The sequence below is a fragment of the Helicobacter salomonis genome (assembly GCF_900197775.1).
Classification (GTDB): Bacteria; Campylobacterota; Campylobacteria; order Campylobacterales; family Helicobacteraceae; genus Helicobacter; species Helicobacter salomonis.
Window position 1 is genome coordinate 1 of the sequence record NZ_FZMA01000016.1, and the last position, 57,671, is coordinate 57,671.

Annotated in this window: 58 protein-coding genes, 1 tRNA gene and 1 pseudogene (1 of these 60 running past the window's edge); 22 read left to right on the forward strand and 38 right to left on the reverse strand. The window is 46.2% G+C overall.

All coding sequences use genetic code 11. The features are described 5' to 3' along the window. The first annotated feature begins 323 nt into the window (after positions 1-323). The 3 genes from C6H04_RS03195 to crcB are packed head-to-tail and all read left to right on the forward strand — an operon-like array spanning position 324 to position 1,731. The gene (locus C6H04_RS03195) at positions 324-644 is read left to right on the forward strand and encodes a rhodanese-like domain-containing protein (protein ID WP_233710485.1); all 321 of its coding nucleotides are present in this window, start codon (positions 324-326) and stop codon (positions 642-644) included. Then, complete coding sequence (locus C6H04_RS03200; RefSeq protein WP_104732314.1) at positions 644-1,336, forward strand: uroporphyrinogen-III synthase; 693 nt, start codon at positions 644-646, stop codon at positions 1,334-1,336. Before C6H04_RS03195 ends, C6H04_RS03200 begins: the two co-directional genes overlap by 1 nt. Positions 1,337-1,347: 11 nt before the next feature. After that, on the forward strand, positions 1,348-1,731 hold the full coding sequence (crcB, locus tag C6H04_RS03205) for a fluoride efflux transporter CrcB (RefSeq protein WP_104732315.1): 384 nt from the start codon (positions 1,348-1,350) through the stop codon (positions 1,729-1,731). On the opposite strand, the gene C6H04_RS03210 is transcribed toward crcB, so the two are convergent. Continuing rightward, complete coding sequence (locus tag C6H04_RS03210; RefSeq protein ID WP_104732316.1) at positions 1,720-2,448, reverse strand: EI24 domain-containing protein; 729 nt, start codon at positions 2,446-2,448, stop codon at positions 1,720-1,722. The two genes, crcB and C6H04_RS03210, sit on opposite strands and share 12 nt — an antisense overlap. 103 nt (positions 2,449-2,551) lie before the next feature. On the opposite strand from C6H04_RS03210, the gene C6H04_RS03215 reads away from it, so the two are divergent. From C6H04_RS03215 to efp, 3 genes are read left to right on the forward strand one after another with little or no spacing between them, the layout of a single operon-like run. Then, positions 2,552-3,442 carry a peptidylprolyl isomerase gene (locus tag C6H04_RS03215; RefSeq protein WP_104695827.1) on the forward strand — a complete coding sequence of 297 codons (891 nt, stop codon included), beginning with the start codon at positions 2,552-2,554 and terminating at the stop codon, positions 3,440-3,442. Between the two features lie 28 nt (positions 3,443-3,470). Next, positions 3,471-4,394, forward strand: coding sequence for a class II fructose-bisphosphate aldolase (locus C6H04_RS03220; RefSeq protein WP_104695828.1), 924 nt, complete (start codon positions 3,471-3,473; stop codon positions 4,392-4,394). Between the two features lie 9 nt (positions 4,395-4,403). After that, complete coding sequence (gene efp, locus C6H04_RS03225; protein ID WP_104695829.1) at positions 4,404-4,970, forward strand: elongation factor P; 567 nt, start codon at positions 4,404-4,406, stop codon at positions 4,968-4,970. A gap of 85 nt (positions 4,971-5,055) precedes the next feature. Here the strand turns inward: efp and rplT are convergent, their stop codons facing one another. From rplT to C6H04_RS03290, 13 genes and pseudogenes are all read right to left on the reverse strand, one after another. Next, positions 5,056-5,406, reverse strand: a complete 351-nt coding sequence (gene rplT / locus C6H04_RS03230; RefSeq protein ID WP_104695830.1) for a 50S ribosomal protein L20 — start codon at positions 5,404-5,406, stop codon at positions 5,056-5,058. A 75-nt stretch (positions 5,407-5,481) separates the two neighbouring features. After that, positions 5,482-5,676: a 50S ribosomal protein L35 gene (gene rpmI / locus C6H04_RS03235; RefSeq protein ID WP_104695831.1), complete on the reverse strand. Its 195-nt coding sequence runs from the start codon at positions 5,674-5,676 to the stop codon at positions 5,482-5,484. Positions 5,677-5,700: 24 nt separating this feature from the next. Next, a pseudogene (infC, locus tag C6H04_RS03240) lies at positions 5,701-6,195 on the reverse strand (translation initiation factor IF-3); the annotation flags it as partial. 11 nt (positions 6,196-6,206) lie between these two features. Further along, positions 6,207-8,042, reverse strand: coding sequence for a threonine--tRNA ligase (gene thrS / locus C6H04_RS03245; protein ID WP_438940241.1), 1,836 nt, complete (start codon positions 8,040-8,042; stop codon positions 6,207-6,209). Between the two features lie 262 nt (positions 8,043-8,304). Continuing rightward, positions 8,305-8,898, reverse strand: a complete 594-nt coding sequence (locus tag C6H04_RS03250; protein WP_233711836.1) for a LysE family transporter — start codon at positions 8,896-8,898, stop codon at positions 8,305-8,307. Positions 8,899-8,997: 99 nt separating this feature from the next. Further along, a complete protein-coding gene (mrdA, locus tag C6H04_RS03255; protein WP_104695834.1) occupies positions 8,998-10,776 on the reverse strand; it encodes a penicillin-binding protein 2 in 1,779 nt (592 codons plus the stop codon). Beyond that, positions 10,763-11,221 carry a hypothetical protein gene (locus C6H04_RS03260; protein ID WP_233711837.1) on the reverse strand — a complete coding sequence of 153 codons (459 nt, stop codon included), beginning with the start codon at positions 11,219-11,221 and terminating at the stop codon, positions 10,763-10,765. The genes mrdA and C6H04_RS03260 overlap by 14 nt, the downstream gene beginning before the upstream one ends. Further along, on the reverse strand, positions 11,202-11,828 hold the full coding sequence (yihA, locus tag C6H04_RS03265; protein WP_199766189.1) for a ribosome biogenesis GTP-binding protein YihA/YsxC: 627 nt from the start codon (positions 11,826-11,828) through the stop codon (positions 11,202-11,204). The genes C6H04_RS03260 and yihA overlap by 20 nt, the downstream gene beginning before the upstream one ends. Beyond that, the gene (gene lptA / locus C6H04_RS03270; RefSeq protein ID WP_233709669.1) at positions 11,815-12,354 is read right to left on the reverse strand and encodes a lipopolysaccharide transport periplasmic protein LptA; all 540 of its coding nucleotides are present in this window, start codon (positions 12,352-12,354) and stop codon (positions 11,815-11,817) included. The genes yihA and lptA overlap by 14 nt, the downstream gene beginning before the upstream one ends. Next, a complete protein-coding gene (locus tag C6H04_RS03275; protein ID WP_233709668.1) occupies positions 12,351-12,899 on the reverse strand; it encodes a hypothetical protein in 549 nt (182 codons plus the stop codon). The genes lptA and C6H04_RS03275 overlap by 4 nt, the downstream gene beginning before the upstream one ends. Positions 12,900-12,929: 30 nt before the next feature. Then, positions 12,930-13,934 carry a septal ring lytic transglycosylase RlpA family protein gene (locus C6H04_RS03280; RefSeq protein WP_104732348.1) on the reverse strand — a complete coding sequence of 335 codons (1,005 nt, stop codon included), beginning with the start codon at positions 13,932-13,934 and terminating at the stop codon, positions 12,930-12,932. After that, the gene (locus C6H04_RS03285; RefSeq protein WP_104695838.1) at positions 13,921-15,021 is read right to left on the reverse strand and encodes a lytic transglycosylase domain-containing protein; all 1,101 of its coding nucleotides are present in this window, start codon (positions 15,019-15,021) and stop codon (positions 13,921-13,923) included. The genes C6H04_RS03280 and C6H04_RS03285 overlap by 14 nt, the downstream gene beginning before the upstream one ends. Next, positions 15,021-15,803, reverse strand: coding sequence for a TatD family hydrolase (locus tag C6H04_RS03290; RefSeq protein WP_104732319.1), 783 nt, complete (start codon positions 15,801-15,803; stop codon positions 15,021-15,023). The genes C6H04_RS03285 and C6H04_RS03290 overlap by 1 nt, the downstream gene beginning before the upstream one ends. A gap of 79 nt (positions 15,804-15,882) precedes the next feature. On the opposite strand from C6H04_RS03290, the gene ribE reads away from it, so the two are divergent. The 11 genes from ribE (at position 15,883) to pepE (ending at position 27,312) form a co-directional block, all read left to right on the forward strand. After that, on the forward strand, positions 15,883-16,503 hold the full coding sequence (ribE, locus tag C6H04_RS03295) for a riboflavin synthase (protein ID WP_104695840.1): 621 nt from the start codon (positions 15,883-15,885) through the stop codon (positions 16,501-16,503). Then, positions 16,503-16,772, forward strand: coding sequence for an EscU/YscU/HrcU family type III secretion system export apparatus switch protein (locus C6H04_RS03300; RefSeq protein ID WP_104695841.1), 270 nt, complete (start codon positions 16,503-16,505; stop codon positions 16,770-16,772). The genes ribE and C6H04_RS03300 overlap by 1 nt, the downstream gene beginning before the upstream one ends. Before the next feature lie 96 nt (positions 16,773-16,868). After that, the gene (locus tag C6H04_RS03305) at positions 16,869-17,210 is read left to right on the forward strand and encodes a 4Fe-4S binding protein (protein WP_104695842.1); all 342 of its coding nucleotides are present in this window, start codon (positions 16,869-16,871) and stop codon (positions 17,208-17,210) included. Next, complete coding sequence (locus C6H04_RS03310) at positions 17,207-18,337, forward strand: 2-oxoglutarate synthase subunit alpha (RefSeq protein WP_104732320.1); 1,131 nt, start codon at positions 17,207-17,209, stop codon at positions 18,335-18,337. Before C6H04_RS03305 ends, C6H04_RS03310 begins: the two co-directional genes overlap by 4 nt. Further along, the gene (locus tag C6H04_RS03315) at positions 18,337-19,164 is read left to right on the forward strand and encodes a 2-oxoglutarate ferredoxin oxidoreductase subunit beta (RefSeq protein WP_104695844.1); all 828 of its coding nucleotides are present in this window, start codon (positions 18,337-18,339) and stop codon (positions 19,162-19,164) included. The genes C6H04_RS03310 and C6H04_RS03315 overlap by 1 nt, the downstream gene beginning before the upstream one ends. 2 nt (positions 19,165-19,166) lie before the next feature. Beyond that, positions 19,167-19,733 (forward strand): 2-oxoacid:acceptor oxidoreductase family protein, encoded by a 567-nt coding sequence (locus C6H04_RS03320; RefSeq protein ID WP_104695845.1) that lies wholly within the window; start codon positions 19,167-19,169, stop codon positions 19,731-19,733. Continuing rightward, complete coding sequence (gene lysA, locus C6H04_RS03325; RefSeq protein ID WP_104732321.1) at positions 19,730-21,652, forward strand: diaminopimelate decarboxylase; 1,923 nt, start codon at positions 19,730-19,732, stop codon at positions 21,650-21,652. Before C6H04_RS03320 ends, lysA begins: the two co-directional genes overlap by 4 nt. Then, positions 21,642-22,517, forward strand: a complete 876-nt coding sequence (locus tag C6H04_RS03330) for a DUF2156 domain-containing protein (RefSeq protein WP_104732322.1) — start codon at positions 21,642-21,644, stop codon at positions 22,515-22,517. Before lysA ends, C6H04_RS03330 begins: the two co-directional genes overlap by 11 nt. Position 22,518: 1 nt before the next feature. Then, the gene (locus C6H04_RS03335) at positions 22,519-24,177 is read left to right on the forward strand and encodes a bifunctional chorismate-binding protein/class IV aminotransferase (RefSeq protein WP_104732323.1); all 1,659 of its coding nucleotides are present in this window, start codon (positions 22,519-22,521) and stop codon (positions 24,175-24,177) included. 28 nt (positions 24,178-24,205) lie between these two features. Beyond that, on the forward strand, positions 24,206-26,617 hold the full coding sequence (gene ppsA, locus C6H04_RS03340) for a pyruvate, water dikinase (protein WP_104732324.1): 2,412 nt from the start codon (positions 24,206-24,208) through the stop codon (positions 26,615-26,617). Continuing rightward, on the forward strand, positions 26,614-27,312 hold the full coding sequence (gene pepE, locus C6H04_RS03345; protein ID WP_104732325.1) for a dipeptidase PepE: 699 nt from the start codon (positions 26,614-26,616) through the stop codon (positions 27,310-27,312). Before ppsA ends, pepE begins: the two co-directional genes overlap by 4 nt. 82 nt (positions 27,313-27,394) lie before the next feature. Here pepE and C6H04_RS03350 read toward each other — a convergent pair whose 3' ends face one another. From C6H04_RS03350 to C6H04_RS03405, 10 genes are all read right to left on the reverse strand, one after another. Further along, positions 27,395-27,988, reverse strand: a complete 594-nt coding sequence (locus C6H04_RS03350; RefSeq protein ID WP_104695851.1) for a hypothetical protein — start codon at positions 27,986-27,988, stop codon at positions 27,395-27,397. A 1,054-nt stretch (positions 27,989-29,042) separates the two neighbouring features. Beyond that, the gene (locus C6H04_RS03365; protein ID WP_104732328.1) at positions 29,043-30,044 is read right to left on the reverse strand and encodes an alginate lyase family protein; all 1,002 of its coding nucleotides are present in this window, start codon (positions 30,042-30,044) and stop codon (positions 29,043-29,045) included. A gap of 20 nt (positions 30,045-30,064) precedes the next feature. Then, entirely contained in the window at positions 30,065-31,474 is a 1,410-nt protein-coding gene (locus C6H04_RS03370) for an L-serine ammonia-lyase (protein ID WP_104732329.1), read from the reverse strand. A gap of 2 nt (positions 31,475-31,476) precedes the next feature. Then, complete coding sequence (locus C6H04_RS03375) at positions 31,477-32,721, reverse strand: aromatic amino acid transport family protein (protein ID WP_104732330.1); 1,245 nt, start codon at positions 32,719-32,721, stop codon at positions 31,477-31,479. Between the two features lie 95 nt (positions 32,722-32,816). Further along, entirely contained in the window at positions 32,817-33,968 is a 1,152-nt protein-coding gene (gene folP, locus C6H04_RS03380) for a dihydropteroate synthase (RefSeq protein WP_104732349.1), read from the reverse strand. After that, positions 33,968-34,591: a DNA polymerase III subunit delta' gene (locus C6H04_RS03385; protein ID WP_104732331.1), complete on the reverse strand. Its 624-nt coding sequence runs from the start codon at positions 34,589-34,591 to the stop codon at positions 33,968-33,970. The genes folP and C6H04_RS03385 overlap by 1 nt, the downstream gene beginning before the upstream one ends. Beyond that, entirely contained in the window at positions 34,588-35,091 is a 504-nt protein-coding gene (locus C6H04_RS03390) for a HobA family DNA replication regulator (protein ID WP_233711269.1), read from the reverse strand. Before C6H04_RS03390 ends, C6H04_RS03385 begins: the two co-directional genes overlap by 4 nt. 8 nt (positions 35,092-35,099) lie before the next feature. Next, positions 35,100-36,302: an aspartate kinase gene (locus C6H04_RS03395; RefSeq protein ID WP_104732332.1), complete on the reverse strand. Its 1,203-nt coding sequence runs from the start codon at positions 36,300-36,302 to the stop codon at positions 35,100-35,102. Then, positions 36,303-36,773, reverse strand: coding sequence for an RNA pyrophosphohydrolase (locus tag C6H04_RS03400; protein ID WP_104695859.1), 471 nt, complete (start codon positions 36,771-36,773; stop codon positions 36,303-36,305). A gap of 95 nt (positions 36,774-36,868) precedes the next feature. Further along, positions 36,869-37,171 (reverse strand): c-type cytochrome, encoded by a 303-nt coding sequence (locus C6H04_RS03405; protein ID WP_104695860.1) that lies wholly within the window; start codon positions 37,169-37,171, stop codon positions 36,869-36,871. Positions 37,172-37,225: 54 nt separating this feature from the next. Here C6H04_RS03405 and hemW point away from each other — a divergent pair, with 54 nt between their 5' ends. Continuing rightward, the gene (gene hemW / locus C6H04_RS03410) at positions 37,226-38,287 is read left to right on the forward strand and encodes a radical SAM family heme chaperone HemW (RefSeq protein WP_104732333.1); all 1,062 of its coding nucleotides are present in this window, start codon (positions 37,226-37,228) and stop codon (positions 38,285-38,287) included. A gap of 10 nt (positions 38,288-38,297) precedes the next feature. On the opposite strand, the gene C6H04_RS03415 is transcribed toward hemW, so the two are convergent. The 6 genes from C6H04_RS03415 to rpsU all read right to left on the reverse strand — a co-directional run bounded on the left by C6H04_RS03415 (position 38,298) and on the right by rpsU (position 43,559). Beyond that, a complete protein-coding gene (locus C6H04_RS03415) occupies positions 38,298-39,839 on the reverse strand; it encodes a flagellin A (RefSeq protein WP_104695862.1) in 1,542 nt (513 codons plus the stop codon). Between the two features lie 94 nt (positions 39,840-39,933). Next, complete coding sequence (accA, locus tag C6H04_RS03420; protein ID WP_104695863.1) at positions 39,934-40,857, reverse strand: acetyl-CoA carboxylase carboxyl transferase subunit alpha; 924 nt, start codon at positions 40,855-40,857, stop codon at positions 39,934-39,936. Between the two features lie 8 nt (positions 40,858-40,865). After that, positions 40,866-42,110: a beta-ketoacyl-ACP synthase II gene (locus tag C6H04_RS03425; RefSeq protein ID WP_104732334.1), complete on the reverse strand. Its 1,245-nt coding sequence runs from the start codon at positions 42,108-42,110 to the stop codon at positions 40,866-40,868. Between the two features lie 40 nt (positions 42,111-42,150). Beyond that, entirely contained in the window at positions 42,151-42,387 is a 237-nt protein-coding gene (acpP, locus tag C6H04_RS03430; protein ID WP_104695865.1) for an acyl carrier protein, read from the reverse strand. Between the two features lie 188 nt (positions 42,388-42,575). Then, positions 42,576-43,337: a 3-oxoacyl-ACP reductase FabG gene (gene fabG / locus C6H04_RS03435; protein WP_104732335.1), complete on the reverse strand. Its 762-nt coding sequence runs from the start codon at positions 43,335-43,337 to the stop codon at positions 42,576-42,578. A 9-nt stretch (positions 43,338-43,346) separates the two neighbouring features. Beyond that, positions 43,347-43,559, reverse strand: coding sequence for a 30S ribosomal protein S21 (gene rpsU, locus C6H04_RS03440; protein WP_006018650.1), 213 nt, complete (start codon positions 43,557-43,559; stop codon positions 43,347-43,349). A gap of 98 nt (positions 43,560-43,657) precedes the next feature. On the opposite strand from rpsU, the gene C6H04_RS03445 reads away from it, so the two are divergent. The 4 genes from C6H04_RS03445 (at position 43,658) to C6H04_RS03460 (ending at position 46,952) form a co-directional block, all read left to right on the forward strand. Continuing rightward, a tRNA-Arg gene (locus tag C6H04_RS03445) sits at positions 43,658-43,734 on the forward strand. Positions 43,735-43,778: 44 nt separating this feature from the next. Next, positions 43,779-44,870, forward strand: coding sequence for a peptide chain release factor 2 (gene prfB / locus C6H04_RS03450; RefSeq protein ID WP_104695867.1), 1,092 nt, complete (start codon positions 43,779-43,781; stop codon positions 44,868-44,870). 61 nt (positions 44,871-44,931) lie between these two features. After that, on the forward strand, positions 44,932-45,678 hold the full coding sequence (cheZ, locus tag C6H04_RS03455) for a protein phosphatase CheZ (protein WP_104695868.1): 747 nt from the start codon (positions 44,932-44,934) through the stop codon (positions 45,676-45,678). 8 nt (positions 45,679-45,686) lie between these two features. Continuing rightward, positions 45,687-46,952 (forward strand): peptidase U32 family protein, encoded by a 1,266-nt coding sequence (locus C6H04_RS03460; RefSeq protein ID WP_104695869.1) that lies wholly within the window; start codon positions 45,687-45,689, stop codon positions 46,950-46,952. A gap of 9 nt (positions 46,953-46,961) precedes the next feature. On the opposite strand, the gene C6H04_RS08115 is transcribed toward C6H04_RS03460, so the two are convergent. The 8 genes from C6H04_RS08115 to C6H04_RS03500 form a co-directional block, all read right to left on the reverse strand. Then, on the reverse strand, positions 46,962-48,524 hold the full coding sequence (locus C6H04_RS08115; protein ID WP_233711838.1) for a VWA domain-containing protein: 1,563 nt from the start codon (positions 48,522-48,524) through the stop codon (positions 46,962-46,964). Beyond that, positions 48,521-50,326, reverse strand: coding sequence for an AAA family ATPase (locus C6H04_RS03470; protein WP_158653807.1), 1,806 nt, complete (start codon positions 50,324-50,326; stop codon positions 48,521-48,523). Before C6H04_RS03470 ends, C6H04_RS08115 begins: the two co-directional genes overlap by 4 nt. A gap of 55 nt (positions 50,327-50,381) precedes the next feature. Next, the gene (locus C6H04_RS03475) at positions 50,382-51,062 is read right to left on the reverse strand and encodes a phosphoribosyltransferase (RefSeq protein ID WP_104732336.1); all 681 of its coding nucleotides are present in this window, start codon (positions 51,060-51,062) and stop codon (positions 50,382-50,384) included. Then, positions 51,059-53,323, reverse strand: coding sequence for an LPS-assembly protein LptD (locus C6H04_RS03480; RefSeq protein ID WP_104695871.1), 2,265 nt, complete (start codon positions 53,321-53,323; stop codon positions 51,059-51,061). The genes C6H04_RS03475 and C6H04_RS03480 overlap by 4 nt, the downstream gene beginning before the upstream one ends. Then, positions 53,324-53,725 carry an RDD family protein gene (locus C6H04_RS03485; protein ID WP_233711839.1) on the reverse strand — a complete coding sequence of 134 codons (402 nt, stop codon included), beginning with the start codon at positions 53,723-53,725 and terminating at the stop codon, positions 53,324-53,326. It lies immediately after the preceding gene. 62 nt (positions 53,726-53,787) lie between these two features. Further along, a complete protein-coding gene (purD, locus tag C6H04_RS03490) occupies positions 53,788-55,032 on the reverse strand; it encodes a phosphoribosylamine--glycine ligase (RefSeq protein ID WP_104732338.1) in 1,245 nt (414 codons plus the stop codon). A 241-nt stretch (positions 55,033-55,273) separates the two neighbouring features. Next, positions 55,274-56,599 (reverse strand): NFACT family protein, encoded by a 1,326-nt coding sequence (locus C6H04_RS03495; RefSeq protein ID WP_104732339.1) that lies wholly within the window; start codon positions 56,597-56,599, stop codon positions 55,274-55,276. After that, a protein-coding gene (locus tag C6H04_RS03500) for a DNA repair protein RecN (protein ID WP_104732340.1) crosses the window boundary here: on the reverse strand, positions 56,592-57,671 show its 3' portion. Its footprint extends 405 nt past the window's final position; only the last 1,080 of its 1,485 coding nucleotides appear in the window; its start codon lies off the right edge, out of view — the gene reads right to left on this strand; the stop codon is at positions 56,592-56,594. The genes C6H04_RS03495 and C6H04_RS03500 overlap by 8 nt, the downstream gene beginning before the upstream one ends.

The following is a 57,671-nucleotide window of genomic DNA, read 5'->3' on the forward strand; positions in this document are numbered from 1 at the left end:
AGGGCTTAACTCTTGGAGTAAAGGAGCTAAGACATGCCTAGCATGCAAGTCTCTGGTAATCTTGCAAGCCACTAAGTCAAGCAACTAAGCTAGGGGAGTGTGTTAAAACATGTCTAAAACTTTTGTTAGAGTAGTCATCGCTTTTGGTAGGCAGAATCACTACTGATACTAGTTTAACAGATGTGTGGAACGCCTGATAGCTTCAAAACCAGAGCTTCTTGGCAAAAGTCGGTATAATTAGATGTCATCGTGAGCCTTCGTGCATGATGAGACATTTTAGCGCCTCTAGCGTGTTAAAATCCAAACTTAAAAAAGGGAGTGTCGTGTTTAAAAGCGATTACACACATCAACTTGTAGATGTGCAGGACTTCAATCCTAGGGATTACCATATCATTGACATTAGAGATGCCAAATCCTACCGCGAAGCACATTTAAAAGAAGCTTGTCATATGGACGATCTGAATGCCATTAGAGATTTTGCCCTAGCCCACTCAGAGAAAAAAATCTTGTTGCAGTGTTGGCATGGCAATACAGCATCGCATTACGCGAGCGCCTTGCACAGTGCAGGGGTGAACAATGTCTATTTTCTCAAGGGCAATTTTGAAGAGTTTAAAGACTTAGGCTTAGAGTTAGTGGGGAGTTAGTGATCTCTGTCGTGGTGGTGAGCCCCACCCCCTATAAGGGGGATTTAGCCACCTCTTTAGTGTGCAATGAGATTATCTATTTACCTCTACAACATGCCAACTACACACTTAGTTCCCCTTTGAGCGCACCCATAGCCCTAAAACCTCTCCAGGCTCTCATTTTTACTTCCAAACATGCCCCCCTGGCCTTGGAGTACTCTTTAGAAAGCACACCCGCTTTGGCCTTTTTGAAAACCCTGCCCGTTTTTGTGTTGGCGGCTAAAAGTGCGCAGACTGCTCGTTCTTTAGGTTTTCATGTTGTGTTTACGGGAAAAAGCGCTCAAGCACCTACCTTTGCTCAAGAAATCCAGTCTCAATTACCCCCCCGTGCGCTCTTTGTGCGGGCTAAGACCACCGCCTCAAATAGCTTAGATCATTTGTCCTCTTTGATTGTTTATGAAAATAGACCTCTTATATTGTCCCAAGAGTATAAGCCCAAACCCCACTCTATTCTCATTTTTACCGCTCCTAGCACCTACCATGCTTTTTTGGCTAATTTTTCTTGGGAGGAGAGTTATAAGGCGATTGCTATTGGTGCGAGCACTTTTAAGGCTTTTGATCCCGCCATTTGTGCCTATCAAAGCCCTAAACCCAGCCTAGAAGCCTGCATCACATTAGCCAAAACCCTCTCCTCTTGTATTAAGATATCCTAAAAAGGGCTTGTATGCACTTCACGTTTTTATGGGCTGCTTTGGGCGGGGCTGTTGGGAGTTCTTTGCGCTATTTTGTGGGCAAGATCATGCCCTTTAGGTTCTTAATCTGGGAGAGTTTTCCTTTGGGCACTTTTAGCGTGAATTTGATCGGGTGTTTTGTGATCGGCTTTGTGGGGCATTTAGCTCTCAAATCCATGTTGAGCGATAAGGCGGGTGTATTTTTTATCACGGGGGTTTTGGGAGGCTTTACAACCTTTTCTTCCTTTGGGCTAGACACCTTCAAGCTTTTACAAAAGCAAGCCATCGGCGAAGCCCTCGCCTATGTACTAAGTACAAATATTCTAGGGTTGGTATGCGTGGCACTTGGCTGGGGTTTAGCCAAACTAGTGGGCTAATTTTTCCTGTGCCTTGAGCTCTAAGAAGTAACGCGTGAGAACAATGGTCTGCAATAAAGTAGCAAAGAAATTAAACACGGGGATCAGGGAGAAAAGATAGGCTAAAATGGAGATTTTATGGTGGCTGATCTTGTGCGTTCTGAGCACCTCTGCGTAGCGCTCTTGATTAAAAACAGAGGTAGCGATATCAAAGGAGAGCGTGTTCTTAAAAAAGAAATAGTGCGGAATCAAGGAAACGAAAACCCCAATGAAAGGAATAAAGTAGAGTGGGGAACACACCAGTAAGAACATGCACAAATAGGCGAGTTGTTTGAGGAAGTGTTGTAGGCAAAGCCCCATGTCACCAAAACTCTCTAGGGGTAAACTAGGATAATCTCTCTTGTGCACATAAGCAACCACAATGGGGGTGTAAAAGATTGCTACCAAAACATTGCCAATTAAACTCAAAATCAGCACAGATAAGCCTAGTAACATGTAGACGAAAAACTTAAAGACTAGCAAGAAAAGGGCGGGCATAAACCCTCCACTATGAGCGTAACGATACCAACTCGTGGGCAAAAAACCCTCTAAAATGCGCACCATGTTATCCCCAAAATAAAACAACAAAATCCCCCAAAATAGCAACCCGATGAGGACGGGACCTAAATTTACAAACAGCATTTTCCAACTCAAAAAATCTTTCCAACTCTCTTGGATAGTGCGCAACGGACTCTTCATAGGATTCTCTCTCTATCGTATATTTAAGCTTTGCATGCTAAAATGCAAGCTTATGTGTGCTTGTCATAGCAGGCTCTCATTTTACAATACTTTGGAGAATTTTATGGTTAAAAGAAGCGTGTTGAGTGTGGTTTTGGCCAGTGTGCTTGGCGTGGGCATGGTAGGGGCGACCACCCTGGCGACCGTCACTTTCCCGGACACACAGACGAGCAAAAAAAGTAAAAAAAGTAGTCAGCCCGATGTGGTGAGCATCACAGAAAACGACTTTGATGTGATTAAGCAGAGAAACCCGAACTTCGACTTTGATAAGCTCAAGGAAGAGCAAAAACGGGGCTTGCTGGAGCAAGCGATTAATAATCTCTTGATTGAACGGGAAGCCAAAAAGGAAAACTTGGAGGATAGCGAAGAGTTTAGGCATAGCATGGCAAGCTATAAAAAACAACTTCTGGTCGAGATTTGGGCCAAGCGTAAGGCGGAAGCTATCGGCAAGGAAGAAATTCCTGAGAGCAGACTCAAGGAATACTACGAGGCGAACAAATCAAAATTTGTGCAACAAGAAGCGCAAGCTAGACATATCTTAGTCAAGACGGAAGCCGATGCCAAGCGTGTTATCTCCGAACTCAACAAGGTGCCCAAGAATAAGTTAGAGCACGAGTTTATCAAAATTGCCAACCGTGATTCAATCGATCCTAACACTAAGAATACGAAAAATGGGGGTGATCTAGGCAAATTTCAAAAAAACCAGATGGCACCTGAATTCTCCAACGCAGTGTTTGCTCTCAGGCCTGGCACTTATACCAAAAAGCCTGTCAAAACGGAATTTGGTTATCACATCATCTATTTGATAAAGAAAAATGAACCCATCACCCCTACCTATGCGCAAGCGAAGCAGACGATCATTGGAATTTTGAAGGAACACCAATTCCAAGAGTATGTTAAAAATGAGCTGGATAAATTGCGTAAACGGGTTAAGATCGATATCAAAAATCCCTGAATCTCTATCATAAATTTTAAGGACCATTATGTTAGTCAAAGGAAGTGAAATCCTCAATAAGGCCCACGAGGAAAATTATGGTGTGGGCGCATTTAACTTTGTAAATGTAGAAATGTTGCGAGCCATTTTTGAGGCCGCGGACAGCGCAAAATCCCCTTTAATCGTGCAAGCCAGCGAGGGGGCAATCAAATATTTAGGTATTGATATGGTTCTAGGTCTGGTGCACACCATGTCTAAGCGTTATCCCCATATTCCCGTGGCTTTACACTTGGATCACGGCACCACTTTTGAGAGCTGTAAAAAGGCTGTGGATGCGGGCTTTACCTCTGTGATGATCGACGCATCTCACCATCCCTACAAGGAAAACTTGGAGCTCACCAAACAAGTGGTGGATTACGCCCATTCTAAAAATGTGAGTGTAGAAGCTGAATTAGGTCGTCTAATGGGCATTGAGGACAATATCTCTGTAGATGAAAAAGATGCGGTTTTGGTCAACCCTGATGAAGCCGAGGAATTTGTCAAAGTGAGTAAGGTGGATTATCTCGCTCCTGCTATTGGAACGAGCCACGGAGCGTTTAAATTCAAGGGCGAGCCTAAGCTAGACTTTGAAAGACTTGTCGAAGTCAAAAAGCGCACCAATATCCCGCTTGTCTTGCATGGAGCTAGCTCCATCCCCGAAAATGTCCGCGAAGCTTTCTTATCCACAGGTGGGGATTTAAAGGGAGGCAAGGGCGTGCCCTTCAGCTTCATCGAGGAGTCCATTAAGGGCGGGATTAATAAAATCAATATCGATACAGATTTGCGCCTAGCCTTCATAGCACAAGTGCGTAAAATGGCACAAGAGAGCCCTTCTGAATTTGATTTGCGCAAGTATTTTAACCCGGGCATTGAGGCGGTCAAATCTGTCATTGTCGAGCGCATGCAAGTTTTAGGCAGCGCAGGTAAAATTTAAGGGATATCCATGGCCATTGGAATGAGCGAACTCAAAAAAAATCTCAAGATTGAGATTCAGGGCGTGCCCTATCGCATTGTGGAATACCAGCATGTCAAGCCAGGCAAAGGTGCAGCCTTTGTGCGCGCTAAGATCAAGTCTTTCCTAGATGGCAAGGTGATTGAAAAGACTTTTCACGCAGGGGACAAGTGCGAAGAGCCAAACTTATTGCAAAAACCCATGCAGTTTCTCTACCACGATGGCGCGTCTTACCAATTCATGGATGTAGAAAGCTACGAGCAGATTGCCCTGAGTGAGGATCAAGTTGGAGAAGCGTCCAAATGGATGTTAGAGGGCTCACAAGTGCAAGTCCTCTTTCACAATGAAAAGGCAATTTCTGTGGAGGTTGCCCAAGTCGTGGCGCTGAAAATTACAGAAACTCCTCCTAATTTCAAAGGCGACACCTCTAGCGGTAGCAAAAAACCTGCCACTTTAGAAACGGGCGCAGTAGTGCAAGTGCCCTTTCATGTGCTCGAGGGTGAAGTGATCAAGGTCAATACCCAGACTGGGGAGTATTTAGAAAAACTCAAGGCCTAGGGCCTGCTTCTGCGTAAAAACCTCAGAAAACTAATAAAAATTTCGGGTGTGTTTGTGCTGGCGCGCTAAGAAGCGCGCTCTTATCTTAAAGATGTATTTTGACTTGCTCTAGTAGAGCGCTGAAGGCGTTCATGTCATGCATAGCCATATCGGCCAGAACCTTGCGATCGAGTTCAATATGTGAACTCTTAAGCGCATGCATGAACCTGGAATAGCTGGTATCATGCATACGGCAAGCTGCATTGATACGCACAATCCACAGACTTCTAAAATCGCGTTTCTTCTGTTTGCGATCTCTGAAAGCGTAGCACAAGCTGCGCTCTAATTGTTCTTTAGCCTTTCTAAAATGCTTATGCCTTCCGCTGTAGAATCCGCGGGCAAGCTTTAAAACTTTTTTATGGCGGCGACGGCGCACCACTCCGGTTTTTACTCTCATGGGTTTCCTTTACCTAATAGGTGTGATCTAAATCAAGCTTTCCCTGTTTGTGCAGACGCACGCAAGGGGGATTTATTATGCCTTACACAACATGCTCGCCACAGAGTGCAGATTAGTAGGGTGCACATAGTGGGGGGCATTGAGGTTGGCTTTGCGCTGGGGACTTTTTTTGGTCAGAATATGGCTTTTAAAAGCACTGCCGCGCTTGATCAAGCTCTTTTTTACCTTGAAGCGTTTAGCTGCCCCGCGGTTGGTCTTCATCTTGGGCATGTTCTCTCCTTTCTGTTGAATTTACTTTTTCTGAGGCACGAAGAGCCACATCACAAAACGCCCCTCTGTCTTAGGCTCTTTTTGCGCATCGGCGATATCATTCATCATCGCGTGTATGCGTTGCAAGACATCTAAGCCGGCTCTAGGATCGTGGCTCTCTCGGCCGCGCAAGACCACCTTAAACTTAACATGCTTACCTTCCTCTATAAACTCTCTGGCGTGTTTAACCTTGTAATTGATGTCATTTTGGGCAATTTGAGTGGAGAGCTTGATCTCTTTGATTTCAACCTGCTTTTGCTTTTTTTTGGCTTCTTTGAGTTTTTTTTCTGCCTGATAGCAAAACTTGCCATAATCCATGACCTTGCACACGGGAGGCTTGGCTTGCGCGCTGATGAGCACTAAGTCCAAGCCTTTACTACGCGCAATTTTCAAAGCTTCTGCCGCGCTGATAATGCCAAATTGTTCGCCTCCATCACCCACACAACGCACCTCTTTAAAGGAGATTGCGTCGTTTAACAACACATCCTTACTCAAAAGCCAACCTCTTGCATTCTTTCTTGACACATCTTGATAAACTCCTTTGATTCCATGTCGTATTGCTGTCCTTTGGCGCGATCACGGATCGCTAAACTATTCTGTGTCATTTCCTGAGCCCCCATTACTGCAATCAAGGGCACTTTTTGCTTTTCTAGGGTGCGGATGCGCTTGGCCAAACTCTCATTTTTGCTCGCTATTTCTACAAAAATACCCGCATGGCGTAATTGCTCACAGATGTTTTGTGCATAATTGTGTTGATCGGTTGAAATGGGCACGAGCGCGACCTGCACAGGCGCAATAAAAAAGGGAAAATTCCCGCCGTAGTGTTCGGTGAGCACGGCGATAAAACGCTCAAACGAACCTAAGATAGCGCGATGAATCATCACAGGCATCTCTTGGCTATCCTGTTCGCTCGCATAGCTCAAATGGAAACGCGCTGGCAAATTCATGTCTACTTGCACAGTGCCACACTGCCATTTGCGCCTGATTGCATCTGTAATCTTGATATCGATTTTAGGTCCATAAAACGCTCCGCCCCCCTCATCAATACTAAAGGGCACGCCCTGATCCTCTAGGGCTGCTTTGAGCGCATCAGTGGCCTGTTCCCATACACTATCGCTCCCGATGTATTTTTCTGGTTTGGTAGAGAGTTCCATTTCATAATCAAAGCCAAAAGCCTCCATAACCCTCTTGGTGAATTGCAAAATAGCCTGCACTTCTTCCCTAATTTGATCAAAACGACAGAAAATATGCGCGTCGTCTTGGGTGAATTCACGCACTCTCAAAAGTCCATGCAAAACTCCACTTTGCTCATGCCTGTGCACCACCCCGTATTCATAAAAACGCAGAGGGAGATCGCGATAAGATCGCAGAGCGTGTTGATAAACTTTGATATGTCCCACGCAATTCATGGGTTTAATGCCGTATTCCACCTCATCAATGGTCGTGAAATACATATTTTCTTTATAATTATCATAATGCCCACTGATTTTCCACAAACTGCTTTTTAAAATTTCGGGGCCGCGCACGGGCTCGTAACCATCTCTTAACAACGCTACACTGAGTAAATCTTCAATGCGCTTACGCAAACGCATACCATTGGGTAGCCAAATAGGCAGGCCAGCCCCCACTTCCTCATCAAAGCGGAATAGCCCAAGCTCTTGCCCTAACTTGCGGTGATCACGTTTTTTAGCCTCTTCAAGCTGAGTTAAATAAGCCTTTAGACTCTCCTTAGTGCTAAAGGCGATCCCATAAATGCGCTGTAACATCTCTTGGCTGGCATCACCTCCTAAATACGCCCCGGCTAATTTAGTGAGCTTGAAATGCTTGAGTAGTCCTGTATTGGGTAAATGCGGCCCCCTGCACAGGTCTTCAAAATCCCCTTGTGTGTAAATACTGAGCACATCACCCTCAATATTGGTCATCACCGCCTGCTTAAGCCTGTCGTGGGCAAAACGCGCCTTAGCCTCTTCTCTACTGAGTTTATACTTACAAATGGGGTGAGCATGCGCGGCAATCTCGCGCATTTTGGCTTCAATGCGCGCTAAATCTTCCTCAGAGACTTTCGCTTGGGTTTTAAAGTCGTAATAAAACCCCTCCTGCACCACGGGTCCCACAAAGAATTGCGCATCTGGGTAGAGTTGTGTAATAGCCTGCGCCATCAAGTGTGCACAAGAATGGCGCAAAATATCTAAAGCTTCTTTGCTCTCATCTAGGTAAATAGCCTGCCCGTCCGCGCTGGGCTGATCTCCTTGTAGTAAACCTAACTCCTGTGCGCTCTGCACATCGTAAATCACCCCCCCCTGTTTGATACCAATTAATTCTCCCAATTCCATCCTTCTAACAATCACCCGAACCAAAACCGCACTGCACCTGCGAGTCAACTTTTTCAGCATCGGGGTCTTTCATGGGTTGCAAACACCCCGCTAAACAGAGAGCGCACAACCATATCCAATACCTGCCCATTTCGCTCCAAAAAACACAAAAAACTGCTTTGATTCTATCAATTTTGAGTTAAACTTTTGTTTAACCTTACTGGCAGAAAATCTTCGCAAATCCAAATGCGAGATACGACCAAAGAAATTTCCACCTCTAGCGAGTCAAGAATTCCACAAAGATAAAGCAAGCAAAGAGAGCAAAGATCAAGGCACAGCCATAATCCATATACCGATGGTGTTTACTATACCAGCCCTTCATTTGAGGTTTAGAAAACAAAATAGCAATGCAGGTAAAAAATCCCAAACTTTCTACACTAAGTGCTAAGATGGCCAGGACCAAGAGATGGTTGTTGTAGAAAAAATCTAAACCAGAAAAAATGCTTCCAAAGTAAAGCGCGGCTTTGGGGTTGAGGATATTGGTAAAAAAGCCACTTAAAAACGCATTTTGAGAATTTTGGGCACTCCATACCATCGGTTTAGCAGCCGATTTGAGACATAAAAATGCCAAATAAAGCAAGTAACACGCCCCTAAAAGAGTGATGAGCGTACGCATTAGAGGAAATGTTTCAAAAAATAGCTTAAGCCCAAAGAGAGAAAGCATGATCCAGATGAAGACCCCCAGCACGATTCCTAATACAGCCCTAAAAGCGTATTGGAAATCTGTCTTGAGCGCGTAGGTGCTAACTAATACAAAATCAGGACCTGGGGTTAGCAGCGCGATAAAATGAATTGATAGGACTAGCAACATATCCACACCTAACTCCAAAAGTGCCTGCATGTGTGCGATCTCCAGGTGTACCTAGACAAGAACGCGGGGGCATCGTAACACAATTTTAGTATTCGGCGCTTACAGTTTGTCTCGAACATAGCCCAAATCCACGAGCATATTGGCCATCTCCTTAAGAATAGGACCATTCTTACTCCCCCCTTCGCCGTGCTCGACTAAAATGGTGATGGCGTATTGGGGTTTTTCATAAGGTAAAAAGGCGGTGATCCAGGCATGCGAGCGCTGGGCGTATTCCATCTCACTCTCTTTAATGCGTGTTAGAGCATTTTGATCGATAGCCACCACTTGTGCCGTGCCTGTTTTACATGCCACGCTCACTTTTACTCCCTGCATGTGTTTGTAGGCTGTGCCTCCTTGCTCGCTGCAGGCTTCGTGCATACCCTCTCGTAGGACTGGTAATTTGGACTTTTGGAAGGAATCGAGCACATCTTTTGACTTGAAATCTCCATTACGATAAAAATGAGGGGTAGGGAGTTTGCCTGAGGCAATCAGAGCGGTGTAATTGGCTACTTGCAGGGGAGTGGTTAAAAAAGAGCCCTGCCCGATGGCAGTGATGAGAGTATCTCCTACATTCCAAATTGTCCCAAAGCGTTTCATCTTCCAACTAGGATCGGGCAGAATACCCACAAATTCGTTAGGCAAATCCACACCGCTCTTTTTGCCAAAACCCATCTGCCCAAAGGTTTTAGCAAGTTTTTCGATGGGCAAATCGAGGGCGTATTTGTAAAAATACACATCCACGGATTCTTTGATTGCCTTGAACAAATCGCTTTGCCCATGTCCACCCGGTTTCCAATCCCGAAACTTGCGCTTGCCCACTTCAATATAGCCGGGGGTGGGGATGGTGGTATTTTCATTTATGGGCAAATTCTCTAAAAAGCTTAGTCCTGTGCCCATTTTAACCACGGAGCCAGGAGGGTAAAGCCCATTAATAAGTCGGTTGAGCAAAGGATTACCGGGGTTATCCTGCAAACTTTTCCACTCAGTTAGGCTAATACCTCCAATAAAATGGTTGAGATTGTATTCTGGGTAACTGCCAGCCACTAAAATCTCTCCATTGCGCACATCCATGACAATCAACGCCCCTCTTTTATCTGCAAAAAGCATGTCTGCCTTGAGTTGGAGGCGTTTATCCAGACTCAATACTAAATCGTTATTGGTTTTGGGCTCTTTAGTTTCAAGCACTTCGAGTTCTTGATTAAGCGCGTTCACACTCACAAGTTTGTAGCCCAGCTCTCCTTGCAGCAGATTGTTATACTCTTTTTCTAATCCCGTTTTACCAATGGTATGGGTATACTGACTAGTGGGGTTGGTGGCAATGTCCTTAGCATCAGCCGCTCCTAAGTAACCAATGACATGAGAGGCTAGAGCGTTGTTTGGGTAGTAGCGTTTGTTAGCTGCGCTAATGCTCAAATCTGGGATTTGGAGGAGTTTTGCATAGAGAGTTTGCATGGTGGCATAGGGCACAAAGTCTAAAATGGAGATGTCATTGTGGTTGTAGCGAGAGTTCTGTTTTTGGTAATTGACTAGGGCTTCATGTTTGTCTAGGTCTGGGAAATAATGTGCTAAGAGTTCTAGCCTGCTTTCTAGCACTTTACTTTTCAGTCCCGGGGAGAGTGCAACACTGAAACCCAGTTGGTTGATGGCGAGCAATTCATGGTTGCGATCCATGATAATCCCACGCGTAGGCACTAAAATTTCTTTCTTGGTCATGTTACGCAGAGCGAGTTGTTCGAAATAATCATTAGTTTTGATAGTGAGAATGAAAATTTTAAACACTAAGATTGCCCATACTAGACCCAATAAGCCCAATACAAGGCGCATTCTAAATCCTAGCATAGATTCTCCAGAGTAGAAATTCCAAAACACTATAGTGCAGGGCATTGCCCCACATATCAGGGGAATAGTCATTCAAGAAAGCCAAAATTGCAAAGTAGATGAGGTAAATCAAGAATGCATGGATAAAATCCCCCAAGATATTATCTTGGAACACGCGCAAGAGAGATTGCACGACAAATTTTTCATAGAGCACGAAGAGAAGAATCAATACCCCCAAGGGTTGCGCGTGGATGAGTTCCACACAGAGTAAACAGCTAAAAACCCACACCAAAAGGCGCGTAGAAGGTTGTTCTTGGACAAGAGTGTGTCGATAAAGTGCAAAGAGAAAACCTAGCATGGGGGGCAACCATGCATAGATATCTCTCAAATTGCTATAAAGATAGAACCCTAGCCACGCTAAGAAAAGCAAAACTGGAAAGCGGACTTTAAGCATGGATTCTCGCATTAAATAAAACTTCTAGGATGGTTTTTTGCAAATGCAATACGGATCCGAATTTAGGATTGAATGCCCCTTGTGCGCTAATGAGAGGAGCGTTCTGCTGTTGATAAAGGGTGTGTTGGGCATTTTTGGAGAGTTTGTCGAATTTCGTATAAATGCGCTTGAGGCTTTGATCAGGATGCAAAAAACTTTTTAGTAAGTCATGCACTTCTGCATCTAGGGGGAGGTTAGGGTGTCTAGCGTCAATGAGGTGTAAGATTAACTTGATAGAGCTGCGCTGGACCAAGAGATCGGTTAAAAAACCCTCCCATTGTTGCTTGATCGTCTTAGAGACCTTGGCGTATCCAAATCCGGGCAGGTCGATACAATTAAAATTGAAAGTTTCTGCGGAGGAAATTTGCCACCGCGTGTGAAAGAAATTTGCACTCTGGGTTTTTCCAGGCGTGGCTGAACTCTTAGCAATCTTGCGCTCTAAAAGCGTATTGATAAGTGTGCTTTTCCCCACATTGCTACGCCCCACAAACACCACTTCGGGCACATGCTCTGGAGGGCATTGCGCTAGATTATTTGCCGATCGTAAAAAAGTGCTCTCCAAAATCTTAATGAGTTTCATGACTTTCTTGCGTTGGGGAATTTGTGGATTTTTTTTGCTTTTGTTTTTTCTGTTCTTCTTGAATATCATCCATATCGAAGATGAATTTAGCCGGCTTGTCTTTACCCCCTAGCACATCGGCATACCCGCGTTCCTTGCTCAAAATAATTTCCTCACCCTTGATCGAATTGATCTTGCCTACCTCATTCACCACCGCATTTTGTAATAGGCGGTATTCCTGGGTAATGGCATCGTAAATAAGCCGATCGGAATGCCCCTCTATTTTGCGTCCATCTTGAGTAACTAGGTGAAATTGCACTGCCCCGATCGCTTCATATTTGATGGGTTTGCGCTTGGCATTGGTGTAGATGATGACTTTATTGGCTTGTAAGGTGTCTGTGCCCTTTTTGATATGCACATTGCCCTCAATGGTGGTGATGTGTTTTTTGTCATTAGCGATAAACTTATCTGCACTGACTTCTAAGGTTTCTTTGATAGGCGCGCTTGTCAAGAACGCACACATTCCCAGCACAATGAGCCATTTCAAAATTTCAAGCCCTTTGCATTGGGAACATGAGGCTTAGATTGCTTTGCACTCTCCAAATCGATGCGCGCGTGCACGCGCTTGGCTTGTAATAGACCTTTCAGGTGGTTGTAGGAGATATCCTCGCCCTTGACATCCCCCTCTGGACCACTCAGAGTAAAAGACCCCTTTCCTTGAAAGACTTGTTTGCTGTGGTCGTAAACCCCGGTTTGACTCCAAAAACTATGTCCCCCACTGGTGGTGTAGAGCACTCCTTTAGGAAAAGTGTAGAGGTCCTTTTGGTGCACCATCATCTCTCCTTTAGCGTGCTCTTGCACTTGATCGTCAGAATCATACTTGCTCAAGGTAAAATCATAGAGCACTTCCCGATCGCTATACTGCAATGCCCTAGCTCCGCGTATATTCAAATCTGTTCCATTAGGGCTTGTCTGAAATGCCTCAAAGCCACGCACTTCAATTTTGGCAAAATCCTTTGCATCCCAGATAGGAACAACACGCGGCCGCAGGAAGAATACAATGAGTCCTCCCATGGCAACGCTGACACTCATAAAAAATACCCATAACGCGTGGAAGCGCACTTATTCTCGCACCAAAAAAGCAGGTTTTCCTATGCTTTTGGCAAAATCGTTCGCTTCTGCCTCGCTTTGAAAACCCTTGATAAAAACCCGATAAATCGGCTGGTTATCTTTACTGCCGGACACAATCTGGACATGATAGGGTTTTTTGAGAGTTGCCTTGAAATTTTCCTCAGCCTTTTGCGCGCCCTCTTGACTTCTAAATGCACCCATTTGCAGAGAAAAATTCCCCCCGCTGACACTCTTTTGACTCTCGCCCACCTTGAATTCTTGTTTGAGCGCGCTAGCCTGGGGGGCTTTATCTAAAGTTTTTTCATATTGTTTAGAAATCACTCCTCCAAAACCTAATACTTCCAATTTGACAGGCGCAATTCCCTTGCCCACCATGTCAATATCACGCGCTGCAACATTGGATAAGTCAATAATACGATTAGCTACAAAGGGGCCGCGATCGTTGATGCGCACAATAGTGCTCTTATTGTTGTCCTTATTAGTAACCTTGACAATCGTATTCATGGGCAGAGTTTTATTAGCTGCCGTGTGGGCATACATGTTATAAGTTTCCCCATTGCTGGTGCGTTTGGCATGAAAATTAGGCCCATACCAGCTGGCATACCCATCAAAAGTCTGCCCAACATCTACTTTAGTGGGGTAGTATGTTTTATTTCCCACACGATAGGGGCGCATGGTAGCCCTCTGAATAGCTTCAGAGTCACGCATGCCCGCTGTCAGACTGCCAGCGGGCACATTAGCCATCGACTCGGGAGCTTGAGAGGGATTGGGGGAGGTATTTTGTGCCCTAGACTTTTGATGCTTATGCCAAAAAGAATGTTTGCGAGGTGCTGGTGCCCCAAAATCTCTAGCATCGTCATAGGCGCGTAAACTCTCGTGTTTGGCAAAGAAAGGGCGTGTATTCTTATTAGGAGTGGGAGAATTGCGATTCTGCGAACAGCCCCATAACACACATAAAAGCACTATACCCTGCCCTAAAGTCCTAGAATTTAGCATCATTACGGGCGACTTTTTTGAGGTTCTTAGATGAGGAATTTTGTTTGAGAATGGGAATGAAAAGTTGCTGGTGTGCACTCAAGAAAGAGCCCTTTAAATTGTTCATGGCTTTCAACATCGCCACACTGGTGTGAAATTTGCGCGCGATGGAATAGAGGGTTTCTTTGGGCTTGACCTTATGGGTTACAAAAGCTTGGAGAGGATTACCCGGCTTGTAGTGCTGCCTAAAATGCGCTAGGTTTTCATAGGGGATATATACCATGTAGGCTTTATCTGGGGGGAGGAAGTTGTAGTGAAACTGGTGGTTATAGGATTTGAGTTCACTTAAAGAGAGCTGTGCACTTTGGGCGATATGGGAGAGTAGAGTGCCTCCTGGTATTTTCAGGCTGGCAAGCGCACTCCGTGCCCCCCGATTTAATAGGTATTCTTTATGCCGCAACGCGTCCAAATTGTTAAAGGCAATGGCTAAACTCAAAATCGAGCGGATATAACCACGCGTTTCCCTAGGAATGAATTTCTTCTCATCGTCCAGTAAGACATTAATGTCATTGCTCCCAGCCTGCTGAATGGCTTCTAGCACCCTTCTAGGGCCGTAATTGTAGGCCATGGCAACTAGATACCACTCTTTAGTTTGTTTGTGGAGCATCTGTAAATATTTGATCGCAGCTTGGGTACTTTTAATAGGATCGCGCCTCTCATCCACAAAGGCATTGACTTCTAAACCTAACATTCTAGCCGTATCGGGCATGAGTTGCCAAATGCCCACCGCCTTTTTAACACTATAAGCACTAGTAGAGAAATTAGATTCGGCCATCGCCAGAAACAAAAATTCCACAGGAATATCTGCCTGAATGAGCATGCTTTTTATGGTGGGGATAAAAACCCCATTGCTGTCATAGCGTTTAACAAACTGATTCCAAGCCTCCTGCACGCCTTGTAGGGTTTGGGAATTATCCACGCTGGCTAGAAAACGCGCATCCACTCCAAAGCCATTGAGAGGCTTGAGATTGAGAGCGGTATTCATGGGTTGAGCGTGGGTAAAACTCTGCCATGCCAACAAAGCGGCGACTATGAGCATGCGTCTCATTAAGAGACCTTAACATGGGGCATTAGACTGAAAAGTGCAGTGGCGTTGGCATTAGTGATGCGTGCTAAATCTATAGGGCTTATCTTTAAAATTTCAGAGAGTTTTTGGAGCACTAGAGGAATATGCCTGGGCTCATTGCGCGTGCCTCTGAAAGGGTGAGGAGTGAGATAGGGGGCATCGGTTTCTAAAAGCAAACGATCTAGGGGAATTTGAGGCAGAATATTTTGGAGATATTTGGCATTTTTAAAGGTCGCTACACCTCCAATACCATAATAAAAGTTTTCGCAGAGATTAAGCAAGATCGCATCTCCATTAAAGCAATGCAACACTCCACGTAAGTGTGGGTAGGCCTTGAGAATGTCATAAGCATCTTGGCTGGCCTCTCGAATGTGCACAATTAAAGGTTTTTGATACTCGAGAGCGAGTTCTATCTGGGCTTTAAAAACTTCTTTTTGATGGGCTTTTGTGTCCTCATCGTTGGGGTCTAGGCGGTGGTAGTCCAAACCGCATTCGCCCACTGCTACGCATTGGGGGTGCTGGATATAGTGTTGCAGCTCTGCAAGATCAAAGTGCTGGCAATCTAGGGGATGTGCCCCTACGGCAAAATAAAGTCCCTCGTGGGAAGAACACAAAGCCAGTGCCCTGGGTAAATCTCTAGGGTCGGCTCCGGGAATAATTGCATGCAACATCCCCGCGCCCCTAGCCTCCTTGATAACTTGTTCTGCATCTGTGTTATAAAGATGGTGATCCAAATGACAATGCGTGTCTATCCACTCTAACATCAAGTCCTCCGCATAATTTGGCCTAATTATATTATAATCCTAGAGGATATGGTTTAAATTTGCCTTAAGGGAGTTTGGGATGTTTAGCGGGGTTATCCATCAGATCGCTGCCATTAAAGCCTTTGATCGCAATGTGTTAGAAGTTGGTAGCACCTATCGTCCTAAGTTGGGCGATAGTATTGCGGTCAATGGAGCATGCTTGACCGTGATTAGGCTTTTTACAGGGGGATTTGCTTTGGAGTTAAGTGCACACACACAGGAGTCAATCGCCCTAGAGAACTACATCCCCGGGGCGCATGCGCATATAGAACCCGCACTAAAAGTAAACGATCGCCTCGATGGGCATTTTGTGCAGGGGCATATCGATGGGATTGGAGTCGTCATGGAAATTAAGCCTTTGGCTAATCAGGTATGCCTGCAAGTTCAAGCCCCTAGCGATTTTCTCCAGCTTTGCATCCCTCATGGCTCGGTGGCACTTGATGGGGTGAGCTTGACCCTAAGTGAAGTACATGCAAATAGCTTTACTCTGACCATTATTCCCTATACCTTCGAAAATACTCTCTTTGCTACTTATAAAAAAGGGCGGCGAGTCAATTTAGAGAGCGATTTGCTAGTGCGTTCTGTAGCGCATTTGCTCAAACAAACCCCTCGCTCGCAGTTGAGCTGGCAGGATATTGATCGCATCGCGATGGGGTATTAATGGCATTACCCAAAGCCGTAGCCCTCGCCTACAATGTCGGGCAAGACAGCGCGCCCAAGGTAGTAGCTAGTGGAGTGGGGGTGATCGCGCGCGCGATTGTGGAAAAGGCTAAGGCCTTTGATGTACCCCTTTTTTGTAATGAGGCCTTGGTGGAATCGCTCTTAGATGTGCGCTTGGATACGCCTATTCCACCCGAGCTCTATTCGAGCGTGGTAGAGGTCTTTATTTGGTTGCAGAATGTTGAAAGCCAATCCGAATTGAGTTCTTAATATTTTTGTACCCATCTTGTGCATGTTATTTTCAATTTAATATTTAAATGCTAAAATCGAGCCTCCAAATTTAGTCGTGTCAATCAAGGAGTTTTGATGTCCAAGATGGTAGCTCCTCAGGGTGTGCCCGTTTGGGTGAATGAGGCGCGTTGTAAAGGTTGTGATTTATGTGTATCTGTGTGTCCGGCCGGAGTGCTAGGCATGGGTGTGCGCTTGGATCATATTTTAGGCAAAGTGGCTAAGGTGGCTTATCCGGAGAGCTGTATAGGATGTTGTAAATGCGAACTGGGTTGCCCAGATTTTGCCATTTATGTCGCTGAAAAAAAAGAGTTCAAATTTGCTAAGGTGTCTAAGGATGCCGAAGAGAGAGGTGCTAGAGTGCGGGCTAACCATTACATGCTCTTAGAAGAGAGTGTCGCGCAGGGGAGGGGTCAATGAGAGAAGTGATTTCTGATGGCAATGATTTAGTCGCTAAAGCGGCAATCGATGCGGGTTGTCGTTTCTTTGGGGGCTATCCGATCACGCCTAGCTCAGACATCATGCATGCGATGAGCAAACTCTTGCCTGCACATGGAGGGCATTTCATCCAAATGGAGGATGAGATTGGGGGGGTGTGTGTAGCACTGGGGGCTAGCATGAGTGGAGTAAAATCCATGACAGCTAGTTCGGGGCCGGGGATTTCTCTTAAAGTAGAGCAGATTGGTTATGCCTTTATGACAGAAACCCCCCTTGTGATTGTAGATGTCATGCGCTCAGGTCCCTCCACGGGGATGCCCACCCGTGTAGCTCAGGGAGATGTGAGTTTTCTAAAACACCCCTCGCACGGAGATTTTAAATCCGTAACTTTGGCTCCGGGCAATTTAGAGGAGATTTATAGCGAAACTTTGCGCGCCTTTAATCTGGCTGAAATGCTCATGACTCCTGTCTTTTTGCTCCTAGATGAAACCATCGGACACATGTATGGTCGGGTGCAATTACCCGATTTGCAGGCAGTCCAGGAGAGCGTGATCAATCGGCGCGTTTTTGAGGGCGATCCTAAGGATTACCAGCCTTACGGCGTGCCCCAAGATGAGTCGGCTATTCTCAATCCCTTCTTTAAAGGCTATCGTTACCATATCACGGGCTTGCACCATGGCCCCATTGGCTTCCCCACAGAGGATGCGCAAATTGGAGGTGCACTCATCGATCGACTCTTTCATAAAATTGACTCTAAAAGCGACATTGTCTGCAAGAATGAAGAGATGGATTTAGAAGATGCGGATGTGCTCGTGATTGGCTATGGTTCGAGTGCGCTCGCGATCAAAGAGGCTTTAAAAGATTTAAAAGCGCAAAATCATCCTAAGAAAATTGGCTTTTTCCGCCCCCTCACACTTTGGCCCAGCCCCCAAGAACGCTTCAAGGTTTTAGGTGAACGCTTCGAAAAAATCCTTGTGGTAGAGCTCAATAAGGGGCAGTATGTGCACGAGATTGAACATGTCATGGGACGCAAAGTGGAGGCGTTGTTACAAGCCGATGGACGACCCTTTACCCCTAGGCAGATTGCGCTAAAAATAAAGGAGCTCTAATGGCATTTGATTATGATGAATATTTACGCGTAGATAAAACCCCCACGCTCTGGTGTTGGGGCTGTGGTGATGGGGTGATCTTAAAGTGCATTATCCGCGCCATCGATAGCTTGGGCTGGAATATGGACGATGTGTGCTTGGTGAGTGGGATTGGGTGCAGCGGGCGCATGAGTTCGTATGTGAATTGCAATACTGTACACACCACACACGGGCGCGCACTGGCTTACGCCACCGGGATTAAGTTAGCCAACTCCAAAAAACATGTGATTGTGGTGTCCGGCGATGGAGATAGCTTTGCTATTGGAGGGAATCACACCATCCATGCTTGCAGACGCAATATCGATCTTAACTTGGTGTTGGTCAATAACTTCATCTATGGGCTCACCAATTCACAAACCTCCCCCACTACGCCTAATGGCATGTGGACAGTTACCGCCCAAAGTGGCAATATTGACAATCACTTTGACCCATGCGAGATCACCATGGCCGCGGGAGCGAGTTTTGTCGCGCGCGAGAGTGTATTAGACCCCAAGAGATTGGAGCGCACTCTAGCGGAAGGCTTTAGTCATAAGGGCTTTAGCTTTGTGGATGTGCATAGTAATTGCCATATCAATTTGGGGCGCAAAAACAAAATGGGCGAGGCGGCACAGACCTTAGCGTGGATTCAATCTCGTTTACTGAGCAAACGCCAATACGAAGCCTTAAGCCCTGAGGAGAGGGAGGGCAAGTATCCCACCGGTGTGCTCAAACATGACACTTCTAAGGTGGAGTATTGCGAGGCTTACGAGGGTGTGATTGAGAAAGCCTCTAAGAAAGAGAGGAACTAGCCATGAGTTTAGAATTGCGTTTTACGGGCGTAGGCGGACAAGGGGTCTTGCTAGCTGGAGAGATTTTAGCCGAAGCCAAGATCGCCACGGGCGGGTTTGGCACTAAAACTTCTACTTACACCAGCCAAGTGAGGGGTGGGCCTACCAAAGTGGACATTATTTTGAGCTCCGAAGAAATCATCTACCCTTATGCCAAACGGGGCGAGATCGATTTTATGCTCTCAGTAGCCCAAAGCAGTTACAGCATTTTTAAGAGCGATGTCAAGCCCGGGGGTGTGGTGGTAGTTGACCCCAACTTAGTCCATCCCACTCCAGAGGATGAGGCCAAGTTTCAACTCTACAAAATCCCCATTATTAGTATTGCCAAAGATGAGGTGGGCAATATCATCACCCAATCTGTGGTTGCGCTGGCTATTACCATCACCTTAATGGAGTGCGTGGAACGCGCCCAGGTGATCGAAACGATGATTTCCAAAGTGCCAGCTAAAGTGGCAGAACTCAATAAAAAAGCCTTTGAGATTGGAGAAGCGCACGCGCTCAAAGCGTTGGAAGCAAAGAAAATCTCTTGAATTTAGACATTATTGCGGGCATTGCTGCCACGCATCCCACCCCCTTTTATCTCTATAACTTTGATCAAATCGAGGAGGCCTTTTTAGAGTTTAAAAACGCCTTTAGCGGGGGTAAATCCCTGATTTGTTATGCCTTGAAAGCCAATTCTAATTTAAGTTTATTAGCCCATCTAGCGCGTTTGGGAGCGGGGGGGGATTGTGTCTCCATTTATGAAGTGCGCCGTGCCCTGCTAGCGGGCATCCCCCCTTATAAAATCATCTTTAGCGGGGTGGGCAAGCTAGAGAGCGAGATTCAAGAAGCCCTAAAGAGCAAAATTTTATTTTTAAATGTGGAGTCTTTTGAAGAACTTCGACTGATTGAGCGCATCGCTACAAATTTAAACACCCCCGCGCGTATCAGTGTGCGGGTTAACCCCAACATTGATGCACAAACCCACCCCCATATCTCTACGGGTCTATGGGAAAATAAATTTGGGGTAGAGGAAAAAGAAGCGGTGCAGATGTTCATGTTTGCCAAACAATCCCCCTTCTTAGAACCGGTAGGCTTGCATTGTCATATTGGCTCCCAACTCATCGAGCTAGAACCCATCAAAGAAGCGAGCGAAAAAATGAGCGCGCTCGCGCGCTTTCTAATAGCCAGTGGGATAGAACTCAAGTTTTTAGACATGGGCGGAGGGCTTGGCGTGGACGAGGGCAAGGGGTGTATTAGCATTGCGGACTACGCTAAACCCCTTAAAAGCGTGGCGCAAAAATTAGACTTGACTTTAATCTGTGAGCCGGGGCGCAGAATTGTGGCTGATAGCGGAGTGCTAGTTAGTCGCGTGCAATATGTCAAGTCTAGCGCGCAGAAGAATTTTGTGGTAGTTGATGCGGGGATGAATGACTTTGTGCGCCCCGCGTTGTATGGGGCGCGCCATCAAGTAGAGGTGCTTAACGCCCAAGAGGGCGAGCAAGCTCTTTTTGACATTGTGGGCCCGGTGTGTGAGAGCGCAGATTGCTTTTTAAAAGGGGTAGCTTTAAGGGGGGTGGCTAGAGGAGATTTGCTGGTGTTTAAGCAGGTGGGAGCTTATGGGGCGAGCATGGCTAGTCATTATAATAGCCGTCCTAAGATTTTAGAGCTAGGTTTAGAGCAGAGTCATGTACATATTTTAAGAGATCGAGAAAACTTTTTCGACAACATCGCCCATGAGATCGGGCATTTGGAGAGTATAGGTATCCATGCTAAGAGGGCACAGATCGATCGCATTGATGAGGCATTGAGCAAGCTGTTAAACACCCGTTTAGCTTTAAGTCAAGAAATCGCCCAAGACAAGCAAAAGAGCGCTTTGAGCATGTATAACCCTGTGCGAGAGGCCCAAATTTTCAAGAAAGTGGGCGCTCAACTAGAGAGCATCTACACAGAGATTTTAAGCGTATCAAGGGCATTGGTAGGCCCTGAAAAAGTGGGGATCAGCACCCACACAAGCACAGCTAGAAGGCTTTTGGGGCAACAATTTAAGTTAAAACTCTACAACCCTCTAATGCTTTTTGAGGCGATTTTGCTCAAAGGTGTGGATTACGGGCTTTTTGAGGTGCGGGGTAGTAATGCCTACGCACAAGGGCTCAAAGCCTTGAGTGTGCATATTGAGCACCAATGCCTAGAGATCGCGCATAGCTTTAAAATCGCGAGCACATGGTGTTTGCTCGTGGGGCGTTTTGGCTTCTTGGCACAGGAAAACCCTACACGGCGCGCGTGGTGGTTTGCTCCCACAGAGGGAAAAGAAGTGCAAGTCCTTTTGAGCGCGTGCACAGACCCCTACTTTTTAGCCACACCACTAGGGTGCTTGCTAGAAGCCAATGCAGACCTAGAATTACCCACCCATTTAGAGCCCCTATGTCTAGGCACTTATTCCACCACACGGAGAACAAGTGGAGTTTAAACCCCTGAGTTTAGAGCTAAAAGGGCTGTTAGACGCGCATTTGCAAGCGGATAATTTTAGCGTGGCGGATGTGAATTTTACCAATTTGTATTTGTGGAAAAATGCTAGGGACATTCGTCTAGCCCTTGTGTGTGGCTGTGTAGTGATCCGCACACAATACCCTAAGCAAACCCCTTTTTATTTTTACCCCATCGGGGCGGGGAATAAAAGGGCGGTTATTCAAGCCCTATTAGAATTAGAACCCAAACTAGAGCTACGCGCCCTAGAGGAACAACATAAGCAAGAACTAGAGGTGTACTTTCCCAATGTTTTTGCGTTTGAGGCAAGGCGAGATCGCTTTGACTATATCTACCACACTGCCGAACTCGTTGCCCTGCAGGGCAAAAAATACCATAAAAAGAAAAATCACCTCAACGCCTTTTTAAAACAATACCCCCACTTCACTTACGAACCCATCGGTGCGCACAATCGCGATCAAATTGCCAGTGCTCTCACAGAGTGGCGCACCTTAAGGCAGGAAGATCAAGCCTTAGATGACGAGCATCGGGGCATTTTGGACACGCTAGCTGTCTTCGAAGAGTTGCAATTACAGGGGGGGGTTATCCGCATAAGGGAGCGCGTGGTGGCGATGAGTTTTGGGGAGAGAATTAATACGGATATGGCAGTGATACACATCGAAAAGGCAGACCCCCGTGTACGCGGAGCTTACCAGATGATCAACCAACAACTCTTAGCCCACGCCTTTAAAGACTGCCCCCTAGTCAATCGCGAAGAGGATTTAGGCATTGAGGGCTTGCGCCAAGCCAAAATGGGCTATCACCCTGCCTTTTTACTACAAAAATTCCACGCTAACTATAAGGATTGACATGCAAGAAGCCATCTTTGGCGCGTTTCACTACACCCAGCCCCTGCAGAGTTTTCAGGCATTTCACCATGCCCAATTGCAAGATTTGTGTGAGCGCATCGATGAACAACGCCATACGGGCTACTTTGTGGGTTATATTCACTACAATGCCCTAAGTGCGACCACCTCTAAAATCCCCATTGCCTACTTTACCCAGTTTGCTAGCAAAGAGGCCTACACCCCTCAACCTCCAGCAAACATGGCTTTTTACCCCCAAATTAGTACGCCCATAGATTTTAACACCTATGCCCATCAATTTAAGGCAATTCAAGAGACATTTGACAAGGGGGAATGCGCGCAGGTGAATTTAACTTTGCCCTTGCACCTCAAAACCCACGCCACACCCCGCGCCACTTTTGAACAAGTCTTGATCAACCAACACACCCCCTATTGCGCTTTTTTGCCAAGCCCCTTTGAAACTATTTTAAGTTTTTCGCCCGAATTGTTCTTTGATTTGGATTATGCCGCGCAGACCATACGAGTCAAGCCCATGAAGGGCACGATCGCACGGGGAGCAACCCCAGAGCAAGACGCGCACAATAAAACATTTTTGCAAAACGATCCTAAAAATCGTAATGAAAACACCATGGTGGTGGATTTATTCACCCAGGAGCTCGCCCAAATCGCCCACAAGGTGGAGGTTACTAAGCTGTGCGAAGTGGAAGCCCACCCAACTCTCTTTCAAATGACTTCTACTTTAGTGGGCACGCTCAAAAGCCCCCGGCTTTTCCCCATTTTAGAGGCAATCTTCCCCTCTAGCTCGGTAACAGGCGAACCTAAAAAGAAAAGCATGCAACTCATACAAGATTTAGAGCAACATGAACGGGGCGTGTATTGCGGAGCGATTGGGATTATTGACTCTGAGCGAGCCTTTTTTAATGTGCCCATCCGCACCATGTGCGCGCCTACGCAGAGTCAAACCTACACTTTGTGCGTGGGCAGTGGAGTAACTCAGGCCAGCCAGCTCGAATCGGAATACCAAGAGTGCTATTTAAAGAGTTTCTTTATCTTGCCTAAGATCGAGTTTAGCCTGATTGAAACCATGCTAGTGCGCCATTTGGAGATTTGGCATAGAGATTTGCACGCCCAGCGTCTAAAGACAAGTGCGCGTTATTTTAACTTTGTCTATGAAGACTGGCTAGAACATTACCAGCCCACCCAAGATGGTATCTTACGCCTTTTATGGCATAAAGATGGCTCATATGACTTAGAATACAGCCCCCTAGAACCCCCCAAGAGCACGAAATTGCTTTTAGCCAAGAAGCCCCTAGACCCCTGCAATGATTTTTTAATCCACAAGACCACCTACACCCCATGGTATGAAGAGGCACGCACGCAGATTCAAAGGGGGGATTGTTTTGATGTGTTGCACTACACTCCTGAGGGGCAACTTAGCGAAGGAGCACGCAGTAATCTCATGTTAGAGATAGAGGGACAACTCTACACCCCAGCATTTGGCACAGGGCTTTTAAAAGGAGTGGGGGTTACCCGTTTGATCGAGGCGGGGCGTTGCACTCCTAAGACATTGAGCTTAGAGGACTTGAGGCGGGCAGATAAGATTTATGCCACCAACGCCATTAGGGGCGTGGTGGAGGTCAGGCTAGAAGAGCCCATGTTATAATTTGCACACCATACCATAAAGGGGTTTTATGCGCTACATCAAGTTTTACAAAGAGATCAACAACAGAGATGTTAACCTAGTTGGAGGTAAGAATGCGAGCATTGGGGAGATGTTTCAAGAACTCGTGCCTAGTGGGATCAAAGTGCCTAATGGCTTTGCCATTACCAGCGATGCCTATTGGTATCTCTTGGAAAAAGGGGGCATTAAAGCCCAAATTGTAGACCTATTAGAAGGTGTGGATGCGACCGAATTAGATGTTTTAAAAATGCGCTCCAAGCAGATTCGCGACCTCATCTTTGGCACGCCTCTGCCTGCTGATTTACGCGATGAAATCCTACAAGCCTATCAGATACTCAGTGATGAATATCACATGCGTGAGGCGGATGTAGCCGTGCGTAGCTCAGCTACGGCAGAAGACCTGCCCGATGCCTCCTTTGCGGGCCAACAAGATACCTATTTGAATATCAAGGGAAAAACCGAACTCATTCACTACATCAAGGCGTGTTTAGCCTCGCTTTTCACCGATCGCGCTATCAGTTACCGCGCTTCTAGGGGTTTTGATCATTTAAAAGTAGCTTTAAGCGTGGGGGTGCAGAAAATGGTGCGTGCAGACAAAGCCAGTGCGGGGGTGATGTTCTCTATTGACACGGAAACGGGCTTTAAAAACGCGGTCTTTATCACTTCTAGCTGGGGCTTGGGGGAGAGTGTGGTGGGAGGGTTAGTAAATCCCGATGAGTTTTATGTCTTTAAACCCACTCTAGCCCAGGGCAAAGAACCCATTATCAAACGCCAATTGGGCGATAAGAGTAATAAAATTGTATATGCGAGTCGGGGGAGCGAACACCCCACTAAAACCATTCCCACTACACCCAAGGAACAACATAGTTTTTCTTTAAGTGATAGCGATATTTTAAACTTGGCACGCGATGCAGCCATTATTGAAGAACATTATACCAAAGAAGCGGGGCAATACCGCCCGATGGACATTGAATGGGCTAAGGATGGGGATAATGGGGAGATTTTCATCGTGCAGGCACGCCCAGAGACCGTGCAGAGTCAAAGCCTTAAGCAGAATGCTAAGGTGTATGAAAAATATCATTTCAAGAGCGCGCCCCCTAAAGAGGCGTTGCTTACAGGTAAGGCGATCGGGGGCAAGATTGGCATAGGCAAGGTGCGCGTGATCAATAGTCTCGATCACATGAATATTTTCAAGGAGGGGGAGATTCTAGTGACAGATAATACCGACCCAGATTGGGAGCCCATTATGAAAAAGGCCAGCGCGGTGGTTACCAATCGGGGTGGACGCACCTGCCATGCTGCCATTGTGGCTAGAGAAATTGGCGTGCCCACCATCGTAGGAGCGATTGGGGCAACCGAATCGCTCTACACGGGCATGGAGGTTACGATCTCGTGCGCGCAGGGGGAAACGGGCTATATCTATGCGGGTGCGCACGCCTTTGAAGTGGAGCGCATCGCCCTAGATTCCATGCAAGAGCCCAAAACCAAAATTTATCTCAATATTGGCAACCCGGAGAAAGCCTTTAAATTCTCACAATTGCCCAATCACGGCGTGGGGCTGGCGCGCATGGAGCTTATCATGCTCAACCAGATCAAAGCTCATCCCCTAGCCTTAGTAGATTTACACCACAATAAAAGCGTGCCTGAGCGCGATCAGTTAGAAAATTTAATCGCGGGATACGAGAGCCCTAAAGATTTCTTTGTCAAAAAGATCGCTGAGGGAATGGGGATGATCAGTGCGGCCTTTTATCCAAAACCGGTGATTGTGCGCACCAGCGATTTTAAGTCCAACGAATACATGCGCATGCTAGGGGGAAGCGCGTATGAACCCCATGAGGAAAACCCCATGCTAGGTTTCAGGGGGGCAAGTCGCTACTATTCGGACCTTTATAAAGAAGCCTTTGCTTGGGAGTGTGAGGCTTTATGCATGGTGCGTGAAAAAATGGGGCTGACCAATATGAAGATTATGATCCCCTTCTTGCGCACCATTGAGGAGGCTAAAAAGGTCTTGGAGATTCTGCGTAAAAATGGGCTAGAATCGGGCAAAAACGGGCTAGAACTCTACATTATGTGCGAATTGCCCGTAAATGTGATCTTAGCGGATGATTTCCTCAATCTCTTTGATGGCTTTTCGATCGGCTCGAACGACTTAACCCAACTCACTTTGGGCGTGGATCGGGATGGACAATTAGTCAGCCATGTCTTTGATGAGCGCAACCCGGTGATGCTGGAGATGTTTAAGCGCGCCATTGAGGCCTGCCAAAGGCATGGCAAGTATTGCGGAATTTGCGGGCAAGCCCCCAGCGATTACATCGAAGTAGCAGAGTTTCTAGTCAAGCAGGGCATTAGCTCCCTCTCGCTCAACCCCGACTCGGTCATCGCCACTTGGAATAGAGTCGTGCAGTTGGAAGGGCAAGCGTGAATTTACTCTTGCTCTCAGGCGCGCTCTACCAGGGCAAGTTTTTAACCTACGCTCTGCCTTGGATTGAAAAGTTTATAGAGGTGTACCAGCTTAAAGGAAAACAACTCGCTTTGATCGCCTATGGAAGCGTGCTTAGAAGTCAAGAGGAATGCGAAACCAACATGCGCACACTCTTAAAAGATTTTGGCATAGAAGTGGTGGGTGCGCATAGAGGGTTGGAGATTATCCACACCTGCGCAGGGCTTATTATGAATGGGGGGAATAGTTTTAAGCTCCTAGAGGGTTTGTATCGACATAATTTACTAGAGACCATTAGAGAACGCGTTAAAGTCGGCACGCCTTATCTAGGCTGGTCGGCTGGCTCTAATGTAGCGACTCCTAGTATCCACACCACTAATGACATGCCCATTACTTACCCTCCAAGCCTACAAGCTTTAAATTTAGTGCCCTATCAGATTAACCCGCACTTTCCTACTGGCTCGGCTAATCATGAGGGGGAGAGTCGGCAGGAGAGATTGATCGAGTTTTTGGCCCTCAATCCTCAAGCAATCGTCTATGGTATACCCGATGGTGGGGCGTTTTGGGTGCAAGGGGAACAACACACCCTCTTGCATGTGGCTAACCAACCCTTTTATAAATTCGAGCACCACCAACCCCCCCAACTTGTCAAAACAAGACCCGCTATCTCTGGCTAGGAACCATTGACACGCTCCCCATAGCTGAAAGCCATGGGGTTAATACCCCGACCCTTACGCATTGGCCTTTTATGCTTGCAGTCTATCCCTGTAGCTTTAAACTTGTGGGCTTTGGAACGCAAGGGTGTTTAGCACGGCAGTAAAAACATACTAACAGACTCCACAATGCCCCTAACCATAGATAAATATCCATAAACATGGTGTAGGGTGCTGGGGCAGGGTGCCAGAGTTGGAAACTGAGTACGAGTGCAAATAGTATACCCAAAACCCTATGCACGCGGTAAGCAAGCACATTCCATAGAGCCAAACTAATCCAAGCAAAGGGCGGGTAAGCTAGACTAAAGGGCAAAAACCCCAGCGCGTCCGCAAAAACCACACCCCCAAAGAACACCAAAAAAAATGCCACAGCGCGCGAGTACGGCCGTAATCCTAGTTTAATTCCCCCCATCCACAGCGCCACGAGTAAACCTAGAGGACTAAGCTTGCCAAATAAGCCCACAAACAGCATACTTAGATTTAACGCACTCCCATTCAACAAGTGCAAAAAAGCCCAAGGGTAGAGTAGCACCCCCATCACTAAGCCTGCCTTTAACACAGCGTACGCGTGCGTGCGTGCAAAGACTAACCCCCCCGCTCCCAACACTAAGAATAAATCAGAACTAACAAAGTTTTCCATCAAAGGGGGACAAGCGGCATCTGAAGCCCTTCTTAATATGTGTCCTCGAAGTCTAGCATAATTAGACCAATATTAGTCTGCGAGTAGTCTAAGTATGGGCATAAGGCTTTTAAAAAAGCATGAAGAGACTTTGAAAACGAGTTAGTGGGATTTGATAGAGAATCTGATCGCGCGTTTTTACTCACCAACTACCCCTAGAAGAGTTTGAGAAACTAGCCAAGACCATTGCCAAATTCAGAGGTGTGGATAAAAAACTTAAGAGGGATATAGCTTTTACTAGGCTATGACCCACACTTTGACTACCATGAGGTGATGCACATGCAAGTGAGCGAATTTTTGGCCTACGCGCAACTGACTAAAGAGATGTTAGAGAAGACGCACGGGATCAAGTAGGAGAAACAGATAGGATTAAGTTTGAGAAAGCCAGCTTGTTTGAGGAATTTCCAGCGAAAGCGGGGAACCTGTGGCGCGCTATCGCTTGAATTTCAAGACGAACTTAAGCCCCAAAAAGAAATTTTGAGGCAAAATGCACGCAAAGGCTTCTTGCCATGCTCGCTCATGGCGGTCCTCCTGAGCTGGTTTACCCCCTGGCAGCAGGGGGCATCTCTGTTCTAGCCTATTTAGTCTTGTCTGACCTTTTCTTGTGTCTAACTTCTAATTATTTTTTTCAGGGTTATTCCCCATGCAAAGCGAACTCAGTATTAGAATTAGACCCCAATTAGATGCCTTTAGGGAGAGCATGGGTGCAGCACGGCATGCCCTTTCTTTAGAAAAACTTCTAATGGCGTAGTAGAAGGCGTGCAAGCCTCCATGTGCTCCTTACGCAATAATTTGAACTCTTCTTTGCGCTTAGGAGAAGTAGCTAGCACGCAGGTGCAGGCCATCATGCGGAATTGCGCCAAGTCAACACCGCAGTGATCACCCAACGCTTTAATGAGAGCATGAACCGCATTGAGGAGAGCGTGGGGGTGTCTTAAACATTTCATGCAGTGTTCTCGAGCGCTATAGCAAGATAGAGAAATCATTAGGCGCTACTTCTACTGCCGTTCTTGCACTATGTTCTTGGTGTATGATGTAAGTCATCGTTGAACTGCAGTCTAAAATGGTCACCTTTAAAGTGACCCTGCTCGATTGCTTGTTGTCCTGCCATACTTTTAAAGTATTGGTTTAACAGCAGAAAATAGGCGTCATGATAGACACCAGTTAAGTTTGGTTGGTAGTAGGGAAAGCTCTTCGGGTTGAGCACCCATTCTGCGGCTTTGTTATAGGCTTTAAAAAGTTTTTGCGCAGCGCTGCTATGCCATAGATCAAAGCCATTTTCCGCAAGCAGTTGCCCTGCCACACTGATGGGAGTAAGTGCAAAATGTGTGTAGGCAATGCCTTTAATGCCCTTAGTGGGTCCGCCATTGTAATTAGCAGTGTTGCTACGCACAATCTCTTTTGCCATCACGCCACTCTCATCAATGGCATTTAAAATCCACTCTTGCCATTTATGCGCCATACTCGAAAGCAGATCAGGATCATTTAAAACAAGTGCGCTGCTCACGCCTAAAAGAATAGCCCAAGCTCCGATATTGTTAGTTTTCTCATAGCGTGCGTAGGTTAGCATGCGACGCGCAAATTGCTCAAATAGGGGACTAGCAAATTTTGAGCGAATAAAGAGATAGGCCATATTCATATAAGGCATGTAGAAATTGATCAGGTTTTTGGCTTCCTTTGAGCCCACCACTCCAAGATTTTGCGCCCATTGCTCTAAAATCTCTCTAGCCCTTTGAGCGTATTCTTGTTTCCCACTTGTCAAAAAACCCAAAGCCAAATCATAGGATAGAGTGGCCGATCTTTTAAACTCTGCACTACATGGATCGACTTTTCTTTCGCCCGTTAGGGTGTAGTGGGGTAGTGTGTTGAGTTGTGTGCATGCGTGAATCTCCTTTTGAAGTTTTCGATGCAAATGGAGAGTGTGCTCCAAATTAGCAGAGCAGAAGTCTCTAAAAAAATATTGCGTGGCCTGCAGAGCACTTAAAAAACATAGCCCTAAGAGTAGCATTTTTGCCATCGCGTTCCTTCATGTTACGTTTAACACCTAGGAATATGGACATTGACCGCTAGACCTCCCAGCGAGGTTTCGCGGTACTTGGCATCAATGGACTTACCTACTTGGAGCATGGTTAAAATCACCTCATCAAGGCCTACCTTTGCCTGATAACCATCTTCAAGAGCCAAACGCGCCGCAGCAACGGCTTTGATTGAGCCCACGACATTTCTCTCAATACATGGAATTTGCACTAACCCGCCCACAGGATCGCAGGTTAAGCCCAAATGGTGCTCCATCGCAATTTCAGCCGCGCTCAAAACTTGGTGCACGCCCCCGCCCATCACAAAGGCAAAACCCGCTGCTGCCATGGAAGAAGCCGCTCCCACTTCCGCTTGACACCCCGCTTCTGCCCCGCTGATCGAGCCGTTCTTTTTATAGAGATAGCCGATGGCACAACATGTAAGCAGAAAATCCACAATTTGCTCTTGAGTAAGGGGTTTAATATGCCTATGGCAGTAAAGAAGCACGGCGGGCACTACCCCACAAGAGCCATTCGTAGGGGCTGTAACCACCTTGTTACCGCAGGCATTCTCCTCACTCACAGCACGCGCATACATGGTGATGTAGTCCATCACGGCTAAAGGGTCTTGTGGGTTGGAGTGTTTGCTCATGCGCTCTTGAATACTGGGGGCTAGGCGATCCATGCCGATGCAACCGGGCAGGCGTTTTTCCTGGGCGTGCACCCCACTCTCAAAGCAGGCCAACATCGCCTCATACACTTCCAAACAATAGTTTCTAGCATAATCCTCGCCAAAAAGCGCGCTTTCATGCCTGGCTACGATGTGGGGAATATGGCAATGGTGCTCTGCACACAGCCCTTCTAGCTCTTTAGCACTATTGAAGTCAAAGGGAGTATGTTTGGCGTGAGTAGGGGTTGTCTTTTTGTGCTTGAGCTCCTCTTGTGTGTAAATAAAGCCCCCACCCGTAGAATAATAAGTTTCCTCAGCCAGTAAATTCCCCTGGGCATCAAAAGCTCGCACCACCATGCCATTCTCGTGCAATTCTAAAGCTTTGTTGTCAAATAGAATATCTTTGTGGAAATCAAAGGCAATATCATGGTGCTGGGCCAAAAAAATGTGCCCTTCTTTGAGAGCCCGTTGTACAATTTCTTGGCGTTGGGAAACACTCACTTTTTTAGCACTAATCCCACTCAAACCCACTAAACATGCCAAATCTGTCAAGTGCCCCTTGCCCGTGAGAGCTAAAGAACCGTGCAAGGTTACGCATGCGCGAGCTGTGCGTTCTAAAACCCCTTTTTCTGCAAGTAAGGCACAGAAGCGCACGCAGGCATCCATAGGACCTATGGTGTGTGAAGAGCTAGGTCCAATGCCGATTTTAAAAATAGAAGTCATAGATTGTGTATAAACTTCCTGTTGGGTTTTAATATCCATGTTCATCCTTTGACAAAGAGATCAATTACGGCGTTGAGTACGGTTAACACGCCTACAGCTAAGATAAAGGCATCTACCCAAAAGTTTCTAAAAACTTTCATCGAAGGGATTACATACATTGCCACGATGGGCAGAATAAAAGTGATGGTGGCTAGAGCAGGCCCACCCAAACTCTCAATGAAGCCCAAAATACTTGGATTGTAGTAGGAAACTAAAATGATGCTAATCCATAAAAACAGGGTTACGGCAATATCAATCTTCCTGTGACAACTAGGCGAGAGCTTATCTTTCACCAAGGTTTGCACAACCAATCCCTTTAAGCCCTCTTTAGCACCATAGTAGTGCCCGAAAAAAGAAGTGCTAATGGCCAAGAACGCTACAATGGGACCCGTATAACCGATAATGGGATTGCCCAATGTGTTAGCAAAATAGCTTAAAATAGGGATATTTTGTTCTCGCGCTTTGATAAAGTCAGCGGGTTCAAGGCACAGAATGCAGGAGAAAACAAAAAACATAACGAATAGGAGTAAGAGGGAAGTGTTGAGTAACTCGATCTGATTAGTTTTAAAGTGCTTGAGTTCCCCATAACGCCTCTCGATCGCTTGAGCAAAGGTAGAGATAATAGCACTATGATTGAAAGAGAAAACTAAGACGGGAAGTGTGAACCAAAGTGCTGAAAAGAAGCCCCCAAAGCTTGGAATTTCCGTAAGCATGGAAGTTTTCCAGTAGGGTATGAGGTAGAGTGAAAAGACAAATAGGATCAACGCCATAGGGTAAACTAAAGCATTGGCAACGCGCGTAACAATAGTCGTGTTGAAGATCATCACAAAGATCATGCCGCTGACTAAGTGTTCGGCTAAAAAAAAGCGATTATGTTCGAAATAGTTGAGGCCGAGTTGGTGGGCAAAAAAGGATTCTGCGGTGTTGGTAATCCCTACTCCATAGGCAAGACAAATGGGATAAAAGGTAAAGAAGTAGATAAAGGTGATGAAAAAACCGGCACTTTTGCCAAAATAAGTCGCTGCATGGGTGATGTCATGGTTGCCAATCGCGTTCACAAAGCGCGCTAGAGCTCGGTGACTAAGCCAGGTCATAGGAAAGCTCAAGATTGCCATCACTACCACAGGCCAAAAGCCTTGCGCCCCAGCCTTGATGGGTAAGAACAAAATTCCTGCCCCAATCGCCGTGCCAAACATGGACCACATCCAGCGGATATCAAAGAGATTTATCCTCTTATCCTTCTCCATCACCACCCTTTTAACGAGATTTTTTCATGCTAACAGATTTTCCCCCAGCCTCACAGCATAAATCAAAGACGCTCCACCGCCAATGGGTTGAGTGCTTAGTATGGTAACTCCACTCTACAAAGAGTCTCGTAGATTTTCAACAAGTCTTGATGGGGAGCAATATCGTGCACGCGCAAAATACTTGCCCCTCTTTGTAAAGCGATTAAGTGTAAAGCCAAGGTGCCACTTAGGCGATCTTGCACCTCTCTATCACAAATCTCACCGATACATTTCTTACGACTTGCACCCACAAGTAGAGGGTAACCAAAATGCAAAAAATGCTCTAAATGCTGGATAAGGGCTAGGTTTTGTGCAGTGGTTTTGTTAAAGCCTAGACCGATGTCCAAAAGAATACTGTCAATCCCATATGTGCCTAAGCGCTCTAGTTGTGCGCTAAAAAAGCGATCCATTTCCAAAAAGAGTTGCTTATGGGGCGCAAAATGCTCCATGTCCATAGGCACCCCGTTAGAATGCATCAGCACCACTTGAGCTCTATAGGCCCTAGCCACTTGGCACATTTGCTCGTCTCTAAAACCATTAACATCGTTGAGTAATTGAAAGCCATGTTGTAGGGCAAAATCAGCCGTCTTAGGATTATAGGTATCTATGCTAAAAATGGTGTGTCGGGTTAGGTTGTTAGCTTTGATTTCTAGGCAAATATCTTTAAGACGCACGATTTCTTCTTGTGACTCAAGGCGTGCGCTAAAAGGGCGCGAGCTGGCCGCGCCAATGTCGATGTAAGCGGTTTTTTGTTCTAAATAGTGATAAATCTTCTCCAAAGCCTGTTGGGTATTGTGGCGACTCTGGGGGTAAAAACTATCTGGAGTGATGTTGATAATACCCATCAGAGTTGGGTTGCCAAAAACGGGAGGTTGAAGATGGGATTCTAACATCTTTGCCAATCGTTTTAGCCCAAAGGCTTGAGAAGTGCACTTCACACGCAGGCGTTCTAGTTGGTCGTAAGTGCCTACTAAAAGGCATGTATAGGCGGGTTTCTTGGCTAAAATGCAATCCTTGGGTGTGGCTAATTCAGCCCCTACACGCAAAGCTTCCTGCTTGAGGGTCAGAGCAGCACTTAAAGGCAAATCGGTGATTTTAAAAGCCAAGAGACGGGCTTTTTGGCTCATGATAGCCTGGCCAACAGGGTGGGGGGTGATGCGCTCTAATTCTAAGGCAAAACTAGATGGAGACATGCGCTCTAAAAACATCATGTTTCTCTTAGTTCTAACACCCTCAAGAGTAGGGGCAAGAGATTATAACTGGCGCGGTAATACAAAGAATTTGCGCGCATGGCCCGATCTATATCCTCGAGCATATCCAAGGGTAAGGAGATGGTGCTTTCTTGCAAAGCGTATAAAAAGGCCTGAATTTGCGCTTTGCCTTCTTCAAGATTGAGAGGGGTTTTATCTAGGTTTTGTAAGTAAGTGTACACATCGGCTAAAGCGCATGTGTGCAAGTTTAGGGGAAAACGCTCACGGGCGATCTGGGTGCGTCGATCCTCACAGGTAAGGCGTGAGAGAAGGGTGCTCAACAAGGCGTGTTTGTGCTTGGCAATTAAAACAAAGCGCGTATTAATAGGGGGCTCTTCTAAAATTTTGAGTAAGGCGTTCTGGGCAAAGACATTGAAGTGGTGCGCGGCGATGATGTAAATTTTCTCCCCCGCATAAGTGAGCACGCAACGACGCTTGATCTCGTGGGCATGCTCTATCTTGAGCTCATCTTCCACAAATAACTCTACAAAAATGGGAGGTTGCGTGTGTGTGTCCAGTGTTTTTTGATACACTAGAGCTTCTTGTTTGGGAGCGTTGGCAAGAATTAAAAGATTACTCATTTGAGCGCTAATTTCCCTAACAAACTTTCAAAGAGGATATTTTCAAAGACTTTATAAAATTGCAGTAACTTGAGATCGCACATGGGATCCAACGAGCTTAGAAGTGCCCCTGGACCATCAAGCAACCACAAAAAGTGGTCCTTGCTAGAAATGAGTTCGCTTAATACTCCTTCTTTGCCCACATACCAAAATATATAGTTTTGATAGGTCAAATCCAAGAGATGGCGAATCAAGGAAAATTCTTGTGTATCCTGTAAGAGGGATGCAAATCCAGACAACCCATCCACAATAGGCACTAGAGGGCGTAACTTTTGCGCGTTCAAGTGGGCAAAAACATAGTGTTTAAACCACAAGCGCTCTGTATCCACACATAGAAGCACACTGCCACCCTCTAACACATGGCGGATACTATGGCTAAAATTAGCCCAATCATAAGACTCTAGCCATGGGCAGTCTAACATAGCATGTTGCTCTTGAAGAATTTGGTGTGCTCGACGCACTAGCTCCATCACAAAGCCAATTTAAACGCTTCGTGCAAGGTTTTGAGGGCGAGCTCCGCTAGAGAAACCTCTACGATCACCGAAATTTTGATTTCGCTCGTGCTGATCATCAAAATATTGATATTTTCTTTAGCTAAGGCTTTAAAGGCAGCACTGGCGATGCCTGAATGCGAGCGCATGCCCACACCCACCACAGATACCTTGGCTACCTGGCGATCGCATTCGACTGAGCCAATATCACGCACATTCTTAAGAACTTGCTGACAAATCTCTACATCCCCTTCGGGCAAAGTGAAATTAATATTGGTCTTACCATTTTTGCCAATGGTCTGCACGATCATGTCAATATTGAGTTTAGCCTCTGCTAGCAATCCAAAAATTTCTCCAGCAATACCCGGATAATCACAGGCATCGATGATATTCACGCGTGCCTGATCTTTATCTAGGGCGATCCCGCTCACGATGGGTTTTTCCACAATTTGCTCCTCTGAGGTGATGAGAGTTCCAGGGTTATCATTAAAGGAATTGCGTGTGATCAAGGGGATACTATACTTTTTGGCTAACTCCACAGAGCGGTTAAAAAGTACCTTAGCCCCCATGGAGGCTAATTCTAACATTTCATCATAGCTGATTTGGGCGATTTTGCGGGCTTGAGGCACAATGCGCGGGTCGGTGGTATAAATGCCATCTACATCGGTGTAAATCTCACAAAGTTGGGCGCGTAAGGCTCCCGCCAACGCCACCGCACTTAAGTCGCTCCCGCCCCTGCCTAGGGTGGTGATTTCTCCGCTCTTGCTTACCCCTTGAAAACCCGCCACAACAACGACAAAATTCTGTGCCAAGAGGTCCTGGATACGGGCGGTGTCAATCTCTAAAATTTGTGCGCACATGAAGTGCGCGTCGGTTAAAATCCCTGCATCTCTACCACTCAGTGAATAAGCCTTTTGCCCAAGAGACTCTAAGGCAATGGCTAAGAGAGCGCTGGAAATTTGTTCCCCGCTGCTCAATAGCCGATCCATCTCACGCCGATTGAGTCTATTGCCAAAACAATGGGCCAGCTCCAACAAATCGTCCGTGGTGTCCCCCATAGCTGAAACCACCACCACCACATCTTCAAAAAGAGCCTTGCTGGCTATCACTCTTTGAGCTACAGCTTGAATACGAGCACAATTCCCCACACTTGTGCCCCCAAATTTCTGCACTACCAGCACCTACAAATACCCTTGCTGCTTAAAATAGCCGATAACCTGGCGATAAACCTGCCGTTTGAAGTGAACCACCTTAGAGAAAAGCTCCCTAGGCTTGACGAATTCGTAGCGATCAAACTCTGGAGAAGGCGTTTTGACATTCACCAAAGTGTTGTTCTTGAGGCGCACCAAAAAATAACGCTGCTTCTGCCCATCAAAGGGATAAAGTTTCTTGGTCATCGTAGGGGGAAAATCGTAAGCGATCCACTTAGGGTATTCGGCGATAACCTCTACCGCATCTGTACCGATTTCCTCCAACAACTCACGATACAAAGCCTTTATTGGGGTCTCACCCTGATCAATCCCCCCTTGAGGGAACTGCCAGGCCCCTTGTATATCAATGCGCTGCGCGATAAAAAACTCACAATCCCTAGGATAGCAAGATGAAAGCACGACAGCGGCTACATTGGGACGATAGCTCTTTTGAGCCTCCATGTGCAGTCCTTTCCATATGCCACAAGGGCACTAAGCTAAGGAATTATAGCACACAGCCCTAAAGCGTACATAAAACCACCTCCCGACAAGGCTATCTATTTTTTGAGAGTGGGGATGTATTTCGCCAACGCATCGATGTCTGCATCACTGAGATTCTTGGCCTGGCTATGCATGATTGCCCCTGAACCATAACGATTGAGAGAGCCCGCCTTGTAGCCCATCAAATCCTCTTTAATCTGTGCACTATCCAGGGTATTGACCACATGCCCTTTTCCAAATGCCTTTCTATCCATGGCAGCCCCGTGACAACCAGCACACTTCTTGACTAGCACCGCCGGGTCAGCCGCCCAAAGTAAACTCAATCCAGTAACCGCCCCCAACAGAATCGCCCTTTTCATAGCCAGCTCCTTACCAAAAATATGCCATAATGGTATTATTTCAAGGATTAAGCTATGCTTAAAACTAGCTCCATTTTCCCTAGAAGTCTATATATCCACATTCCTTTCTGTCAAAGTAAATGCGGTTATTGTGCCTTTAATTCTTTCAGCGGGTTGGAAACCTTAAGAGAATCCTATGTGGAAGCGCTTTGTCAAGACCTAAGAGCCTCGCTAAAAGGGGATTGGCTACAATCAATTTTCGTAGGAGGGGGCACACCCAATATGCTCGATGCCAGGTGTTATGAAAAAATTTTTAACACTATTGTAGATTGTGCGCATTTAAGTCCTCACATTGAAATCACATTAGAGGCTAATCCTGATTTAGTCTCGTTGGAGTGGTGTGCTGCACTCAAAGGTCTAGGCATGAATCGCCTCTCTGTTGGGGTGCAAAGTTTCTTTGAATCTAAATTACACTTCCTGCAACGCGATCACACACCTAAAAATGTCTATACAGCCCTAGAGTACGCCCAGAAAAGTGCGATCGAACATTTAAGTATCGATCTCATTTACAATACGCCTTTAGATACACCTCAAAGTTTAGAAAAAGAAGTGGCGTTGGCTAGTACATTACCTATTGATCATCTCTCGGCTTATAGTTTGACTTTGGAAGATAGTACCAGACTGGCAAAAACATCCCCTAAGGTTCTCCCTGAATTGGATATCTCCATGCGCGCCATGTTACACGCACAGGGTTTTGAACAATATGAAGTTTCCAATTACGCCCGTAACTACAAAGTTAAGCATAATTTACATTATTGGAGTGGCTTAGAATACATTGGGTGTGGGGCGGGAGCCGTAGGACGCGTGGGAAAGGCGCGTCTTTACAAGCTTAAAGATGTAAAAGCCTATATTGCCAATCCTTTGCACGCACGCACGGAACAACTGAGCAACAAAGACTTAGACTTTGAAGCGGTATTTTTAGGTTTGCGGTGCATATTGGGAGTGTCGACAAGTATCTTAAAGGCTGAAAAAATGGAAACAATGTTGAACGAGAGCATATGCTACCAAAGAGGCGATCGCCTCGTAGCCAAGGATTTTTTCCTAGCCGATGAGATTGCCCTGTGGCTGAGCCACTAGGACAATGTCTCTAAGTTAAAAGACGGAGGATGTTCTGTTGTACGGTGTTAGCTTGGCTCATCGCATAGCTACCAGATTGTGCCAAGATGTTATTTTTGCTGAAGTTGGCACTTTCTTGAGCGAAATCTACATCTCTGATTTGTGACTCAGCCGCTTTCACATTCACTTGAGTGATTGTGATATTGTTCACGGTGCTCACCATTTGGTTTTGCACAGAACCCAAGTCAGAGCGCACCTTATCGAGCATTTTTTGCGCAGACTCGGCAATATCCATAACAACCATTGCTCCACGCAAAGTGGTTACTCCAGAGCCCAAAGTGAGGTTCTCAGAGGCTAGGGTTTTGTTATAGTTGGCCCCAGAAGCTGAACGCACCGCCTGGTTAAATTCGCCCAACACATCTCTAAGGTTAACAGTGGTGCTCGCCGCTGTTCCTTTGGCAAAACCGATGGCGGCATAGCCCGCGGATGCACTTACATTGGCCCCGGAAACCACCAAGATATCTCTAGCATCTTGACGCACTAAAGAGAGACGACCGAAGTTTACAGAGCCCTGAGTGATATTTTGTCCGCCATTAAGGGTGCTCAAAGCCAAGCCCTGAGCGTCTACATTGGTAGCATTTGCCTTGATATCGATTCCGCGTCCATCAATGCTGCGCAAATTCAAGCGACCCACAGAATCGGTGTAAGCTTCCACACCTGTCTGAGCTGTTACCGCATTCAAAGCAGCGACCAAACGCCCATCGCTATCGTTCTTCTTGATACCAAGAATATTCCCAATCTGAACCCCATTCACGGACAGGCTACTCAAACTCCCTGATTTGATCGCACCATCAGAAGTTGTGATCACATTGGCAGTCGCACGCACCCCAGTAGCATTGGAATTCTTATTGATAACCTCTGCCAACACACCAAGCCCGGTGCCCGCACTTGTTGAGATTTTCACACTCTCCAAAGAGACATCATGCACCCCATCAACTTGCTTGAAAGTGAGAGCCACCTCACCTGATGCAGTGATATTCTGTCCGGTGGCAATCTTAACCTGACCAATTTTGTCTGAAGTAGCAGCTCCGATACTAGCCTTAATGGTTTCGTTAGAATACGCACCCACTTGGAATTCTTTATTAGAAAATGAACCGGATAACAACGCCTGTCCGTTATAGGATGTTGTATTGCCGATATTGTCCAAGCTTTGGATCAAGCGCACGATATCCGCTTGGAGTGCTTTCCTAGACTGGGTATTCTGCCCATCCTGAGCTGCCTGAGTCGCTTTCACCTTAATAGTATCTAGGATTTTGATTTGTTCATCCATTGCTTTATCTGCGATCTGGATAATTCCCATACCATCATTGGTGTTCGAAATAGCCTGTCCCAAACTCTTTGCTTGTGAGCGTAAAGAATCCGCGATAGTCATCCCTGATGCGTCGTCGGCCGCCTTGTTGATACGCAAACCCGAACTCAAGCGTTCAAGCGACTCTTTCAAGTCGCGTTGTGTAACCAATCCCACGGCGTGGGCGTTCAACGCATTGATGTTCGTATTGACCTGAAATGCCATACTAACTCCTTGTTATTTTAACCTAAAGCATCCTTGCTCTAGTTTTTCTAATATCGGCCATAATTTTGAATTGTAAACTCCCCCACCTGAACTTTTAGGCAAACGCTCCACAGCGCATCAATTTTTGGTAGCGCAAAGTCAAAAAATCGCCTGCTTGGATCAAAGGAAGTTGAGTGAGGAAATAATTTTTAATGGCATGACTTGCCTCAATCTTATCACGGTGTGCCCCTCTTTGAGGCTCTAAAATGATGTCATCGATTAACTTCGCTTGTTTGAGGTCCGTAGGAGTGATTTTCATGGCTTTTACGGCTACCTCGGCTTTGCTTGGATCGTTCCATAAGATTGCTGCACAGCCCTCTGGAGAAATTACACTGAAAATGGAATATTCCATCATGGCTAAACGGTCGGCAATCGCAATTGCTAGTGCACCCCCACTTCCCCCCTCGCCGATGATGATAGAAATCGTGGGAACTTTGAGGGCGGCAAATTCCTGCAAATTCTTGGCGATCGCCTCACTCTGCCCCCTCTCTTCTGCGCCAAGACCCGGGTAAGCCCCTGCTGTATCGACTAACATCAGAATAGGTAAGTTGAATTTTTCAGCAAATTTTGCACTCTTGAGGGCTTTGCGATAGCCTTCAGGATTGGGCATCCCAAAATTACGCTGCAATTTATTTTTGGTGCCTCGCCCCTTTTCTTCGGCAATAACCACGACCGGCACGCCTTCAATCCTACCTATAAAACTTACAATGGCCTTATCATCGCTGAAATGACGATCTCCGAAAATTTCGTAGCGATCCTGCAGAATGAGTTCGATATAGTCCATCGCATAGGGTCTATCAGGATGACGGGCGAGTTGTAGGCGCTGGTAATCCGTTAGATTGGTGTATACATTCTTGATCTCTTTGGCCAAACGCTTTTCAAGAATTTCTTGAGCGTCGACATCCCCTCGAATAGATGCCATCTCAATATCATCCTGAAGACCCTTAATGCGGGTTTCAAAGTCCAAATAGACTGCCACTCTAGGCCCTAGATAGCTTTGAAGATCACCACCGCGTTGGTGCCCCCAAACCCAAAAGAGTTACTCATGACCGCCTGTAGTTTAGCACTACGCGCTTCGTTGGGAATATAGTCCAGATCACAACCTGGGTCCTTGACTTCCTGATTAATTGTGGGAGGTAGCACGCCTTTTTGTAATGCCATGACAGAGATCACCGCTTCAATAGCTCCAGCCGCACCCAAACAGTGCCCAATCTGCCCTTTAGTGGAGCTTACAGGTGGGACATTCTCTTTACCATTGAAAACATTTTTCAAGGCAATTGTTTCGTAAAGATCATTGTAGCTGGTGCTAGTGCCATGCGCATTGATATAGCCCACCTTAACCCCATGTTTGCCGGCCATTTCTAAAGCGCCTCTCATGGCGCGGTAAGCTCCTTCACCATTGGGAGCAGGAGCGGTGATGTGGCTGGCATCTCCACTTTCCCCATAACCTACTAACTCGGCGATAATACGTGCTCCCCGTCGTTTAGCACTCTCATATTCCTCAAGCACTAAAGCCCCTGCACCCTCACCCATTACAAACCCATTGCGTTCCTTGTCAAAAGGTCTGGACGCTTTTAAGGGCTCGTCATTACGGTTAGAGAGAGCGCGAATGGAGGCAAATCCCCCAATACCCACAGGACAAATTGTAGACTCTGCCCCTACGACCAACATACACTCCGCACCCCCTAAAAGAATCGTCTTGTGGGCTTCAATGATGGCATGCGTCCCCGCTGCGCAGGCAGTTACGCTGGAAACATTGGGGCCTTTGATGCCATACTCGATGGATACGAAGCCTCCTATCATATTTACAAGTGCTGATGTAATAAAAAAAGGATTAACCTTTCTAGGACCTTTATCATAACAGTAGATGGAGTTGGCCTCGATATTGCCTAAACCTCCGATTCCAGAACCCGAGCTAATGCCCATCCTATTGGCAAGTGCCTCTGGACATTTACCCTCCACCAAAATTTGGCTCTCCAACATCGCTTCTCTGCTAGCAAGTAAGCCCAACTGGATAAAACGCCCCGCTTTTTTGACATCCTTGAGGTTCATCACAGAGTTGGGATCAAAATCTGTGATCTCAGCCGCGATTTGCACAGGAAAACCCGTTGTATCAAAACAGGAAATCTTCTTGACTCCGCACTTCCCATGCACAACGGCATCGAAAGCAACCTCTTTGTTTAATCCCAGGGCATTCACCATGCCCATGCCCGTTACCACAACCCTACGCAACAACTCTCCTTTCAGCCAAGTGCCTAGGAACCAACAATCGCTATGTTAGCTTGCGCTCTTCGATAAACTTGATCACATCGCCAACAGTTTTGATTTTCTCCGCCTCTTCATCGGGAATATCAATTCCGAACTTTTCTTCCAAAGCCATGATGAGCTCCACCACATCTAAGGAGTCTGCATTCAAATCCTTAATGAAATCCGCTTCCTCTGTTACCTGCGAAGCACTCACATTCAACTGCTCTACAATCACCGCTTGGATATCCTCAAACAACGCCATAAAATCTCCTACTCGAATTTTGCAACTAAGCTCGAATTCTAACCTAAAATCACTTCAGCAACCTTAAATGGCTACTTGCGCTCCAACACATCTACGATTCGATACAAGAAGTAGATGATAACCAACAACAAAATCAGAAATACAAAATTCATGCTCTCTCCTTTAGCAACATACACCCCCTCTTGCTCCTACATATACAATCCGCCATTCACCTTAAGCGTTTCCCCCGTGGTGTAACTGGCTAAATCGCTCAATAAAAAAGCCACCGCCCCAGCAACTTCTTTTGCCTCACCAAGGCGACCTAGGGGAATGTTTTTAAGATATTCCTCTTTTACATCCTCCTTGAGTCCGGCATTCATGTCAGTTGCGATAAACCCGGGGGTGACACAATTAAAACGGATATTGCGCAGAGCCCCTTCATAAGCAAAGGACTTACTCATAGAAATCACTCCCCCCTTGCTTGCAGCGTAATTAGTCTGTCCTATATTACCCCGTTCAGCAATGACAGAAGAGAGGTTGACAACACTCCCAAACTTCTGCTTGCCCATCACCTTGAGCGCTTCACGACAACCTATGAAAGTAGAGCGAAGATTGACCTCGAGTACATGCATGAAATCCTCGGTTTTCATGCGCACAGCCAACTTATCTAGCACAATTCCGGCATTGTTGACCAAATAGCTCAAGCCCCCATCTGCATCCACAATCGTTTTAAACCCTTCCATGAAATCTGCCTCATGAGAAACATCAAATTTCACTAGAGCAGCGCGCCCTCCTAAGGATTCAATTTCCTGCTTAAGACCATCAACTGCCTGCGGATTACTCCGATAATTGAGCCATACTTTCAGAGGCTGACCCTCTTTGTTACGATAACCTCCCAGCAAAAGCGCGATAGCGCGCCCAATACCCCGACTTGCCCCCGTGACTAAGACATTATGCCCGCTAAACTCCATCCGCCCTCCCTACAACTTGGATTCGTAGCGACGCAACATATAAAGGCGCTTAAGAATTTTCTTCTTAGCATTAATTTTTTGCTTTTTGCGCTTCTCTGTTTTAGATTCAAAAAAGCGTCGCGCACGACACTCTGTGACGACTAAATTGCGATCGGTCTGCTTTTTAAAACGCCGATACGCTTCATCGAAGCTATCACTCTCTCTGACCTTGATTCCGGGCATAACATCACCTACTTTCTTGCTCAAATGCGCCGATTTTAACGAAATTTTGTAAATTTAACCTAAAATCAGCATAAATTCTGCTATAATGGTTTTTTTGGGTGCTCATAGCTCAGCTGAATAGAGCAACAGGTTGCGGTCCTGTAGGTCGGGGGTTTGAATCCCTCTGAGCACACCATGCTGCTTCAACACGATGTAAAAGTCCTTTTTTTTTGGAATGCTATGGATGCCTATCAGTATAGTGAACTGCTTAAGGAATTAGAGAGTAAGTGTCAAAATATTGCCCAAATCATCAAGCCTCAGGGTTTGCAGGATACGCTTGCCCTTTTGGAGCGCGAACAAGCCGATCCCCTCTTTTGGCAAGATAAGGAACGCGCCGCCTCTAAGAACCAAGAAAAAGTCAAGATAGAACGGCTTTTAAGCGCGTACCAGAGTGCTAAAAACGCTTTAGATGAGGCGCATGAACTCTTTGAACTTGTGCAAAATGACGATCCAGAGACGCTGACCCAACTCTTTGAAGACGCTCCCCATTTACAAGCGTGCGTGCAGCGCTTAGAGGTAGGGGTGATGTTGACCAATGCCCATGACGGGCGCGATGCGATTGTGAGTATCCAGCCGGGGGTAGGGGGCGTGGAGAGCCAAGACTGGGGGAGTATGCTCTATCGCATGTATTTGCGTTGGGCGGAACGCAAGGGTTTTAAGGTGGAGTTATTAGATTATCAGGAGGGCGAGGAGGCGGGCATTAAAGGGGTGGCCTTCATCATTAGAGGGATCAATGTTTATGGCTACATGAAAAATGAGAATGGGGTGCACCGCCTGGTTAGAATGTCGCCCTTCAATGCCAATGGTAAAAGACACACCAGTTTTGCCAGTGTGCAAGTGAGCCCAGAAGTGGACGATGACATTGATATTGTAATTGAGGATAAAGACATTAGAATTGATACCTATCGTGCCAGCGGAGCGGGCGGACAGCATGTTAATAAGACTGAATCGGCCATTCGAATCACTCATTTTGCCACCGGAATTGTGGTGCAATGCCAAAATGATCGCAGTCAGCACAAAAATAAAGCAATGGCGCTCAAAATGCTCAAATCCCGTCTCTATGAATTGGAGCTACACAAGCAAAGGGAGCAAGGCAATACAGAGGAAAAGAGCGAAATTGGTTGGGGACACCAAATCAGAAGTTATGTACTCGCCCCCTACCAGCAAATCAAAGATGTGCGCTCCGAGGTCGCTTACAGCAATGTAGAGGCGATCTTAGATGGGGATTTAGATGCCATCATGGAAGCTGTGCTTGTGTCGAAGGCGCAATAAGCTAGACGCAAAAAGTCTTTAGCTATAATCCAGGCCAAATTTGGGGTGGTAAGGAGAATGAATGACGCAAGAAGAGTTAGATGCCTTGATCAATGGGGGTGGTTTAGAGGCGATAGAGCCCTTGGATCAAGAGATGGAGCGCGAAAAAGAGCGGGAGGCATCTCTATCCAAGGACGAGCAAAAGGAAAAGGACTGGAATGATGCCTATGAGCATTACATGAAGGTAGACAAGAAAAAGGCCGAGAAATACGGCAAGGTGGATTCTGAGGAGTGGCCTCCTCCCCCCCCTACAGAAGAGCATAAAGTGGTACACCAGCTTGATGATGTTACACGCGATTCAGAGGTCAAGGCGACTCAGGTTTTTGACCAGTTGGACTACATTAGCGCGAGTTCAGAAAACATTATCAAAACCCTCAAAAAGATCAAGATTCCCTTGCAAAAACACCTAGAAATCTTTGAAACTTTGGCGCAAGCTTTCCCACTTATCAATACTTTTCAAACCTCACTAGAAGAAACTCGAGAGATTTTAAAGGGGATCGATCGTATTCAGGAGAGTGCGGAGGGGTGTTCAGATAGCGCGATGCAGGCAATGGACATCATGCAATTCCAAGACATCCACCGCCAGAAGATCGAGCGGGTGATCAATGTCATGCGCGCCCTCACACAGTATATGAATTCTCTCTTTGAGGGCAATATCGAAGATTCCAAACGGGTGAGCTCTGCCTCTTACATCATCGGTGATGATAGCGAGAGTGTAGCGAGTGAAAGCGATATCGAAGCCTTGATCGCAGCTTTTGGAAAGAGGTAAGCTCTTGTATGTCTGTGGAATTATTAGCTCCTGCGGGTAATCTCCATAAACTCAAAATCGCCCTAGATTATGGCGCAGACGCGCTGTATGGAGGTTTAGGGCAGTTTTCTCTGCGTAATCGTGCCTCTAAGAATTTTGATTTAGAGAGTTTTAAGCAGGGGGTGGCGCTCGCCCACGCACGGGGTAAGAAGTTTTATGCCACGCTGAACGCTTTCCCCTTTAATTCTCAAATCAAGCTCTTAGAAGAGCATTTATACAAGCTCGCCGATTGTAAGGTAGATGCGCTCATTATTGCTACGATCGGTGTGCTTAAACTCGCCCAAAAACTTACCCCCCACATTCCTATCCATCTCTCCACCCAAGCCAATGTGATGAATGTCCTAGACGCACAGGCTTTCTATGAAATGGGGGTCAAACGCATTGTCGTAGCTAGAGAGATGAGTTTAAGTGATGTGGTGGAGATTAAAAAGGCATTACCCGATTTAGAGTTGGAAATCTTTGTGCATGGGAGCATGTGCTTTGCCTTTTCAGGACGCTGCCTAATCTCAGCCTTGCAGCATGGACGCGTGCCTAATCGAGGGAGCTGTGCCAATGATTGCCGTTTTGATTACGAATATTACATTAAAAACCCCGATACTGGCGTGATGATGCGCCTTGAAGAAGAGGAGGGTGTGGGGACGCATATCCTCAATGCCAAGGATTTAAATCTAGCTAGCCATATCGCCCCTATTTTAGAGAGCAAGGCTATTAGCGCACTCAAAATTGAAGGGCGCACCAAATCCAGTTATTACGCTGCTATCACTACTAAGACCTATCGCACCGCCATCGAAGACTATTACAATAACCAACACCGCCCAGTACTTTATCAAGCCGAGTTAGCCACGCTCAAAAACCGCGGTTTCACGCAAGGTTACCTCATCCAACGCCCTCACCAACGCCTAGACACCCAAAACTTTAAGAGTGCGATCAGTGAGGGGGATTTTCAAGTCAATGGCGAGGTGCTTGCAGACGGGCAATATTTTTTGTGCAAATTTACTACAAAACCCCATGTTGATTATGAAATCGTGCTGCCTTACAAGGCAGACTTAACCCCCATGCTCAATGACATTGGAAAAATTTACACCTTTGAGGGAAAATACTATCTCTGTTTGTATAAAATTTTACTCCAAGATGGGCGAGAGCTAGAAGCCATTCACAGCGGCAACACGCACCCGGTTAGACTCCCTACCAAGCTCCCTCCTCATAGTTTTTTGCGCACTAAAAGTGCCTCTTGAGCGTACAACTCACGCCCCCACATCGTTACTGAGCTCACACAGCACGCGGATATTTTGGCTGTGGCTGTCATAGACCCAGTGTTTGTCAAAGGCGCGCTTTGCCCCCGAGTTGCCATTGACATCGAGCAAATAAAAGCGGTTCTTGTCTTGGCGTTTTTGGCGCATTTGTTGCTCTAAGTTTGAATCAAGCCCGCCAAAGTCCCCATCTGAGATTACTAGCAAATCTGCCTTTTTATAATTTTGCTCCTGCATCGCTCTTAAGCCCTCTTCTAAAGCCAACCCAACATCTGTCCCGCCCCCAAAACTCATGGTTAAAAACTCATTGAGCCTAGCAAAGCCCCCGCTCTTGCTTAAATCCATCGCACTCGTTTGGGAGCTAAAGTTAATTAAAAAGCAAGATCGTTTGCTCTTTTTGGCATGGGAGGCTAAAAAGAGTGTGAGGGCTTTAGCGATGAGTTCGGGCGTGCCACTCATCGACCCGCTAGTATCTACGCAAATGATGATAGGTCCTTTTTCTCCCTCTTTTTCCTGTTCCTTTTCTACCTCTACCTCCACCTCCTCTACCCCCTCCAAATGGTGGTCTATATAGCCCTGCTTTTCAAAGCAAAAGAGGCGTTTTTCTGTAAATTTCAGGTAAAACAACACCTCCAAATCAGGGTCATCGAGCAAAGCTAACTCTTGGGGGATCAAATTTTCTAAATCATTGCTCAGATGAATCCCGCAAATCTCCTCTTTATAATCCCTAGTAGGGTGGCGTTCTGTGTAAGAATAGCTTTTAAGCTCCTTGATCATCTCTTTAATCATTTCTTGCTGCATTTCTTTCATCCGCCCCAGCAGATCGCAAATTTGCATTAAGGCTTTGTTGTTTTTGATCTGGGCAAAGAGGGCGAGGATTTGGGCAAGATTTAAACGCGTGGGGTTAGCCCCCTGCAAAGAAAAGCCCCTACTCCCCTCTTGTTCTCTCTTGCCACCCTTGCCCCCCTGCTCTAGCTCTAGCCCCGTATCCAGTCCCTCCAAACTCTCTAACGCGCGTTTTTGTGCCTCTAAATCGCCTAAGCCCTCTAAATCTAAAGATTCTAGGGCTAGCCCCCTAGCGTCCATAAATAACCCCTCGTTTCCAAAGAGTTCGGGGGCTTGTTTGGTCAGCTGTTTTGCCTGCCATAGGGCTTTAAACCACGCACGCATGCGCTCTAAAAAATCCTGCTCCATTTTGGCTTGTGTGGCGTGTTTCCATGTGGTGATCTTGTGATCTAAAACCCCTTGCCACTTATCTAAAATAAAGCGGTGCAAAGTGGCGTGATCTTCTGGGGTTTTAAGCCCCTTTTCTTGGGTGTCAATAAAACTGAAATCTTCTTGGGGGTTGTGGGTATGAAACTGGGCGCGGGTATTTGCCACTAAATCTTTTTGCTCTAAGTGGGCGTGTTTGCGCTGGTAGTGGGCTAGGCTCTCCTTAAAAAAGGGGTGGTTTTTTAAAGCCTCTTTAATTTGGCTGTCCTTTTCTTGGCAGGCTAGCTCAAATTGCGCGGCGATCTGGGGGTCTTGTAAGAGATCGTAGGTTTGGAGGTCGTTCATTTGGCGTTTTGGTAGTCTTTTTTCATTTTATCGGCGAGATTTAAGAGATGGGGGACGCAGTTGTAGCTGTAATTGGATAGTCTCTCCATCCAACCATTTGGGCTATACGGGTAATTGGTATTATTGAGCACTTGCTCTAATTGATTTCTTTGTTGTTTGTCTTTGATGTAGTTTTCTAAGGTTTTTGCAATGCTTGTAACGGCCTGTTTAAATTCTTTGGTGTTGATGACTTTTTTATCGTCCATACGCCCACGTTTTTGGATAATTTCTGTAATGCTCTGCGTGAGTGTTTGGAGTCGTTGTTCTCGTCTTTGTTTCTCAAAAACGCCCGCTTTCGCGTCCCTCAAGAGTTCTTGTAATCTCAAGCGTAGGGTTTGAAAAGCTCCTAAAAGACCTGCCTCTTTAGGGTCTTTTTTGAGGTCATCAATGGTGTTGTCAAAGTAGATATGCAAGTTATCATACAAGCGCTGGTGTTTTTCCTCTAGGGCCTCGTTAAGAAACACCTGCTTTAAGTTTTCTAGCTGTCTTTGGGCGTGTTCTAGGCGGGTGTTTCTATACAGCTCCTCTAATTTCAAGGATAAAACTTTAAATTCTTCTAGTAGCCCTTGCGTGCCTGAAAAGGCAATTTTTTGATCGACAGGGGATAAAAATACATTAGCCTCTTGGCTTGCCTCTTGTAGCTCTTGGTTCAAAGCTTGGGCGTGGGCAGTGGTTTGTTGGCGCAAGTCTTGGTAGGCATTAGTAAAAGTTTTTAAAGAATCCGTAGTCATCTTTTCAAGGTGTAAAAAGCTCTCTTGCGCCTTTTCCAAGTCTTTAGCCCTTGTATGGCTACTTTTCAAGCATTGGGCTAAGATCGCATTGACTAAGGGGATTTGCTCTAGGCTATCCCACAGACAATGCCTAAGCAAGGCGAGATCGGGGGTGCTAACTTGGGGCTGGTCGCTAAGCAGGGCGGCAACCTGTAAGAGTTGGGCGCATTGTTTAAAGCGCCGATCGGAGGGAGTGGCAACCAAATTAGAATCGGGCTCTGTAGTTTCTTGCTCTTCTTGTGTGGGCGCGCTCTGGCCTAAGAATTTTGCCACTAAGGCGGGGTTGTGCTTTAATTGCTCTAAGGTCGCCTTAATGGTATGCAAACTCTCTAGGGCTTCTTGGCTAAAGGGAATTTGGGCGGCTTGCTGGTGGATACTCTCTAGCTCCTCTAGGCTAAAGGTATGTTGACTAGAACTCTTGCCCTCTTGGCTGGTGATGAGTTTTAAAAAATTCTCTTTAGATTTTAGGGGTTCTACAAAGTAGCGCAAAAGCATGCGATCGTAAAGGGCTTCTAGCCCTTGATTGGTGGGAGGGAACTCATTGCTCGCGCACACAATGCCCTTTAGGGGGACTTTAATATCCGTGTCGCCCTCTTTGAAAAGGCGTTCGTTGATGATGGTTAGTAGGGTGTTTAGGATTGCTGGCGAGCTTTTCCAAATCTCATCTAAAAAGGCAAAGCTAGCGGTGGGTAAGTAACCTTTGGTGTTTCTCACTAGGCGGTTTTGTTTGAGTTGCCCGATGTCAATGGGACCAAAAATATCCTCAGGGGTGGAAAAGCGGTGCATGAGCGCACTAAAGAAATCTTTAGGCTCGCCAAAGGCAAGGCTGACTTTTCTAGCGATCATGGATTTTGCCGTGCCGGGGGGTCCGTATAAAAAAATGGCTTTACCGGCGAACATGGCGAGCAACACCAAGCGCACGCATTCCTCACGCTCATATAAATCTTTTTCTAACTCGGCAATGAGATTTTTAACTCTGCTTTTATAAGACATGGGACCTCCTAAAAAAGGGCTATTATAGCGCAGATTTTAAGTGCTCATGCTGTGTTCACTGCTTGCAGTCTTTAAGGGAGGGGTAATTCACGATGGCTTCAAAAATGCGTTCAATCTGGGAGAGATCGAGCTCTAAGGGACATTTGTAGTAATGGGCGATGCTGACAAAGTGTTCTGGGTGGTATACGCTCACCACGCCATCGCAGATATGATTTAAACTCTCTTCTATAGCTTTGGGAATAATGGGAGTGAGCACAATAATGCTTCTAGCGCGTTTGTCCATACAAGTTTGGATGGCTAAACCTGCCGTGATCCCCGTTTCGATGCCTTGATCCACGATGAAGACATTTTTATGAGCCAGGGATTTGAGCATGTTGCCCTTGCGGAATTTGTAAATTTTAGAGAGAATTTCTTCCTCGTAAATTCTCTTAGCTTCGCCATAGACATAATCTAAGCTGATCTCAAAAGCCTGGATAAGGTTTTCGTGCATGATAATTCCCATGGTCTCGCTGACTAAGGCGATTTCGCATTCGCGATTTAGTGGGGCGTAAATAGAACCGCTAAAGAGAAAATCTAAATCCACGCGCAATTTCATGGCGAGTGCATGGGCAAATTGCAGACCCTTAAGGCTGGTGGCAAGCATGATCGCATCGCTGGTATCTAAATGGCGCACAAGCACTTCATTGATGAGCTTGTGTAGAGCGTCTTGGTAGTCTTTAAAGAGGGTTTGAGTCATTGTTTTAGGCGGCGATAGGTTAGGTTGGTTTTGGTGATGGGAGAGAAGTCTAATTCTAATTTGATATAACTATTTTCATAGATTTTAAGCGGATCATTGGGGTTGTCTGTGAGCACAGGGCGGCGGCGGTTGACAAATTTGAGGCCAATACCAAAACAGCGGATTTTCTTGAAGATGCCTACATCCCAGTTTAGGATCACATTCTTGCTAATGTCATAACCAATAGAGCCAGTTAGCGAAAACCATCTAAAATCATTACTGAAACCAGCTTTGAGGTAGTTAGAGTTGTTTTCTACAATTTTATTGATCCCATTGTCGTTAAAATTGGATTTAAGATAGTAGGAAATGTTAGCCACAAGAAATTTGTAATTGTAATTGGCGTTGATAGACACCTCATCCAAGCTATTGTAATACCATGAGTAGAAAAGTGTGCCATAAATATTCAAACCCTTGAGGGGTGAAAAGCCCAGTTTGGTTTCCATGGGCATGCGCAACAAAGAAATTTTATCATCGAAATCCATCGACTGGGCGATGCGCCAATAGAAAAGTTCTTGTCCATTGATACCATAGAGGTATTGGGTGAGGTTTAAACTGAGTTGCCGACTGGAGGGATTGCGCTCAATAATTGCCGAAGGGTTCCACACCGAATCGTAAATTTGACCGCGGTAATCGTAGTCGCTCAGCGTGTTAGAGGTGAAGTCATTGCGTGCCTGCGCACTGAGCACATACATTTGATCGTTGAACAAGCCATTAGCAAAGTTGTAGTAAGTGCCTTGTAACACCGCTTCTAGTTGGACGGTGTGGAGCAGTTTATTGTATTCGCGTGCCAGGTCTGTGTTAAGATAGAGGGTGTAAGCGCTGGAGAAATAATTCCCATACACCCTAGACACTCCTGGAATATTAGGAACATAGCTATTTTTGGTGTTGCCTATGACGACATTGCTCAAGTTAATATTATTCCACAAGCCCACAGAAAGGTATTTTTTAAAAAGCGAGAATTGCATGCCCAAAGGAATTTGAATGGTGTTTTGCACATAACCATAACCCACTTCACGCACGATGTCGTGGAATTGGTAGTCTAAAGAGTAGAGAAGGTGTTTCCACCCCAGAGGTGCTAGGTATTTGTGGTATTGCAAACTGGGGAGGGATTGAAAGGTGCGATCGTTATTAATTTTATTGAGGTTGAGGAAGTATTTTAGATTTAAACCATAGTAATGATTATTGGTTTGGATATAGTAATTGCCTCGCGACATGTGGGTGGCATCGGTAATGCGTTGGTTGACCTTTTCAAAGCGTACATAATCTAGGTCGTTCATGTAGAGGAAATCTAGGTAATAGGCGTTGTCTAGCTTGGATTTGAGTCCAAAGTATTTTTGGAATGCCTGACGGCTAGCACTCAGTGTCTCAAACCCAAAGACATTTTGGTTGCGCAGATGATAAAGCTCTGTATAGTGATTGTAGTTGCGGAAATAACGCATGTTGAAGATGAATTTATCTTGGTGGGAATTAATCATTCTAAAATCAAAATTGAGTCCCAAGCCCCTTTTGGAGCGGATTTGAGGCGTTAGAGTCATGTCCCATGAATCCCTAGGTGCAATGTAGAGAGGTTGCAGGTAAATGAAGCCCGCCAGATTGGAAGTGCCAAATTCAGGGTATAGAAGTCCGCTGGAGCGTTTGGTACTCGTTGAGGTGAACACATAGGGCAAGTAGAGAATGGGAATATTGCCCAAGTAAATTTTAGGATTCCAAAGCGAAAGATGGGACTTATCTGCGTTGAAGCGCCCTGAAGTCGCGTTAACATGCCAAATGGGGTTGTCAATACTGCAGCCAGAAGCGGTGAGATTTTTGATGTAGTATTGGTTTTGCTTGGCATGGGCGATGTCTGCGCTGATCCACATTCCGCTAACGCTATCTTGCACATAAAAGGGAAAGATGAGCTCGTACTTCTCATTGAGTTTTACCTTAATATGCTCCGCGCGCACCAAGAGGCCCTCTCCGCGATAGATCTTGACATGCCCCTCTAAAATGGCTTCCTTTTTCTGGGTATCGTAAATCGCCTTATCGGCTAAGATATACACATCGTAATTGAGCAAGATCGCATGCCCGCTAGCCGTTACAATGTGGTTTTGAGCGTCTACGCGATCAGCTAAAAGCTCAAAAATCTTGTGATTTTTTTTGTCAAATTTCTGCACGGCGATTTGCTGCTTGGCTTGCGCCACTATGGCAAATAGCCATCCTAATAGGAATAACCACCAGCGCATTCATTTAGTCATGATAACCAAAGTCTTGGCATAGCGATCGTGAAAAACACGCTGAAATTTGTCCTTAGAAAGATAGATGAAGGGGCATAAGAGAGCCATTTCCTTGAAGGCGCAGCGCTTTAATCGTTCTATCCAAGTAGGATTGTCTAAACTCTTCAAACTCACCACGCGCAAATGGAAGACAATTTTTCCAATGCTCACCCCAAAGCCCCCCATGCACAGCCCTTCATAGAAAATGTGTAAGGATACATAGAGTAAGACATAGCGCAGCACGGCGTGGGTTTTGAGAATGAAGCCCACATGCAAGACATCGAGCCAACGCGTGTTAAAATCCCATGCTAGTAGGCTCACCAGAAGCATATCCACACCATAAGCTCCCACCCGACACCACCAAGGAGGCAAAACCAAGCGCTCCTTATAAAGAATTTCCTCTAGCTTATAAGGCTCCAAAACTATTATCCGTGCTAATATCCAATATCTTCTCTAAACTGCATGCCCTCAAATTGCACCTTATTGACGAGTTCATAGGCATGTTCTCTAGCCTCCAGTAGAGATTTTCCCACGCCAACACATACTCCCACACGCCCTCCAGACACCAAAAAGACTCCATTTTCTTGGGCAATGCCCCCCAAATCCAAATGCCCTTTTTTTTCGTCGATAGGGTCGATGTAAACACTCTGTCCTCCAGAAACTTTGTAGGGGTAATCTTTGGAGGCAAGCACCACACCTAAGCAATGCTGAGAGTATAACTCTAGGGACAAATCTTGGAGTGTATCGTCCAAAGTTGCTAAACAGAGGTCTAAAAGGGGGGTTTTGAGCAGAGGTAAGAGCACACCGCACTCCGGATCGCCAAAGCGCACATTGTATTCGAGCAAGTAGGGCTCTAACCCCCCCTGTGTTTCTACCACCATTACTCCCGTATAGAGCACTCCTACAAGGGGCTTGTTTTGCTCTACCATGGCTTTTAAAATAGGCTCGATGATTTTGGTGGCGATGGCGTGCTGTAGGACTTGGTTACACAAATTCGTAGGCGCGAACGCCCCCATCCCCCCCGTATTAGGTCCATTGCCCGAGATCTGCTTGTAAGATTGAGAAGGGGGTAAGAGAAGGTAGTTTTGGTGATGAACTAGCGCACAAATGGAGAGTTCAAAACCGGGCAAAAATTGCTCTAGCACAACTCTTTGTTGTTGCTTATCGCAAAACAAGTATTCTAGTGCCCGCAACCCTTCTTCTTGATTTTGCGCAATGACCACTCCCTTGCCTTGACATAGCCCATCTGCTTTGATCACGAGGGGATAATGACTTTGTTCTAAGTGTAAACGGGCTTGATCGTAACTGGAGAGCACCACATAGGGCGCGGTGGGTACACCATAGCTTTGGGCTAATTCTTTGGCAAAGCTCTTGGAGCTCTCTAACAGACTAGCTTGTTGGCTAGGTCCAAAAACTTTGATTTGTGTATGCGCAAAGGCATCGCTCAGACCCTCTACCAAAAGGGTTTCTGGTCCAATCACCACTAAATCCACCTTTTTATCCAGCGCAAAAGCCACCAATTGGGCGTGATCGTGGTAGGACACATTCACCCCGATATTCTGTGTTCCCCCATTCCCGGGACAAAAATAAATATCGCCTACGCGTGTGTCTTCTCTAAACTTGCGTCCCAGCGCGTATTCTCTAGCGCCCTCTCCGACAATCAAAATCTTCTTCTTCATTTAAACCCTATTTTAGTCACCCAGACGAGCGTTACTATGTTGCGTAGTTCAGCAGAGCTACGGATTGACTAGGAGGACTCTCTTAGGTGGCAGATTTGCACATCCAAAGCCATGCAAAAATACCAAATCACACAAAAGCCACTACAACCAGCCTTACTAGTTGTGTATAAAAGAACTTACCAAAAGTAGAAACACGCGTCGTCCAGGCTAAATTTGGCATGTCATTATACTTCAATTTAACTTAGATCGTAATAGTGATTGTGTTAAAATGGGTGTAGAAAACTTGTGTGCCTGCTTGGGAGGCAAAGCGCACATGTTTCTTCTGCGTGTAGTCGATGTTGATTTTTAAAGCTTGCGCGCTGGGATTAGAGCAAGTGAGTTTGGCCAGTAGAGTGCAGGCCTTGTGTAAAAGACTCTCTGAGGGGGCGTAGGGGTGGGAGAAAATGACCATGTGTGCCCCGGGTTTGTCTTTGACATGTGCCCAAATGTCGCGTGCGCGCGCCATTTTGAGAATTTCGCGGTTTTCCTGTTGGTTGCGTCCAATCATCACCCGTGTCCCCTCGATATCAAAACTTTCCAAATGGGCGTTTGGCACGCTGCGTCGTGTGGTTTTGGCACGCAAAAGGGTCAAATCTTCTAGGCGCGCTGTGGCTAAAAAAGCCTGTTTGGCCTGCAAAAAGGCGATCTTGGAGCGAATATTTTCTACTTGTAATGCGATATGTGTGGCTCTTTGCTGGCTTTTCTTAGCCATTTTAAAGAGTTTATTGGCCGCATCGCTTAGGGTGCGCGCTTGTGGGGGCAAAGTGATGTGTTGCTCTTCCAAAACTAGTGTTTTTGCATACACCAAACTGGGGTCTAAATGGTGTAAATGTGCCAAGATCAAATTAGCATGGACACGCTGTTGTGCAGATTCTTGGAGGAGTTGTGGCGCGCTGGGTAAGCTTTCTAAGCGTGCCTGCAAAGTCTGTTCTTTTTTCTTCCAATTGCGTTTCAAGCCTGCCTTTTGACTCTCTAAGGTTTGCATGCTCACGCGGGTATGCAGGGCATGGAGTGCCTCAAAAAGGTCCTGTTCCAACATAGGTTCTAAGGGAGGGCGTGTAAAAGCAGGTTTAGCTAGAGGAGTTAGGATTTGGGCTTTGATGACGGGGCGATAACTCTGCTGTGCGCTCACAAAGCGCAAGGCTTCTAACACGCGCCCCTGCGCATCTAATAAGATCGCATTGCTATGCTTGCCCGTGAATTCCAATTGCAAAAAGGCATGGGTTCTCTTGTAGCTATGCGCACATTCTAGCGCGATCTTTAAGATTCGATCGTCATTTTCTAAAGAAGCGTCCACAATTCTAGCATTGGAGGCATATTTTTCTAAGGCAAGATTGAAAGGGGTTTTGGAGTAGCTAGCATGTGCGCAAAGATCGATGTAGAGATAACTCTGCGCTCTGTGCATGCATGCCTTGAAGCAATAATGAGGGGTGTCTAACACGAGTACATGTTGGTGGGCGCGGATGGTGATTTTAGATTGTTTTTTTAAGAGTAAAGCACTATGGTACAAAAGCGCGTAGCTAATCATAATTCAACTTCATTCTAGCGTAAGCTAGGGCTTCCTGCCCCAAGTTAGCGTCTACCATGCGGGCAATTTCGAGCACTTGCTCGTCTTTATTGAGTAATTTGATGTGGGCGTGGTGGTTATTTTGGTAGACCAAAAAATGTCGATCTGCTAGACCGGGGAGATGCGGTGCGTGTGAAATGGCGATAACCTGGTAATGCGCGCTCAATTCTTTGAGAATTTGCGCTACATTCGCGCTCTCCTGTCCACTCAGATTAGCATCTAGTTCATCGACTAGGAGAGTTTGAATAGGGGTGTTGGAGTGTTGTCTCTTTGCCTGCAATGCCAACAGAGCAAGGCGCAAGCGGTTACATTCTCCCGCACTCCAGTGCGCGCTTTTACCCAAGAGTAGATGCACATTCTCTAACCCATGCACTCCCAAGGGCACTGCCTCTAAGGCTAAATGGGGTGTTTTGAGCAAAAGGGGAGTGGTGTAATTCTCCAGCATCGCTTGCATGGTGCTTAAGTGTTGTTGGCGTTCTTGCTTCACTTGCAAGCCCCATTGCAAACAGGTTTGCTCGCATTTTTGTAAGTGTTCTTGCGCATGTTTGACATGTTTTTCATGTTCGCAATAGCGTTGGTAATCTTGAATTAAGGCATCTCTTTTGGAGCGCGCCTGTGCCTCACTCCCATATTTGCGCACAATGCTCCCTAATTGGCTCATCTGATCGAGGAGGTTTTCCATGTCTACATGCTCTAATTCTTCTAAAGCAAACATTTGTTCACGCAAAAGTTGTCTAGCCTCTTCTAGCTGGCATTGAAGCTGTTCTTGGAGCTGGCGCGGAGCCTCAATGCATGCCAAAGCTTTGCAAATGTGTGCACTCCACTCTAGGGCACTCAAACCCTCTTTAATGAGGGCACTATGCTTTTCCTTGCTTTGGTGCTGATTCTTCAGAGTTTCTAAACGGGCATAGGCCCCCTCTTCTAATTCCACGCTTTGTAACTTAGTCAGCTCAAAGCGCGTGATCTCTTTGAGCATTTCCAGACCGGAAGTTTCTTGCTGGAGTTTTTCTAGTTCTTGACGTGCGCGGGTGTA

Coding starts and splice junctions, on each gene's coding strand:
- C6H04_RS03460 (WP_104695869.1), top strand. CDS start 45,687: ATGTCTGTGGAATTATTAGCTCCTGCGGGTAATCTCCATAAACTCAAA.
- rpmI (WP_104695831.1), bottom strand. CDS start 5,676: ATGCCCAAGATGAAGACCAACCGCGGGGCAGCTAAACGCTTCAAGGTA.
- C6H04_RS03375 (WP_104732330.1), bottom strand. CDS start 32,721: ATGGAGAAGGATAAGAGGATAAATCTCTTTGATATCCGCTGGATGTGG.
- C6H04_RS03385 (WP_104732331.1), bottom strand. CDS start 34,591: ATGAGTAATCTTTTAATTCTTGCCAACGCTCCCAAACAAGAAGCTCTA.
- crcB (WP_104732315.1), top strand. CDS start 1,348: ATGCACTTCACGTTTTTATGGGCTGCTTTGGGCGGGGCTGTTGGGAGT.
- efp (WP_104695829.1), top strand. CDS start 4,404: ATGGCCATTGGAATGAGCGAACTCAAAAAAAATCTCAAGATTGAGATT.
- C6H04_RS03305 (WP_104695842.1), top strand. CDS start 16,869: ATGTCCAAGATGGTAGCTCCTCAGGGTGTGCCCGTTTGGGTGAATGAG.
- rplT (WP_104695830.1), bottom strand. CDS start 5,406: ATGAGAGTAAAAACCGGAGTGGTGCGCCGTCGCCGCCATAAAAAAGTT.
- C6H04_RS03275 (WP_233709668.1), bottom strand. CDS start 12,899: ATGAGTGTCAGCGTTGCCATGGGAGGACTCATTGTATTCTTCCTGCGG.
- prfB (WP_104695867.1), top strand. CDS start 43,779: ATGGATGCCTATCAGTATAGTGAACTGCTTAAGGAATTAGAGAGTAAG.
- C6H04_RS03405 (WP_104695860.1), bottom strand. CDS start 37,171: ATGAAAAGGGCGATTCTGTTGGGGGCGGTTACTGGATTGAGTTTACTT.
- C6H04_RS03250 (WP_233711836.1), bottom strand. CDS start 8,898: ATGTTGCTAGTCCTATCAATTCATTTTATCGCGCTGCTAACCCCAGGT.
- C6H04_RS03300 (WP_104695841.1), top strand. CDS start 16,503: ATGGCATTACCCAAAGCCGTAGCCCTCGCCTACAATGTCGGGCAAGAC.
- purD (WP_104732338.1), bottom strand. CDS start 55,032: ATGAAGAAGAAGATTTTGATTGTCGGAGAGGGCGCTAGAGAATACGCG.
- ppsA (WP_104732324.1), top strand. CDS start 24,206: ATGCGCTACATCAAGTTTTACAAAGAGATCAACAACAGAGATGTTAAC.
- C6H04_RS03215 (WP_104695827.1), top strand. CDS start 2,552: ATGGTTAAAAGAAGCGTGTTGAGTGTGGTTTTGGCCAGTGTGCTTGGC.
- C6H04_RS03400 (WP_104695859.1), bottom strand. CDS start 36,773: ATGGAGGCTCAAAAGAGCTATCGTCCCAATGTAGCCGCTGTCGTGCTT.
- rpsU (WP_006018650.1), bottom strand. CDS start 43,559: ATGCCCGGAATCAAGGTCAGAGAGAGTGATAGCTTCGATGAAGCGTAT.
- C6H04_RS03415 (WP_104695862.1), bottom strand. CDS start 39,839: ATGGCATTTCAGGTCAATACGAACATCAATGCGTTGAACGCCCACGCC.
- C6H04_RS03290 (WP_104732319.1), bottom strand. CDS start 15,803: ATGTTAGAGTGGATAGACACGCATTGTCATTTGGATCACCATCTTTAT.
- C6H04_RS03320 (WP_104695845.1), top strand. CDS start 19,167: ATGAGTTTAGAATTGCGTTTTACGGGCGTAGGCGGACAAGGGGTCTTG.
- cheZ (WP_104695868.1), top strand. CDS start 44,932: ATGACGCAAGAAGAGTTAGATGCCTTGATCAATGGGGGTGGTTTAGAG.
- C6H04_RS03350 (WP_104695851.1), bottom strand. CDS start 27,988: ATGGAAAACTTTGTTAGTTCTGATTTATTCTTAGTGTTGGGAGCGGGG.
- folP (WP_104732349.1), bottom strand. CDS start 33,968: ATGTTTTTAGAGCGCATGTCTCCATCTAGTTTTGCCTTAGAATTAGAG.
- mrdA (WP_104695834.1), bottom strand. CDS start 10,776: ATGCTAGGATTTAGAATGCGCCTTGTATTGGGCTTATTGGGTCTAGTA.
- ribE (WP_104695840.1), top strand. CDS start 15,883: ATGTTTAGCGGGGTTATCCATCAGATCGCTGCCATTAAAGCCTTTGAT.
- C6H04_RS03335 (WP_104732323.1), top strand. CDS start 22,519: ATGCAAGAAGCCATCTTTGGCGCGTTTCACTACACCCAGCCCCTGCAG.
- C6H04_RS03475 (WP_104732336.1), bottom strand. CDS start 51,062: ATGACTCAAACCCTCTTTAAAGACTACCAAGACGCTCTACACAAGCTC.
- C6H04_RS03365 (WP_104732328.1), bottom strand. CDS start 30,044: ATGGCAAAAATGCTACTCTTAGGGCTATGTTTTTTAAGTGCTCTGCAG.
- C6H04_RS03370 (WP_104732329.1), bottom strand. CDS start 31,474: ATGGATATTAAAACCCAACAGGAAGTTTATACACAATCTATGACTTCT.
- C6H04_RS03210 (WP_104732316.1), bottom strand. CDS start 2,448: ATGAAGAGTCCGTTGCGCACTATCCAAGAGAGTTGGAAAGATTTTTTG.
- C6H04_RS08115 (WP_233711838.1), bottom strand. CDS start 48,524: ATGAACGACCTCCAAACCTACGATCTCTTACAAGACCCCCAGATCGCC.
- fabG (WP_104732335.1), bottom strand. CDS start 43,337: ATGGAGTTTAGCGGGCATAATGTCTTAGTCACGGGGGCAAGTCGGGGT.
- C6H04_RS03285 (WP_104695838.1), bottom strand. CDS start 15,021: ATGAGACGCATGCTCATAGTCGCCGCTTTGTTGGCATGGCAGAGTTTT.
- C6H04_RS03480 (WP_104695871.1), bottom strand. CDS start 53,323: ATGCGCTGGTGGTTATTCCTATTAGGATGGCTATTTGCCATAGTGGCG.
- C6H04_RS03315 (WP_104695844.1), top strand. CDS start 18,337: ATGGCATTTGATTATGATGAATATTTACGCGTAGATAAAACCCCCACG.
- hemW (WP_104732333.1), top strand. CDS start 37,226: ATGCTTAAAACTAGCTCCATTTTCCCTAGAAGTCTATATATCCACATT.
- yihA (WP_199766189.1), bottom strand. CDS start 11,828: ATGAAACTCATTAAGATTTTGGAGAGCACTTTTTTACGATCGGCAAAT.
- C6H04_RS03470 (WP_158653807.1), bottom strand. CDS start 50,326: ATGTCTTATAAAAGCAGAGTTAAAAATCTCATTGCCGAGTTAGAAAAA.
- C6H04_RS03220 (WP_104695828.1), top strand. CDS start 3,471: ATGTTAGTCAAAGGAAGTGAAATCCTCAATAAGGCCCACGAGGAAAAT.
- acpP (WP_104695865.1), bottom strand. CDS start 42,387: ATGGCGTTGTTTGAGGATATCCAAGCGGTGATTGTAGAGCAGTTGAAT.
- C6H04_RS03310 (WP_104732320.1), top strand. CDS start 17,207: ATGAGAGAAGTGATTTCTGATGGCAATGATTTAGTCGCTAAAGCGGCA.
- C6H04_RS03260 (WP_233711837.1), bottom strand. CDS start 11,221: ATGCGAGAATCCATGCTTAAAGTCCGCTTTCCAGTTTTGCTTTTCTTA.
- C6H04_RS03495 (WP_104732339.1), bottom strand. CDS start 56,599: ATGATTAGCTACGCGCTTTTGTACCATAGTGCTTTACTCTTAAAAAAA.
- C6H04_RS03280 (WP_104732348.1), bottom strand. CDS start 13,934: ATGCTAAATTCTAGGACTTTAGGGCAGGGTATAGTGCTTTTATGTGTG.